This is a genomic window from Aeromonas sp. QDB11 (assembly GCF_027705265.1).
In the GTDB taxonomy this organism is placed as follows: Bacteria; Pseudomonadota; Gammaproteobacteria; order Enterobacterales; family Aeromonadaceae; genus Aeromonas; species Aeromonas allosaccharophila.
Map to the genome: position 1 here is coordinate 1 of NZ_JAPDBM010000033.1, position 50,441 is coordinate 50,441.

Genomic DNA, 50,441 nt, shown 5'->3' on the forward strand with positions numbered 1-50,441 from the left:
CCGAAACCAGCCGTAAGGCAAGCTTGCGGAAGAAGCAGCAATTTGCGGGCATGAGCAGCCCATATCTGGAAAAGGTACTGGATGCTGGGTTAGCTGAACTGGCATCAATTTAACAATATGTTCACGCTCTCGCCCTGGCAAGGGACGTAGGTATAATCAGGTAATCGCGAAAACCGGGTGCCGCCGTTCTGCTGGCCAACCATCAGCGCCTGCTTAACCTTGTCAAGGCGTCCAAGGTTAGTTTTTGGAGTGGAGATAAATATTAAATGGCGCGCAAGCACCCTTAATAGTGATGATTGTCATCAGATGTTAAATAATATCATGAATGTCATTATTTGAATTTCGCTACGATTTCATGAAATTCTTTTACCTGTGAAGTAGTCATGTAGTTTTGCGAAATAAGCCATTCGGTACACACTTCAGATTTTATACATAACATGGGGTACATAGAAAATTCATTTAAACTCCCCATCGCTTGTAGTATATATCGGTTGTTTGATTGCATTGAAGATGGATTTAGTTCTGAAAGAAATAGGGAGTATTCAAGCATGGTTTTCATGTAAGAGTAGCCATGAGCAAAAAAGAACTTATCATAAAGAGGTATTGTTATTTTAGCTTGGCAGTCAAGGTCTCCATTACATTCAAAAGATTTTTTCTTAAATATTTCAATGTCTGCATCAACACCTTCATACCCTTGAGCTATTTGGCTAATAACATCATAACTTAATGGTGCAATAGGTAGCATATGTGTCAGAGAAGTTGCGAATGTGTTTTGTGTTAATATAAGTAAGAAAATAAAAATGAGATTTTTCAAAATACAGCCTTAGTTTTAAATTGCATTGAAACTAAATCATTCAGTATGGGCACATATCATACACATTTGGTTGGGTGCAAACAAGTCCCTTTGTGATAAGTGTAAATTAATTGAATGACTTTCAATGTTAATGTGGTTTTAATAAAAATAAATACAATGTCATTTAAAGTAATGGTTCTTATTATTTTAATGGCCGTAGGTTTGATTAGCGAAGCGTAATCAGACGATCGCGAAAACAGGTTGCCGTAATTCTGCCGGTGCTCCAGCTGATCTCTTCTCTATGTCCATAGCCACCGAGATTGCGGTGCGGACGATTACGCTGCGCTAATCGACCCTACGTGCTCCTGCTTGATTTAACGCTCTGCTGCTTGTCGATGGCTTGCTCCCCCTCATCCCCGACCCTTCTCCCCTTATCGATGGCAAAGAGTGGGAGAAGGGAGCCCAGATCTCAGCCATTGATAGCGACAGTGGTATGGCGTGACAGCGAAGTGTGACAGCTACGGCTTCAGGTTGGCAGGTGCAGATCCCCTCTCTCCTTGGGAGAGGGTGAGGAGAGCCGACGATAGGGGTAAACACCATAACAAGCGCAAGGTTGCCAACCTGAAAAGAGCCATCCATCCAGCCAAAAGAGAAAGGCCCCGCCATCCATGATGGCGGGGCCCTTTGCATTATCAGCAGCATTGCTGATTCAACCGTTCGCACTGGCAGGGGCTGGTGAAATGGCTGGCCCGAGCCCGATCAGACAGGAATGGCGGTCGCTGCCGGTAGCGGGGTGATCTTGGAGGCGATCAGCTGGCGCAGGTGGGGCACCAGCAGCAGCAACACCACGCCGCCCGCCAGCGAACCCCAGCCTAGCATATTGAACACCGAGCTGTAGCCCGGGTTGGTGGCCACTGGAGAGCTGCCGATATTCTGCGGCATGGCGCTGGAGACATAGCCCGCCAGCACAGAGGCGACGCCGGTCACCATCATCCAGCAGCCCATCATCAAGCCTTGCAGGCTGGCGGGGGCCAGCTTGCCGATCATGGCGTAACCGATGGGGGAGATAAGCAGCTCGCCAAAACTCTGCAGCACATAGCTGATGGCGATCCACTTGAAGGCGACCAGCCCATCGGCCCCCGCCAGATGGATGCCGATCGGCAGCACCAGCATGCCGAGCCCCATGCAAAACAGCGAGGCGGCAAACTGGGAGGGGATGTCGATATTCCACCCCTGTTCGCGCAGCCGCTTGAACAGCAGCGCCATCAGCGGGCCACCGATGACGATGACAATGGTGTTGATGTTCTGGATCCACTGGGGGGCGACCCGCAGCCCGAACACGTTGAGGTTGATGTTGTGCTCGGAGAAGAGCATCAGCCCCATGGGCGCCAGCTGGTAGAGCGACCAGAAGATAAGGGAGCCAAGGGCGAGGAGCAGGTAGGCCACCATGCGGCTGCGCTCGGCGGCGTCCGGGTGGCGGGCGGTCATCACGCAGAGCAGCACCAGCACCACGGCCCCCAAGATAAGCACAAAGCTGCCGCTGAAGCTGGCGTGGGTCAGCAGCAGGCGCAGCGCCGGCACCAGCATGGCCAGAATGGCGAGGCCACCGAGCATTCGCAGATAGAAACCACGCCCCTTGATATGGCGCAGCGGGGTGCTGATATCCGCCAGAATCGGCCAGCAGGCGAAGGTGGCGATGATGGCGATGATGTTGCCCAGCGTCGCAAACAGGAACAGGGTGCGGTAATCCTCGGTGAGCTGGAAGTAGCCCGCTACCGAGAAGCCCATAAAGAAGCCCAGATTCATCCCGGCGTAGTTCCACAGGAAGGCGCTCTCGCGGCGGTGATCGTCCGGGGCGAAGCGCTGGGTCAGCATCATGTTGAGGCAGGTGACGTTGAGGCCGCTGCCGGTGAGGAACATGGCGAGCCCCCAGTAGAGGCCGGTGATGCCCATCTCGGCGATGAGGTAGCAGCCGATCACCTGCAAGGCCATTCCCATCACGAACAGGTTGCGGTTACTGAGGTAACGCCCGCCGAGGTAGCCGCCAAACAGGTGCAGGCCGTAGTTGAAGGCTCCGAAGATCCCCATCATGGCGTTGGCCTGGGATTCGCTAAAGCCGAGCCGCTTGGTGGCGTAGAGCACCAGGGTGGAGTAGAGCACGGCAAAACCCAGGGTGGCGAAGGTCTGGATAAAGAACAGGGCGCCTGAGCCGGGTGGGACGGCGGCGTGATGAGGGTGTGGTGTCGAAGCGCTCACGGTTTGTCTCCTGTGAGAAGAGAAAATCACAACTCATCCTGAGAGCGTACCGGTCTGCTGCCGGCTAGCCTTTGGCGCTTCCATGCTGGTTTCAAGGCTGGTCTGTCATTTAGCGACCAGCCCGATCAAATTGCCAGACCTTAAATTTAATCCGGCGCGATTAATTGCTTTTTATTGATCCATTCCGCCTCTTTATGCGTGGACGAGCTGTGGTCACAGCCCGGTTTACCATGCGGTTGATGTGATCAGGTCGGCTATTTGGTGCTGATTCTGGTGCTGTAATGGGATCCGTGTCCCGCTTTATTGCCCCAAAATGCCGCTGTCGCCCGTCCGTTGCGTCGCAGGTTGTTTATTCATCTTTTGGCGTTGGGTGAATAAATATCGGAAGAGGAGGGTGGCCCGAGGGGGCTGGTGTTTGTTCCCTCTCCCCTTGGGAGAGGGCCAGGGTGAGGGGAGGTGGTTGTCGCCAGATATAACAACGCCCGGCGGGCCGGGCGTTGTGGTGCGACTGGTTGTGGTGCGAGAGGATGGCGGCGAAAACGCCCCTTAGAAGTCGTGGTAGAGCGGCCAACCGAGCAGCGGGTGCTTGAGACCGGCGCGCATTTCGAAGTTGTCGAGCTTCTCCGGCGAGGCGTTCTCTTTTTGCAGCAGCTGGTATTGGCGCACAAAGCCCAGCGTGTGCAGCAGGTTGGGGACAAACCCCTTGCTGAGATCCTGACGCAGACCGGCGATCAGTTCGCCCGGCAGCTCCGCCAGCAGCCGCTCCAGCTGGGCGGCCAGATAGTCGGTGTCGTACCACGCCTCGTTGAGCTCAATCTCCCGCGCCAGTTTGCGTTTGAGATCCTGCTTCACCTTCAGTTTGGCGGCGCCGCTGCCATTGCCGCAGAGAATGCGGTAGAGCAGCGCTTCGGCCAGCTTGTCTTCCATGGTCGGGTGGTCGTTTTCGCAGGCGAAGCAGTGCTGATCCAGCAGGGTCATCAGGCGGACCTTGTTATGCTCGGCCAGCGCTTTTTCGTACTCTTGCCACCCTTGCCACTCTTCCACGTCCGGCGGGCTGGAGATCTTGTCCAGCAGGCGGGCATCCACGTCCCCAAAGAGGTTGTTGCCGCCGGGCTGCTTGCTGCTGACGGAGATCAGCATCGACCACCCTTTCTGGAACGGCTTGATGGGCCCTTCCGGCGCTTGCAGCAGGGCGAGCGCCTTGGCCGTGTCGCGCTGGGAGAGCTCCTGCAGGCCCAGGCTCACCACGCCGATCACGTCGTGGGCAGCCTGCTCCAGCAGGTGCATCTTGTACTTGTTGTAGTACTTGTCGGCGAACTTCAGGCTCATCAGCACCGCTTTGCCTTTGATGGCGGCGAGCTGCTGTTCGGTCAGCCGTTCGTTTTCGCGGCCAAAGCGCAGCACCTGAGTGAGAAAGGGGCCTTGATTGACGTCGCGTATCACTAGTTGCATTGCGGGGTTCCTCAATCCAGAAAGCTGAACATGTCGTCGACTTCGGCGTACTCGTCCTCGACCTTGTTCTTCTCTTTGGCCTGCATCACCAGCTCGCTGGCGAACTTGTTGATGATCCCTTCCCAGCTGGAGTGCTCATTGCGCAGCTGCGCTTTGATGGATTTCTCCACCTCGGGGGCCAGCTCGCGGATCAGCATCAGCAGGCTGCGCGGGTCATCCAGTGCGTAGTCGTGGGCATCTTCGCTCTGCTGGCGGTTGCTGTAGGAGAGCGCCTCTTCCAGATCTTCCTCTTCCGCGTGCAGGGGGTCGTGGAAGCCTTCTTCATCCTCGTAGCGATCGCCACGGTAGAACTCGATAAAGGGGATGGCGAGGTAGAAGAGACCGGCCGGATCATCGGCGACGCACTCGAGGATCTCGCGCTGCTTCGTTTCGCTATCCTGGGTGCGGATCAGGTAGTTGAGGAAGTCGAAGGTGTGCTGTTGCAGCTCTTCGGCGTTGTTCTTGATCGCCTCTTCCCAGTAGAGCGGCTGCTGGCAGACGATGTCGCGGATCCGCTCCGGGGTCATCAGCTCCGCGATGATGGAGGGGAAGGACATGTCATGCTGGCCGTTGATCTGGGTCAGGGTGACGATATCGATCTGTTCAATGACTTCGCCCAGCTGTTCATCGGACATGGTCTTGGCGATCAGCTCGAACTTTTCGCTGGCCTGCTTCGGCTCGATAACGGCCAGCTCTTTGATCTCGATGGCGGTAATTTCTATCAGACTGTTGTTCATGCGTTGCCCCAATTAGAAACGTACTTCGTCGTACATATCCTGATCGCCGTCGTCGTCACCATCACCGTTGTAGTCGGCGTCGGCATCTTCCCCGTCTTCATCTTCGTCGTCACGCAGCTCATAGTCGTCATCGGCACGGCGGCCACCGCGCGGCAGCGGGTTGTCGAGCTGGAACAGCACGGCGCAGGCTTCGATCAGCTGATCTTCGCTCTGGGCCCGCACCGCCTTGACCAGCGGCAGGTCGGCATTGTTGAACGCCACCGACACCTTGAATTCGTCCCATGAGGGTTGTACGCCGCCGGTGAGCCATTTGTTCCACTCGGGCTTGGTCTTTGCCGGGAACTGCACCCGGCCATAGAGGGCCAGCGGCAGGTATTCGGGCATAAACTCCAGCATGCTCATATCGGCCAGCAGCAGGGTCTTCATCTGGCCGGTGAACTGTTCCAGCGCCTTGGGGTCATCCTGATCCCGGTAGGATTCGATGTTCTCGCTCGCGTCACTTATCAGCGCTTTGATCCGCGCCTGATCCCATTTTTTTTGCATAGTGGCTCTTCTTTCCTGCGTCGGCATCAGGGGTAGAACTGATCCCACATCTCCTGCATGGCAGCAGCGGGATCGGTCACGATAACGTTGTTGAAATCCTTGATAAAGGCGGCGCGCTGCTTCGGGTCGGACAGCACTTCATAGGCCTGTTTTACCTGGTGCAGCTTGATGGCTGCCAGCTCTCGCTCTTCTTCGCTCGCCCCTAACAGCTTATCGGGGTGGTACTGGTTCGACAGCCGGCGATAGGCTTTTTTGATGTCGTTTTCGTTGGCGTTGGACTTGACGCCCAGCACCCGAAAGTAGTTGTTCATGGCAGATCCTGCATCACTGGCATCATCGGATTCACACTGCGGGTGCCTGATGGTTGGGATTGGCAAACCAGGCACGGCAAAAACCCGTCATTTTAACGGAAACGGCCCCCCAAAGCGATGAATTGGGCGACGAATTAAGGGGCGGGATGAAGAGGTGTCAGTTGAGCGTCTATTGTTGCCAGTCGGTCTGGCCAGTGCAAGGGCCGCGCACGGGAAGGCGATGAAAAAATGGCCATCCGGTAGGGATGGCCATGTTGAATGCAACGATGTGGTGTGGCTAGAGCAATGCCCACCAGAGCCGCAGCCGCAAGCCCCACTTCGAGCTCCAGCCGGTGGTGCTGCTCACCAGCTTGCCATCCTTGATGACGAGGAAGGTCGGGGTTACTCCCACCTGCCACTTGGCGGCCAGCTCTCCCGACTCGTCGTTGTGGGTCGGGAAGGTGAGCCCCTTCTTGCTCATCCCCTTGCCTAACTGCTCCGAATTGCCGGAGCGCAGCGCCACCGTCAGCACGTTTTCACCCTCTTGCCAGAGCTGCTGCACGGTCGGGGTGGTGAAACGGCAGACACCGCACCAGCTGGCCCAGTAGTAGACCAGCAGTGGCTTACCCTGACTTAAGGTAGCGAGATCCGTGCTGGTGCCATCCTGCAGAGTGACGGGGGCGCTCATCGCCCCTTCAGGCAAGGTCGGGCTGCGCCACAGGTCCAGCAACGTCGAAATGACCAGCGCCATCAGCAGCAGCCAGAGCGCCTCCTTGCCCCAGCGTCGCCAGCGGGGTTGAGGATTGATTGTTGTCATCCCTTACCCCTGCTTGGCCAGTTCGGCTTGCACCAGTTGCTCCAGCTCCTCATAGGGGATGGCGCCCGGCACCAGCTGGTTGCCAATAAGCGTCGCCGGGGTGCCCTGTACCCCCAGAATGGTACCGATGCGCAGGCTGTTGCGCAGCTCCTCGGTCGCCTTGCCCTCCGGTTTGAGCGCCACATTGCCGGTGGCTGCCAGCGCCTTGTTGATGTCTGCCTCGGTCAGCATCCCCTGCTTGCTCATCAGCTTGTCGTGCAGGGTGAGGAAGCGGGCGGGATCCTGTTGCCACAGGGTCAGACTGTACTGGGCCGCCTTGGCGGAGGTCTGCCCCTTGAACGGCAGCAGCTTGATCACCAGCCCCAGATCATCCGGATAGGCCTTGAGCAGTTTGGTCAGCTGGGGATCGAACTGCTTGCAGTAGGGGCAGTTGTAGTCGGTGAACAGCACCAGCGTCAGCTTGGGGTTTCTGGCGCCCAAGCGCGGGCTGGTGGCGCTGTTGAACAGCACATCCTTGTTGCCCTTGATGAAGTTGCCAAGCTGCGCCTGCTGGGCGGCCGCGTTCTGCTTTTCCCAGGATTCGGCCGCCTCGTCGAGGATCTTGGGGTTGGCGATCAGGGTCTCGCGGATCAGCTCCTTGATGCGGGCCTCCTGCTCCGCAGTGAAGGGGGCCGCGTGCAGAGCCGGAGTTAGCAGGGCTGCACAGAGAGAGGCCAGCAGGGGCAGGGCGCTCAGGGTTGATTTCATTTGGTGTCTCCTTGAGAAGTGGCAATGCCTGCTTGCGCCAGAGTGGCAAGCAGGGCCGGGCGGTCCAGCAGGGGCGAGAGGATCTCGCCACCCTGCAGGCCGGGCCCGTAGATCTGGTTGAAGGGAATGGCCACGCTACCGCGTTGGCGCAAGAAGTCGGCGATGCTGGCAGAGGGGCGGCTCCAGTCACCGCGCAGGGCCACCACATCGGGGGCGCTCAGCGCGTTTTGTACGTCATCTCGCAGCAGTACGTTGAATTTGTTGGCTTTACAGGTAATGCACCAGTCGGCGGTGACATCGACAAAAACCCGCTTGTTCTGGGCCAGCGCATTCTGGATGGCTTGCTCCGTGAGCGGCTGCCAGTTGACGGTATCTCGTTGGGGCTTTCCTTCCATCGTAAAGGCGCCGCCCAGCAGCAGGGCCCCGCCCAGTAAACAGCCCAGCGCCAACCCCAGGGTCACGCCCCGAATGCCATGGCGCCACACGACGGCCAGCAGCAGGGCGGCCAGCATCAGCGCCATCAGGATCAGCATCCAGAATTGGCCGACATGGTTGCCGAGCAGGCTGAGCAGCCAGAGGCTGGATCCCAGCATCATCAGGCCGAGCAGCATGCGCAGTCGCCCCATCCAGCGGCCCGGCTTCGGCAGCCAGAGCGCAAGACGGGGGAAGGCGGCGATCAGCAGCCAGGGCAGGCTCATGCCGAGGCCAAGCGCGGTGAAGATAAGCCACAGCTGACCGAGCGGCGCTGCCAGCGCAAAGGCGAGCGCGGTGCCGAGGAAGGGGGCCGAGCAGGGGGTGGCGAGCAGGGTAGCGAAACTCCCCTGCAGGAAGTGGCCGCCGAGGCCGTTGCCGCCGCTGGTGGCGAGGCGGGTGCTGAGATTGCTGGGCAGCCGGATCTCGAACAGCCCCAGCAGGTTGGCGCAGAACAGCGCCGTCACCACCACCATAAAGCCGATAAACCAGACGCTCTGGAACTGGATGCCCCAACCGACGGCGCCTTGCGTGGCGCGCAGCAGGGTGCTCATGGCCGCCAGCATCCAGAAGGAGGCGATGATCCCGGCGCTGGCCGCCAGAAATTGCAAACGAACCGGGCGGCGCTCACGGGTTTCCAGTTGCAACACCGATCCCAGCTTCAGTGCCAGCACCGGCAGCACGCAGGGCATCAGATTGAGGATCAGGCCACCCAACAGGGCGGCGCCCAGCAGCCAGAGCAGCGAGTGGCCCTGACTCGGCAGGGTCAGCGGGTCACCTATCTCGAGTTCGCTCTGCCAAGCCTGTTCACCGTTGGCCAGTACCAAGCCGAGTGGCTGGTTACGGATGTCGGGCGCATCGCCCTGCCAGCCATCGCTGACCGGAATGCGGGCGATCAGGGTGTTGTCTTGCACCTCCAGCTCGGGTTTGCCAAATTCGGCGCCCTCCAGCCGCTGGAGGAAAATCTGCGGATCCTGCCAGCCCTGCGGGTTGTCTGCCGTCAGCTGCAGCTGGTTTTGCTGATAACCCACTTTGAGGATGACGGTCTCCGGCATGGCTTGTGGCAGCTTGCTCATCGCCTGGGCGTAGGCAAAGTCGAACCCTTCCGGCGCAGTGCCATCCAGCGCCAGGGTGAAGGGGTAGTCAGTCAGGATGCAGACATTGCTACAGGTTGAAAGGCGCAGGGTGCCCGTCAGCGCCTCGCGGCGGCTGTGGGCAAGCGTGATGGGGAGGCTGACGGTCTTCTGATAGCCCTGGGTCGAGATGCCGCTGACCTCAAACCGCTCCGGTACGGGCCAATGCCACTGCTGCGCAGCTTGCGGGGCATCCCAGAGTATTTCAGGGGCAATGCCGCCTTCCCCCGGGTTCTGCCAATAGGTTTTCCAGCCGGATTCGAGCTCCAGGCTGAGCAGCACGCGCGTTTGGGCGGGATCACTGGAGTCGGCTTGCAGCCGCACTTTGGCGTGATCGTTTTGGGGGCTGGCAAGCCAGCCGGTGTCGCTGGCCAATCCCATGGATTGCCACAGCAGACCGCCTATCAACAGGGCCGTCTTGATGATGTTTGACATTTTTCTGTCTCTTGAAAATGGAAGTTAGGGTGGTGTAAACCGCGGCTAACTCATTCTCGCCAGACACAGAGAGTAAGATGCAGTCGCCGTTCAGGCGGAGATATGTTCCGAGGTGGGGGTAACGCGGGTGAGCGGCGCGCCAGCAGCGCCAGCAGGGCAATCACGAAGGCGATGGCAAAGAAGATCTGTTCAACGCAGAGCAGGGTCGCGGCGCTCAGCCACTTGCCATTGAGCTGGCAACTGGTGGGCTGCGGGCTGGCCGGTTTGGCATCCTCTTGATCCGCCGCCGCGCTTGGCACAGGCAGTGCCTGACAGCTGAGGGCCTGATCGAGTTGGGCCAGCCGGGCCAGCGGCTGGGCCGCACAGTTGAGCACCAGAATGCAGACCAGCAGCAGGAGTCTTGTCGCCACGCGTTGTCGCAAAATCATGCTCGCCCTACCCTGTTGAATGGTGCATATCCTATCGATCAATAATGTCAGGGGCAAGTCAGCGGGATTCGATAAGACCATATGCGCGATGCGGGGTGGTCAGTTCTGTCTGGCGAACGCTTGTTCGCTAAAAGGGGGATCAGTATACTGCGCCGAGTTAAAACTCGAGGTGTTCGATGCTCAAAATTGCCCGTGTGCTGCTGCTTGGTCTGCTGCTCATTTTCTGGTTCCTGTTCGGCCTGCTGCTCTGTCTGGTTCGTCCGCGTCATCCCAACAACGTCTATGTCTTCGCCCGCATGTATCACGCGGTTTGTCCGCTGATCGGGCTGCGAGTCAAGGTGACGGTAGCCGATGAGGTCAAATCGGTCGGCCCGGCGGTTTACGTCTGCAACCACCAGAGCAACTTCGACATCTTCACCGTGACCGGTGCGGTGCAGCCCGGTGTGGTGGCGGTAGGCAAGAAGAGCCTGCTCTGGCTGCCGCTGTTCGGCCTTATCTTCTGGCTCTCCGGCAACGTGCTGATCGACCGCTCCAACCGCTCCCGTGCCATCGGCACCATCGGTCAGGTAGTGGATCGCATCAAGAATCGCGGCACCTCCATCTGGATGTTCCCGGAGGGGACCCGCTCCAAGGGGCGCGGCCTGCTGCCGTTCAAGGCGGGCGCTTTCCACACTGCGGTGCAGGCTGAAGTGCCGGTGGTGCCCATCGTCTGCTCCAGCTACTTCGGTCAGATCGACCTCAATCGCTGGGACAATGGCGAAGTGCTGGTGGAGGTGATGGCGCCGGTCTGCAGCAAGGAGCACGGTGCCAGCGGCATTCGCGATCTTTCCGACACCTGCCGTGCCCGGATGGAGGCCAAGCTGGCCGAACTGGACAGCAAGCTGGGCCACAGCCACGCCGCCTGATAGATAGCGCAGCTGAATCGACAAGGGAGCCTCCGGCTCCCTTTTTTGTTGGTGAAAATCACCAACTGGTTGGCTATTCTCACCAACAACCCCTTCTTGAATTTCCTCAGTAAATTCCCATCTATATGTAAAACAACAATAATTTTTCTTGGCACGGCTCTTGTAATGCAATGGGAAGAGATAGCCATCCCATCAACAAGGAGCCAGACCATGAGCGTATTCAGCCGCCTGACCGACGTGATTAATGCCAACCTGCACAGCCTGCTCGACAAGAGTGAAGAGCCGGAAAAGATGCTGCGCCTGATGATCGAAGAGATGGAGCAGGTGCAGGTCGAGATGCGTACCCAGGCCGCTCGGGTGATTGCCGAACAGAAACAGCTGGAGCGCCACCAGCAGGCGTTGCAGGCGCAGATCCTGGAGTGGTCGGCCAAGGCCGAGCTCGCCATCCAGAAAGGGCGTGAGGATCTGGCCCGTGCCGCCCTCACCGAGAAGCTGGCGGAGGTCAAGAAATGTGAACAGCTGGAGCAGGACAAGGCCCGGGTGGCCGAGGTGCTGGCCCAGCTCACCGCCGACAGTGAGCGACTGGCGGCCAAGCTGACCGAGGCGCGCGAGAAGCAGAAACTGCTGACCCTGCGCGAGCAGACGGCCCACAGCCGCATTCGTGCCCGTGCTCAGGTAGACAACCAGCGCATGCACGAGTTGATGGCCCGTTTTGACGGTTTTCAGGGCCGGGTCGATCAGCTGGAAGCCCAGCTGGAGGCGGCCACTCTGGGGCAGAATCCCTCGCTGGAGGCCCAGTTCCGCGAGCTGGAGCTCAATGACGAGATCGAGCGCGAGCTGGCTCGCCTCAAAGGCCAGAAGGCGGAGGTGTAATCATGAGCCCCTGGCCCAAGGATTTGGTGCATCGCAAGCTGACCGGGGTCTGCGCCGGTATTGCCAAGCGGTTGGGGGTCTCCAGAGTCACGGTGCGGGTGGTGGCACTGCTCGCCCTGATCCTGATGCCGCCGCTGGCACTGGCCGCCTATCTGCTGGCGGTGCTGGTGATGCCGCCCCGTTATGAATTGAAGCGCTGGCTGGATTGACCGAAGGGTTGACCAGCCGGCAGACAAGGTACTGATAAGGAGCAAGTTATGCTGGAATTTTTCATCTTGCTGGTGGTGCTGCTGGTCATGGCACTGACCGGTTTTACCCTGGTGGCCATGTTGCTGGTGAGCGGCCTGTTTGTGCTGCTTGGGGCGCTGGGCGGCATGCTTGCTCTGATCATCAAGCTGGCCCCCTGGTTGCTGCTGGTGCTGGCGGTTTGCTGGCTGATCAGCAACCGCAGCAAGCGCTCCAATACCTACCTCTAACCCGCCTGAGGTTGTGCAAGACGTTGTGTGGAGCTCCCTGATTTCCCCTTTTCGGCCACTCATTGAGTGGCCTTTTTTTGCCTGTCATCCTCAAGGCCGGGTGGCTGCGGGTAACCACTGGGGGCTCCAGCTCTGCCAGAGCGCAGGGTTCAGGATCAGCTGCTCCTTGAAGGATTTTGGCTGCTGCTTTAGGCGATATTCGATGCGCAGGGCCGCCCCCTTCTCACCGACTTCCTGCTGCCATACCAGCGTCAGCGGTCCCTTGCCGCGCAGGGCGCGAGAGCCCTTGCCACTCTGGTGCTGGCGCAGGCGGCGCAGTGGGTCCGTGCTGATCCCGGTATAGAGCAGGCCGCTGGCGGTACGCACCATATAGACAGACCAGTGGGAGGGTTCGGGCGGTTGCGGCGCGGGTGTGGTTGTCGCGGACTCTCTCATTCAACTTCTCTGTGCCAAACTCAAAGCAGCTCAAGGAGGTGCAATGAGAGTCTGGTTCTGGTTGTGGTTACTGTTGTCGGTCCCGGCTCAGGGGGAGACGCTCCGTCTCTACGATTACCATCAGCATCCGCCCTTCAATACCGGTGGAGAGGCTGGGTTGAGCCACGAGCTCGTCAAGTATCTCAATGAAAAGCTGGGGGGGGAACCCAGGATCGAGCTCTGGCTGGTCAATCGCGCCCGGCTGGCGCTGGAGATGTCGGATCCCGACTTCGACGGTCTGGTGGTCTGGGTCAATCCCGCCTGGGTGGGAGATCCCCAACGCGAGCGCTATCTGTGGACCTTTCCGGTGATGCGCGACACCAACGAGCTGATCTCGAGCATCGACAAGTCGATCACCTATCGCGGGCCAGACTCTCTCAAGGGGCTGGTGTTTGGCGGGGTGGAGGGCTATCGCTATCAGGGGATCGATGAGGCGGCCGCCGGGGGGGAGCTGGTGCGCCACGATGCCAAGAAGGTGAAGATCAATCTGGATCTGCTGGTGCGCGGGCGCATCGATGTGACTCTGGTGCCCGGGTCGGCCCTCGCATTTTTCACCCATGTCCCGGCCTATGAGGGCAAGCTGTTTGTCTCGCCCTTTCCCCAATCCAGCTATACCCGCCATATTCTGGTGCCCAGATCCCGTGCCGATCTCCATGCTCGTCTCAACGATATCGCCGAGCAGATGGACCGGGATCCCCGCTGGCACCAGATACTGGAGTCCTATCGCGGTACGCCCTGAGGGCGGCGCTTGAGCCGGTGCAGCGGTAGCAGGCTCACCAGCAAGCCCGACCAGACGAAGGCGAAGCCGACCGTCTTGATGGGGTCCGGCGCCTCACCAAACCAGTAGATGGCGAGCAGGAAGGCGAGGCTGGGCTCGATATATTGCAGCAACCCCACCGTGCTCATCCGGGTTCTTGCCACCGCGTAGCAGAACAGCCCCACCGGCAGCAGGGTGGCGGGCGCACTGCCCATCAGCAGCAGCTTGTCGGCCAGATCCCCGTTCACGAATGCCCCTTCCCCGTGCCATGCCAGCGTGCCGATGATGATCAGCGCGACGGGCAGTTGCACCATGGCTTCCAGATAGAGGCTGGTGCCGGTGTCGTAGTGGATCTTCTTCTTGATAAGGCCGTAGCAGGCGAAGTTGGCCCCCATGATGAGGGAGAACCAGGGGAGCTGGCCGTAGCAGAACAGCATGTAGGCGAGCCCCGCCAGCGCCAGGGCGACCGCCAGATGTTTTTGCGGGGTGAGCCGCTCTTTGAGGAAGATGACGGCGAATACGATATTGAACAGCGGGGTCATAAAGAAGGCGAGGCTGGTGGTCAGCACCTGTCCGGTGGTGAGGCACCAGGTGAACATGCACCAGCTGATGGACATGACAGGGCCCGCCAGCAGAATGAGGCCGAGCTGGCGCGGCTCGCTGCGTAGTTGTGCCCAGGGCACCTTGTGGCCAAGCAGCAGAAACAGGACGCCCAGCAGCACCACAGACCAGAGCACCCGGTGGGAGATCAGCTCCCACATGTTGACCGCTGGCATGAATTGATAATAGAGCGGCAGCATCCCCCACAGGATGAAGGAGAGGGTCGCGGTGCCGGTACCTAGCCAGTTTTTCATTATTGTCCGTTTATTAAATTAAACACCCATGGCGATAGTAGGGGGCGCGCCTTGTTTCCACAAGAGGGAAAACAGGGAAATGCTGGTACTATCAACATCATGCAGCAAATCGATACGTTGTTTGAGCAAATCAGGGCCTGCCGTCTGTGCGAGGCTCATCTGCCGTTGGGGCCTCGTCCGGTGATCCGCGGGGCCGAGAGTGCCCGGCTGCTGATCATCGGTCAGGCGCCCGGCACCCGGGTGCATGCCAGCGGTATCCCGTGGGATGACCCCTCAGGTGACAGGCTGCGCCAGTGGCTCGGGGTCGATAAAGCCACCTTCTATGACGAATCCCGCATCGCCATCATGCCGATGGGGCTCTGCTATCCCGGCAGGGGAAAATCCGGCGATCTGCCGCCGCGCCCCGAATGTGCGCCCACCTGGCATGACAAGGTATTGATGCTGTTGCCCAATATCGAACTGACCCTGCTGATCGGCCAGTATGCGCAAGCCTACTACCTGCGGGGGGCGGCCAGGGGGTCACTCACCGAAACGGTGCGCAGCTGGGCCGACTATGGCCCCGGCTGGCTGCCGTTGCCGCACCCTTCACCGCGCAATACCCTCTGGCTCAGGAAGAATCCCTGGTTCGAGGATGAGATCGTCCCTCATCTCGAGCACAGGGTCGCCCCTTTGCTGGAACGACCCTGAGCGCTTAAACAGCCGGTTCTGCCAGCAGTTTGGGTTTGCTGCGGGCCATGGCAACCAGCGGCAAGATGATGCAGAGGCACCCCAGCAGCAGCGGCAGGCCCGGCTGCTCATCAAACAGCCACACCCCGATGGCCACCGCCATCAACAGGCCGGTGTACTCCGCCGAGGCGATCTTGCTCGCCTCCGCCTTGCGATAGGCCACCACGCACAATCCCGCATAGACCATGATCAGCGCCGAGGAGCCGAAGGCGGGCCACCACATCTGCCACTGCCAGTCGCCCCCTTCCCACAATGCCAGCGCCAGAATGAAGGGCATGCTCAGCACGTTGGTGAAAAACAGGGTCTGGGCGATGGGTTGTTTGAGCGGGATCCGCTTGATCAGCAGGTTGTTGAGCGCCATCGACAGCGCCACCCCGAGCGCCGCCAGTGCAGCCCAGTTCACCTCGGTCGGGCGCAGCACGATCAGCACCCCGATAAAGCCGAGCAGTGCGGTCAGTACCTTCTGGCGCGAGATCGCTTCCCCTGCCATCCACACCGCTAGCGGCACCATCATCAGCGGTGCGGCATAGAAGAGGGCATTGGCGGTGGCGAGCGGCAAGCGGGTGAGAGCGACCACCATCAGGCAGACACCGACCGCCCAGATATGAGCCCGCAGCAGGTGCCACTTGATGGCCACCGGCGGGTTGCGGCGCAATGACCAGAGCAGCCAGGGCATCAGCAGAATGGCGGCCGAGAGCTGGCGAAAAAAGACAAACTGGAAGATGGGCTGATCCGGCTCCAGTACCTTGACCAGTGCATCGGAAAAGACCGCCACCATGTTGCCCAGCACCAGATAAAGGATGCCGATCCCTACTGCATTCATACCACCTCCCATTTCAGATGAGGGGAGGGTAGCGCGGGGGCCGTTATCCAGTAAAATGATAAAAAATGACCACCCATGAGATATTTAGATAATGAAGCTGCCACCTCTTCGTGCCGTGCAATATTTTGAAGTGGTCGCCCGGCTGCTCAGCTTCTCCCGCGCAGCCCTTGAATTGAACGTCAGTCAGAGTGCGGTTAGCCACCAGATCCGCCTGCTGGAGGATTTTCTTGGTGAGCGCTTGCTGCTGCGTCAGGGGCGGCTGCTCTCGCTGACGCCGCAGGGGGAGAGCTACTTCGAGGGGATTGCCGCCGGGCTCAGCCAGATTGCCCAGAGCAGCGAGCAACTGCGCGGTGGTGGCGAGATGCGAGTCCGGCTCGCGGTCTACAGCTCGTTTGCGGTGAAGTGGCTGATCCCGCGGTTGGCCGGATTGCGCCAGCTCTACCCCGAGCTGGATTTGAGTCTGGAGATGGTGGCGGAAGACCCCGAACTCTCCGATCGGGTGGCGGACTGCTTTATCACTGTGTCGCCCCACGGGCGTGGCTACTGTCACGATCTTATCTATCAGGAGCGGCTCTTTCCGGTCTGCAGCCGCCGTCTGTTGCAGCAGGTCAGTGGGGAGTGGCCTGAGGCCATCTGGCAGTTGCCATTGCTGTCGGTGCAGTCCATCTACAAGGCGCGGGGCGAGGATTGGCAGCGCTGGGCCAAGGCGGGTGGGCTGGTTATTCCGGACGAGGCGCGGATGCACCACTTCAGCCATGTGCTGCTGGCGATGGAGGCGGCGGCCTGGGATCAGGGGGTGGCGTTCGTGAATGACTACATGCTGCGGCCCGATGATCCCCAGCTGGTGGCCTTGCCGGTACACCAGCTGGAGACGGGGGATGCCTTCTACTTTACCTGCAAGCGCTCGCGGGCCCATGAGCCCGCCATCAGCCGGTTGCGCCAGTGGCTGATGATGGAGACACGCCAGAGCATGCCGCTGTAATTGCTCGGGTTATCAGGCTTTTTTGAACTGGCTCAGCACAAACAGGCTGGTGGCACAGACCACCACCGAGGGGCTGTTCTGGGGAGTGTCCTGATAGCGTTGAAGAAACCACCGCTATCAGGATACTTGAGGGTCAAGCGCGCTTGAATTGGCTCAGAACAAAAAGAGTGGTAGCACAGACGACGACCGAGGGGCCTGCCGGAGTGTCCTGATACCAGGAGAGGGTCAATCCACCCAGCACGGCGAGACAGCCGATCAGCGCAGCAAAGCCGGCCATTTGCTCCGGTGTCTGGCTGAAACGGCGGGCGGTGGCGGCGGGAATGATCAGCAGGGAGGTGATGATCAGCGCGCCGACAAACTTCATCGCCACGGCGATCACCAGCCCGATCAGCAGCATCAGCACGCAGCGCAGCACATCGACCCGGATCCCCTCTACCCGCGCCAGCTCTTCCGAGATGGTCATGGAGAGCAGGGGATCCCACAGCCGCCACAGGGTGAGCAGCACCAGCGCGCCACCGCCGTAGATCCAGAGCAGATCCATCGGTTGGACCGAGAGCAGGTCACCAAACAGGTAGGCCATCAGATCCACCCGCACGTTATCCATAAAACTCAAGGTGACCAGACCGAGGGACAGGGCGCTGTGGGCCAGAATGCCGAGCAGGGTATCGGTCGCGACCTGCTGGTTGCGACTCATAATCACCAGCAGCATCGCCATGGCGAGGCAGCAGACTACCACCGCCAGAGTGAGATCGACCTGCAGCAGGATGCCCAGTGCGATGCCGAACAGACAGGCATGGGAGAGGGTGTCGCCAAAATAGGCCATCTTGCGCCATACCACGAAGCTGCCGAGGGGGCCGGCCAGCATGGCGATGCCGAGACCGGCTGCGAGGGCGTATAACAGAAAGCTGTCCACTTGAATGTCCTGTTGCTTGCGCTATTTGCTGTGAGCGTTGTTGCGAGAAGGCAGGCGGATGACGGGAGCCTGCGGTTCATGATGATGGTGTTCGCCGTCGCAGTGGTGATGGTGGGTATAGACCGCCAGCACCTCCTGCTCCGGTCGCCCGAACAGACGGGCAAATTCGGGGTGGCGCGCCACGCTCTCCGGCTCGCCATGACAGCAGACATGGCGATTGAGGCAGATCACCTCGTGGGTGCTGGCCATCACCAGATGCAGGTCGTGGGAGACCATCAGCACGGCGCAGTTAAATTCGGCAGCGAGCTTGCCGATCAGGGCATAAAGCTCGATCTGGCCGTTGATATCCACACCCTGCACCGGTTCATCCAGCACCAGCAGTTCGGGTTTGACCAGCAGAGCGCGGGCCAGCAGTACCCGCTGCATCTCGCCACCGGAGAGTTTTTGCATCCGGTTCTCAAGCAATCCTTCTGCGCCCACCCGGGCCAGCGCTTCCTCGATGGAGAGGCGGCTGTTTTTGCCCAGTTGCAGGAAGCGGCGCACCGTCAGCGGCAGGGTGGGATCCAGATAGAGGCGCTGGGGCACATAGCCGACCCGCAGGTCGCGGTTGCGGGTGATCTTGCCCGAATCCGGCGTGAGCAGGCCGAGCACCAGCTTGCTCAGGGTGCTCTTGCCCGCCCCGTTGGGGCCGACTAGTGTGGTGATTTTGCCTTTATTGAGGGTAAAGGAGACCTTGTCGAGCACAGAGCGTCCATCAAACGAGAGAGAGACCTCTTTCAGCTCTACCAGTTGGCTCATGACAACTCCGGGGTTTACAGCCAGTGAGAGTTATAATATAACAAAAAGCGGCTGTTATATTATCACATACTCACCCCCTGACGAGATTCATCAATGAGAATTATTGCGCTTTTCACTGCCTTGCTGGCGGTGAGTTTGCCTGTTCGTGCCATTGAGGTGCTGACCACCATCAAGCCGCTTGGCTTCATCGCCGCGGCGATCACTGACGGGGTGAGCGAGCCCAAGGTATTGCTGCCGACCGGTGCCTCTCCCCACGATTTTTCCCTGCGTCCTTCCGATATTCGCAGCATCAACAGTGCTGGTCTGGTGGTGTGGGTCGGCCCCGAGCTGGAGGGCTTTATGGCCAAGCCGCTGGCCAACCATACCCATGCACTGACCCTGACTCAGGTTGAGGGGATGCCGCTGTTCAACTACGCGACTCAGGATAGCCATGACTCCCATGATCATGATGCGCACGATCATGACCACGCTGCCCACGAGCACGGTGACCATGATCATGATGAAGGCCATGAGGGGCATCATCACGAAGGGGTCGACCCCCACATCTGGCTTGGCCCTACGCAGGCCAAGGTGATTGCCAAGGCGATCGCAAGCGAATTGGGCAAGCTGGATCCGGCTAATCAGGCTCGCTATGACGCCAACCTCGCGGCATTTGATGCCAAGGTGGATGCCAAGGACAAGGTGATTGCCGGCCAGATGAAGGCGGTGAACCAGAAGGGGTATTTTGTCTTCCACGAGGCGTATGGCTACTGGGAGCGCCACTACGGCATGAGTTCAAAAGGTCACTTCACCGTGAGCCCTGAGCGTCGCCCTGGCGCCAAGACGCTGGTGGATATTCGCAAGGCACTGGAAGAGAAGCAGGCGAGCTGCATTTATGCCGAGCCGCAATTCTCACCGGCAGTGATCGAATCGGTGGCGCGCAATACCGGCGCCAAGGTGCTGTTGCTGGATGAGGTGGGTGAACAGGTGCCGCTCGGTCCGGATGGTTATCCCCAATTCATGCAGCAACTGGCTGACGCATTCGCCCAGTGTCGCTGATCACCGGCTGAGCCTCTCATCCGGACGGACTATACTGACCTCCAGCATCTGACATGGAGTGTCTGGTATGAAATGGTTGTTGATCCCGGCCTGCACCCTGGCGCTATGTTGCGCCAGGGTGCAGGCATCGCGTCTTTCCGAGTACATTGCCAGTCCGGAGCTGCGGGCCAAGCTGCAGGAAGTGTATGGTGGCCGCGCCATTCAGCGGGCCGAGGCATTCTCTCGCCTGCTGGCCCCCAGAGCGGGCACTACCGACCAGCAGAAGATCGAGCTGGTGAACAACTACTTCAACAATCTGACCTACAGCGAGGATCCCCGGTTGTGGGGGGATGAGGATTATTGGGCCAATCCGCTGGAGTTCATCGGTGCCCGCGGGGGGGATTGCGAGGATTACAGCATCGCCAAGTACTACACCCTGATGGAGCTGGGGGTGGATGAGAAGAGGCTGCGGCTGGCTTATGTCAAGGCAGTCAAATACAACCAGTTTCACATGGTTACGCTCTACTTCCCGACCCCCAAATCTGACCCGCTGGTGCTCGACAACATCAATAGCCGGATCCTGCCCGGTAGCAAGCGTACCGATCTCATCCCCGTTTACAGCTTCGATGCCAAAAGCATCTGGATCATGAAGTCACGCCGGGAAGGGACGCTGGCGGGGAGTGCCGATCGGTTGGCGCAGTGGACATCGATGAAGACCCGTTTCTCCAGCGAGCAACTGCGCTCTCCCCGTCGTCAGCTATAGCTTGCCCGCCGCTTTCAACTCCTCAAAATATTTCGCCGCGCCCGGATGCTGTTCAATGCTCAGCACCGGGCCGGTTTTATTGCGTGCCCGGTGAAACATATTGGCGTAGCCATAAGTCTGTTCATTGAACTTGGTCTGCTGGGTCAGCATGGCCTTGGTCAGGTTATAGACAGACGTATCCGGCATGGCGGCATTGGTGACCAGGGTGGCGGCGATGGCAAAGGTTGGCGTCGCTTTCAGATTGCCAGGGTAGATGCGGGCGGGCACCTGACTGCGCTGGTAGTAACTGACACCCTTGAGCAACTGATCCCGGGTGGCTCCCTCTATGGCAAGAAAGCTGACGGGGCAGCGCTTGGCAGTATCCAGCACGATCCGGTTAGGGTGCCCCATCACCAGTGCAAATGCGTCGATCTGCTTGCTGCAGAGCGCATCCGGCAAGTTGGCCATGCTCTTCAGGTCGAGGTCCTGCTCTTTCGCTCCCAAGATGTTGAACAGGGCCAGCGCCGTCTGGCGGGTTCCCGAGCTCTTCAGCCCCATGTCGATGGGGGCGAGCTTGAGCTGTTCCAGTGAGGTGATATCGCCATCGGCACGGATCACTATGGTGAAGGGCTCGGCATGGGTGGCAAACAGGGCGCGCAGCTCAGGTTGCGGCTGCGTGGCAAAAGGGCCCAAGCCCTTGCTGGCCTGATACAGCCAGTCCGATTGCACCATGGCGTAGGAGGCCTCGCCGCTCTTCAGTCGCTGCAGGTTTTCTATTGAACCCGATGTGGCTTGTAGCTTGCACTCAAGTTGTTCATCGACCTCGTGGGCCAGCCGGCAAAACTCTTTGGTTATCTGGTGGTAAATTCCCTGCTCACCACCGGTGGCGATAGTCACGGTTTCAGCCATCAGGCCGGGTTGCCACAGCAGGGGCAACAGTATGGCGAGCTTTTTCATGATTGCGCCTCCCTGGCATAACCATCGATACCCCAGGTCCGCAGTGTGTCGATGTCGCGGCACTCTCCCGATTCCGCCAGCAGGGTATAACCGGCGGCATGCATGGTCTGGGAGAGCAGATTCCAGTAGAGCGGCGCATCGGTCAGCTGGCAGCTGATAAAGATGGGGTTGAGCGGGTCAAGTTGATTGAAGGTATCTGCATTGAGGGGAATGGCGCTGAAGGCGAGCTCACACCCCTGTTCCTGTAGCGCGGCCAATGTGGACTGGCCGTGGGCGGGGAACGTGGCCACATCCCAGCGCCAATCCAGAGTCTTGCCGCGTCCCTGGCTCAGCAGGGGGGCGATCTCTGACCATTGCGGATGATTGAGCAGGGAGAGGGGCAGCAAGATCCCCTCAATATGGGAGTGCTGCCACTGTTGCAGAGCGGTCTGGATAGTCGCGAGATCGCTGTCTGCACCGAGGGGCTGGTTGGGCAAGAAGCGCTGATAGAGCGCGATATCCCCTTGAGTTGAGACAAATTTTTGCAGTTGCCCGCCTTCCGGTAACGGGCTTAGCCCTTGCAGCGGCAGCGGGTGGGTCAGTGGCAGCTGTTTGCCCAGCTGGGTGATCTTGAGCCGTTGTTGCAACAGATCCCGTTTGCGTTCGGAGACCAGTTGGTTGATGGAGATCGCCACCTCTTTGAGATCCTGCAACCAGGGGGTGGGCAGGGTGCTGTTGAACTGGTGTTTGCGGATCCGGATCAGTTGCAGGTTGATCTGCTCCAGAGGATGCAGCAGGCGTTTGCACACCAGGGAGACTGTCTCTTGATCAGATCTTGATCCCCTGCGCCATCAGATCCTTGGCAGCAAGAAAGCCATCCAGTTTACTTCGCAGGGCTTCCCAGCCTTCCCAGAGGGCGCCCCAGCTGGCAATTCCGGTTCGCTTGCTGTCCATAAAGCCCCCCAGTCTGGCTATCGCCATGTAGGCCCACTGCAAGCTCCCGGCGCGCTCTTTGCGCTTGCGTTTTCCCTTGTCCAGATAGCCCAGTAGCTGACATTCATCCGGGGTCAGCACCGTTTCTGCGGACTGGCTTTCTACGTGCTCCGCTTCTTTTAGCAGCCCTTGTGCCCTGAGCGCTTGCGGCAGGGTGAAGCTTTCTCTGAGCTGTAACAGCCTGACTGCAACAAACGAGAGGATCGAGACCATGCGCTCCAGATTATCCGGCTCCTCCATGCGTTGCCTCTCGGCTCCTGCTCCGGTTTTCCATGCCTTATGGAACTCCTCGATCCGCCAGCGATGGGTATAAATGTCGATGACGAGCAAGGCTTGGGCTAGCGACTCGACCGGTTCGCTGGTCAGCAACAACCATTTCAACGGGGTCTCACCCTTGGGCGAGTTAATCTCCTCGGCCAGCACCGCGTTGAGCGTGATATTCCCCTGTTTTAGCGTGATGCGCCCACTGCGCAGGCTCAAGCTCGCCTTGCGGGCTGGTCGATTTTTACGTTTACCGCGTTTATCCACCACGCCCTTTTGCGGGATGCTGATCTGATAGCCACCCAGCTCCGGTTGGTTTTTCAGATGGTCGTACAGATACAATCCGGAGCCAGTGTCCTTGCTCGGGTGCTTGGAGCGCACTACAAATCGCTCTTTATGTGTCAGTTTGTCCTGCAGATAAGCATGGATATCGGCTTCGCGGTCACAGACCGCAATCACGTTGCTCATCATGCTGCCCATGCGTAACCGGCTAGTTGCGGCCGCAGCCAGCCATTTGCCACTCTCCTTTTCATCCGCATCGGCAGGGTCATCCGGGCGCATCCACCACTCCTGATGCAGTAATCCTACGGTGCGGAATGTAGTGGCCTCGAGCAAGAGAACGGAGTGAACCCACCATCCGCGGGATTTATCTCCAATAGCACCCAGCTTGCCAAGCTCTTCGGCGACCTGGTGGCGATAACTCAAAGAAGTGGTGTCCTCGATGGCCAGCAGTTCGGGAAACGCCTGAGCCAACTTGACTGTTTGCATGGCGCCAGCCTTTCTGATCGCCTCGGCAGAGACGTTGGGATTGCGGATAAATCGGTAAGCGCCTTCCTGCATGGCTTCACAGCCCTCTGATGAGATGGTTATTGATTTTCCAGAACATTTTGCCAATTGAGCGGCGACGTTAACCAGACGGGTGGTACGGCGAGGATCACCCAGCGCCGCCGAAGAGAACACAGATTTAGCCCAGTCAGCCGCACGATGAAGAGCAGAAGTTATCATGATCGTTACCATGTTAGGAGGTCACATGGAAGATCAGATCCTGGAAAACGCGAAAGGTTCCGTTCAGACCGCTATTTGTGTATAAGAGTCAGCCAGGGAGATCACCAGGGTAAAGACCACCAGCCCCGCCAGTAGCGCCAGACCGGTGCGGCTGATGGCATTCCACAGATGCTGGTAGGCGTAACCGCTATGCCCCTCCAGTGTCAGGGTGCCCAGCATGCGCCAGCCATCGGTCAACTCTTGCTCAATTTTGACGGGCGGCATGCCGATAACCGAGGGAAGCCAGCCGGGGACATTCTGCTGGGTCGAGTGGAAGACCTTCTGAAACAGCAGCTGGCCATCGGGATCGATCAGGGTGACAGAGCTGACGAAGCCGCCATCAAACATGGCATTAACGATGGTCTCTGCCAGCACCTTGTCGTCATTTAACAAGGTTCCCTGCAAGACCAACCCAAGCGCTGTGATGGCGGTTTCCAGATTGGCTGACATCTGGTCGAGGATGGACTGGCGGACTGTCGTGACTTCCAGTGCGAACAGCAGCGCCGCACCTATCAGGAACAGGACGACAATTATTCTGATTAACAGTTTTGCTAACGACATATCCACTCCATGGAAAAGTTATCGCAACATTTTGGGTTTCTATTCAGAATCGAATCCGACCCGGTTCTTAAAAATAGGAAAAAATGGTTAAAAAAGACGATCATTTCTGCCCATCCGGGCGGGTTATGCATAAAATGTGGGGTTCATGCAGATTGCGATGAACTATTTGTAACTTTTTTTGTCCAACAAACAGTTTTATACGGTTTTGTCACAACTGACATCGCAACTCACACTCTTTAGATCTAAATACAGGATAGCGGATGAAACGTCTCCGTCCCTTGGTAGTACAGGCTGCCAATTGGGAACCACCGGTTCCCCGCAAACACTTTTATGCCATGCTGATGCTGACGGCCATGACCCTGTCAGCAGTGGCATTATTGCCAGCTCCGGGTGACATCCTCGAGCGGCCGCTGCGTCTTGAGTTGCCCATTGATACCGCCGGTACGGCAACCAACGGAAACAACACCGACTTTAACGAAATCCCCGATCACGAACTGGTTGATCAAAGTGCGCCGGATGACGACATCCCGGTTGACACCACCCCCCAGTGGCAGGATTACCGGGTTCGCAACGGCGAAAACCTGACCGCCATTTTTAACAATCTCGGTCTTTCCACCACCACCCTCTACAAGGTGCTGGACGCGGACAACAAGAACTATCTGGCGCGCCTCAAGCCGGGCCAGAATATCGAGCTGCTGATCGATCAGGACAACATCCTGCAGCAACTCAAGATCCGCCTGAACATCAAGCAGACGCTAGTGATGGCGCGCAGCGATGATGCCTATACCGCCTCCATGATCAATGAGAAGGTCGAGTGGCAACCGCAGCGTTACAACGGGGTGATCAACGGCAGCTTCTATGTCAGTGCCCGTAATGCGGGCATTCCGGCCAACCATATCCAGAAGATTGCCAACCTGTTCCAGTGGCGGATGAATTTCGCCAAGGATTTGCAGAAGGGCGACAAGTTCAAGGTGCTGGTCCGCCAGGAGACGGTGGAAGGCAAGAGCACCGGCAACAGCCAGCTGCTCGGCGTGGAAGTGATTAGCCAGGGCAAGAATGTGTCAGCCTGGCTGGCCGAAGATGGCAACTATTACGACGGTCAGGGCAACAGTCTGGAGCGCGGATTCCGCCGCTACCCGACTCACAGCCGCTACCGGATCAGCTCCAATTTCAACCCCGCGCGCAAGCATCCGGTGACCGGTGCGATCCGTCCCCACGAAGGGACCGACTTCGCGGTACCGGTGGGCACGCCGGTGCTGGCGACCGGTGATGGTGTGGTCCAGAAGGCGACCAGCCACCCGCTGGCGGGCACCTATGTGGTTATCAAACATGGCCGCACCCTGGCGACCCGCTATCTGCACCTGAGCAAGCTGCTGGTCAAGCCGGGCCAACGGGTGAAGATGGGCGACAAGATCGGCCTCTCCGGCAACACCGGCCGATCGACCGGTGCCCACTTGCACTATGAGCTGCGGATCAACAACCGCCCGGTCAATGCCATGACCGCCAAGCTGCCGATGGCTGAACCCCTGAGCGGCAAGGAGCGTCGTCAGTTCCTCGCCAAGGTGAAGAGCTATCGCAAGGAGCTGGCCGCGGGTTGATACCTGTCATCACTGCCTGAAATGAAAAGGCCCCGCCAGATTGGCGGGGCCTTTTTGCAGGCGCGGTGAGGGTCAGTACCCCTTGTCGAAGTCAATCTTGCCATCCAGTGGCTGGCCGTCGATAAAGCGGATGTAGTTGCGCACAAAGATCTGGGCCACATCCTCTGGGAAGCTGTAGGCGCTGTTGTGGGGGGTGACGATGAGGTTGGGTTGTCCCCACAGCGGACTGTCGGCGGGCAGCGGCTCCTGCTCGAACACATCCAGCACCGCCATCGCCAGCTTGCCGGTACGCAGCGCGGTGAGCAGATCGCCCGAGTGCACGGCGCTGCCGCGGCCAACATTGAACAGGATGGCGCCCGGTTTGCAGTGTTCGAAGCGCGCGGCATTGAACAGATGACGGGTATCGCGAGTGGCTGGCAGCACGCTGACGATGACATCGGCCTGCGCCAGCATCTTGTTGAGCGCCGGCAGCTGATAAACCTGATCAAACCCGGCCCGCTCCCGACCGCTGCGGCTGATGCCCAGCACCTTCATGCCAAAATGTTTGCCGGTCTGGGCGATATGCTGGCCAATGCTGCCGGTCCCCAGGATCAGCATGGTGCGCCCTTTGAGGCCCTGATAGGGGTGGCTCTGCCACAGCCGCTGCTTCTGCTGCTCCCGATAAAGAGGAATTTGGCGCATCAGGCTGAGCAGATGACCAAAGACATACTCGCTCATCAGCGGGCCGAAGATACCGCGCACATTGGTGAGCTGATAGTCGCGGCGACTGTCAGGGTCGAGCAGCACATCGACTCCCGCATAGGTGGACTGGAACCAGCTCAGCTTGTTGGCTTTGGGCAGCAGCGGTTTGGCACGGGCCGGTTCGGCCATCAGAATATGGGCTTCGCCAATCAGTTTTTCGGCATCGGCCGGATTATCGGCCCGCAGAATGCGCAGATGGGGGAGGTTGGCGGCCTTGAGCAGCCGTTCGTAGTGAGCATTATCCTGGCTGAGCAAAAGAAGGGTACGTTGGCTCATACTCTTGTTCCTTATCAGAATTTGCGGCGCAACAAGATGCCGCTCTCGTCCCATCTTACCTGACTTCATCTCGCAACATAGCCGACCAGGGCGCTTTTTCGTTTTCGCCGCGCCCCTCGTGGGCTACAATCTGCCCCACATTTTGCAAAGGATCCGACTCCAGTGTTTGGTGACAAGTTTTATAAGCGACTGGCCGAGCTACAGCCTTGGCAACAGACCGTCTACACCCTGGCGCTGGCAGAGCGCATGTACCCCAACTATGCCCTGTTCTGTCAGGCCTCCGGCTTTGGCAATGCAAGCGCCTTCCGGCATGCGCTGGATCAGCTGTGGGTCTACCTCACCGTCAAGGGATCCCGGGTCAATCTGGGTGCCATTCTCGAAGAGTTCGAGTCTCACATTCCGGATCCCCGCAAGTTTGAATCCTACGGCGCCTATCCCGCGCTGGATGCCTGCGTTGCGCTGGGCTGCGCCTACAACTCGGTGATCTGCCGGGTTGGCGAAGAGGCCAACGATGCCAGCCATGCATCAGTCGGTACCGTGGCCGCTTTTATCGAGCTGCTGGAAGAGCGGGATCTGACCGAAGAGGAGCTCTACGAGCACGAGTACATGGAAGCCGAGCTGGAGTTCCAGGTCGAACTGCTCAAGCGGGTTGCCCATGAGCGCGACAGCGATCGTATCCTGGCTATCAGAACATTCGCCTGCCAGGATGGCGTCTCCAATATCGGGATCAGCCTGGAAGAGTAATTCTCTCCAGCTCCTGATAGACAAAAGCTCCCGTTCGGGAGCTTTTTTTATGCCTGAAATTGTTCAGCAGCTTATGCCTGCTCTTCGGTGAGGGGTCTGACACTCAGCACCGGGGCTGCGTCGATTTCATCGGCATTCATCATGGAGGAGATGCGTTGCAGGGAGGAGAGCAGCAGGGTCTGTTCCCACGCTTCCAGCGCCTGAAAACGCTGGATGAAGCGTTCTTGCAGCGGGGTGGGGGCTTGGGCCAGCAGGGCGCGGCCTGCGTCAGTCAGTGTCGCGTGAACCTTGCGCTTGTCGGTATTGCTGCGAACGCGCTGCACCAGTTGGCGGCTCTCCAATCGGTCCATGATGGTGGTGGCGGTGGCCTGGCTCATGTTGGTGTGATCGGCCAGCTGGCGCATGGAGATCTGTCCCAGCTCGTCGATCCCTTTGAGCAGCAAGAGTTGCGGGGAGGTGAGCCCGGCTTCTTTGATCAGGCGCCTGGAGTGCATGTCGATGGCACGAATAATCTGGCGCAGAGCGACCAGCACTTCATCATGTTTTTCCATGGGGTGTGCGTCATTGGAGGGCTATGGAGAGGCGCAAAATTTTCCGCCTAATTCGTCACAAGGTCAATATGGTTTTTGCTGTAATCATTTCTGCTCTAATTAATTTTGTGTTAGGTTGTCGGGCATTTCACGGAATTCACCCTGACATTTGAGGAGCGAAATGATGAACAACGAGCTGGATATCAAGTCTCTGGTAGCCGAGTTACGTGTGGTCAGAGTGCGCTACGAACTGCCTGATACCTCGGCGTTTGTGCGTTATCAGCCTGCCTACGAAGAGGACCCCAATACCCTCAAGGTGCACCACTATGATGGTGAATTACCCCTCTCGTGCAGTGAGACAGGTACTTTCAACCTAAAGGAGTTGGTGAATGAATTGCGCTACGCCTATGTGCTGGTTCACCTCTTTCCTGATGAAAGTGCCATGAACTTCTATCTGACCGGCCTCGATACCGGCCTGGCCCAGCTGGAGTTCATCGGCGGCTCTTACGATTTCAACCGGCTCTGGATCACCAGCGGTGTCTCCAATCTGGGTGTCCCCATGGCCATCTTCCTTGGCAAGCGTCACGCCGTGAACGGCCAGCCCTCGGTTTCGCTGGTGGATCACCGCGAACAGGCAGCCGGCAAACTGGTCTATCGCGCCATCGGCGGTGCCGGTGATCATGTGGGCGAAGACTTTTTCAACAACGACTAAGGAGGCTGGATGCGAGCAAGCAAAGGGCTATTGAAAGGCCTCAACCCCACCATGGCCATGACGGCCCTCACCGTGATCACCCTGTTTTTGCTGTTTGGCGTATTTGTTCCCGATACCGCGGCCGCCTGGTTTGTCGGTGCCAAGGATCAGATCATTGCCGGGTTCAAGTGGTACTACATTCTGGTCGTTGCCCTGTTCCTGTTCTTCGCTGTCTACCTGATGTTCAGCCGTTTTGGCAGCATCCGACTGGGTGACGACGACCAGGTACCGGAGTTCGGCTACTTCGCCTGGTTCTCCATGCTTTTTAGCGCGGGCATGGGTATCGGTCTGGTGTTCTGGAGCATCGCCGAGCCGATGAACCATCTGCAGGGCAATCCGTTCATTACCGAAGGGATGACCCCGGAAGCAGCCCAGATCGCCATGCGCCTCACCTTCTTCCACTGGGGTCTGCACCCCTGGGCCATCTATGTGATCGTCGGCCTGTCGCTGGCCTTCTTCAGTTATCGCCGCAAGTTGCCACTGGCGATCCGCTCTGTGCTTTACCCCATTCTCGGTGAGCGCATCTACGGCTTCTGGGGCCATGCCGCCGATGTGCTGGCAGTGTTCGGCACCGTGTTCGGGGTGGCGACTTCCCTTGGACTGGGTGTCTCCCAGATGAATACCGGCCTCAACCAGATGTTCGGTATGGACGTATCGCAGTCCAACCAGCTCTGGCTGATTGGTGGTATCAGCCTGATCGCCACCCTCTCGGCGGTCTCCGGGGTGGGGCGCGGGGTGAAGATCCTCTCCGAGCTCAATATCTGGCTGAGCGTGTTCGTGCTCGCACTCTTTCTGGTGCTGGGGCCGACCACCTATATCCTCAACGCCTATGTGCAGAACATCGGTGATTACCTGCAGAACATCGTCAAACTGAGCTTCTGGACCAACACCGAGGCCAACGGCACTTCGGCCTGGCAATCGAGCTGGACGGCGTTTTACTGGGGCTGGTGGATTGCCTGGGCGCCGTTTGTCGGCATGTTTATCGCCCGCATTTCCAAGGGGCGTACTATCCGCGAGTTTGTGCTTGGCGTGCTGCTGGTACCCTCGCTGCTCGGCATGTTCTGGCTCACCGTGTTTGGCGGCACGGCGATGAATCTGGAGCTGTTTGGCGGTGGCGGCGTGGTGGCGGCGGTCAATCAGGATGTGACGCTGGCGCTCTACAAGACGGTCGAGCTGCTGCACTGGGAGACCTTCGGCTGGATCGCCAAGGCCGTGCTGACCCTGCTCATCTGCACCTACTTCATCACCTCCAGTGATTCGGGCACGCTGGTTATCACCACCCTGCTCTCCATCGGGGATCAGGAGCCGCCGGTGCTGCACCGCGCCGTATGGGGTCTGGGGCAGGGGCTGGTTGCGGCCATCCTGCTGGTTTCCGGCGGCCTGGCAGCATTGCAGGCGGCCAGCATCATAGCGGCGCTACCGTTCTCGGTGATCATGCTGGCTATGTGCTATTCGCTGATGCTGGGGCTCAAGCAGGAGAGCCAGCGCCAGTTCGAGTATCGCCAGAACCTCAAGCGCCACGATGGCTCATCCCATATGAGCCTGATGGAGCGAATTGGTCCGGCATAACGGCACCAGCAGGGGTTAGCGCCTCTCATATATAAATCTGGATGCAAAACGGCCGCCCTGGCGATGCTCTCCTTGCGGAGCTCATCATCAGGGCGGCCGTCTGTTATGGGGCCGAGGTTACTCTTCGATAAAGGTCCACTCATCCTTGACCCGACTGATGGCGTCGGTCCGCTTTTTGGCCAGCTGCTCCTTGATCTCTTCTCCCTTGTAACCGGCCGCCACTATCTCTTTCACCGGCACCGCCTGGGCGGCAGCCAGCGCTTCGGCCACATAGTCCGGCTCGGCGTAGACCCGCTCCTCGAAACCGGTACGGCCGTGGAAGTCGGCGCGGCAGGCATCCAGCAACTGGGCAAAGCGCTCGGGGCGGCGCCAGGCATCGGCCTTGTCGAACACCTTGAGCAGGGTGGCTGGCTTGAGCTCAAAGGCGATGTGGATGTGGGTATGCAGATCGCTCACCAGCAGCGCCAGATCCCGGCACTCGTTGGGTACCCTGAACCGCTCGCACAGGGCGCGAATAAGCGGCAGCCCCTTCTGACCGTGGCCGTGATGGCTGGGCCAGAACTCCTTGGGGGTGATCCCCTTGCCGAGGTCGTGGCAGAGGGCGGCAAAGCGCACCGTCAGCTCGGGGGAGATCCGGCACGCCTGCTCCAGCACCATCAGGGTGTGGATGCCGGTGTCGATCTCCGGGTGCCACTTGGCCGGGGCGGGGACGCCAAACAGCGCATCAATTTCGGGGAAGAGCGCCTTGAGGGCGCCACACTGGCGCAGCACCTCGATAAAGATCTGCGGGGTTGGACCCAGCAGCACCTTCTCCAGCTCCTTCCAGACTCGCTCCGGGGTGAGGTGGCCCAGCTCGCCGGCGGCCGTCATCTCGCTCATCAGGGAGAGGGTTTGTGGCGCTATGGTAAAGCCCTGAGCGTGGAAGCGGGCGGCGAAGCGGGCGACCCGCAGGACGCGCAATGGGTCTTCGGCAAAGGCGGGGGAGACGTGGCGCAGCAGCCGCTTTTCCAAATCCTCGATGCCACCGTAGGGATCATGGAGCTCTCCCTGATCATCCTCGGCGATGGCGTTGATGGTGAGATCCCGGCGCAGCAGATCCTGTTCCAGCGTCACATCGGGGGCGGCGTGGCAGACAAAGCCAGTGTAGCCCTGACCCTGTTTGCGTTCGGTACGGGCGAGAGCATACTCCTGCTGGGTTTTGGGGTGAAGAAACACGGGAAAGTCGCGACCGACCTGGGTAAAACCCAGCGCCAGCATCTGCTCCACAGTGGCGCCGACCACCAGATGATCCCTGTCGCCTTGCGGCAATCCCAGCAGGCGATCCCGCACTGCGCCCCCAACCAGATAAGTCTGCAAACCGTCTCTCCCGTCATCAATCGTGGGGCCGAGTATATCGTCTTTGTTACCGCTTTGCTGCCTGACCACCACCTGGCCGCAGCGCTAGTCAGCGTGGCTTTGACTTGGGCGGGACGAGGCCTTACGCTGCCGCACCAGACAGCTGGCGCTGTGTTGCGTGATGGCGTTATGCCCGCGCTGGCCAGATGAGCCGAAGGAACCGCAGAGTTCCCCTTATATCAACGACATGAGAACAACGTGAATCAATCAACCTTCGCAAGCCGGGTTCTGGAGTGGTACGAGCTTCATGGCCGCAAAACCCTGCCCTGGCAGCAGGAGAAGACCCCTTACCGGGTCTGGGTCTCGGAGATCATGCTGCAGCAGACTCAGGTCGCTACCGTGATCCCCTATTACCAGCGTTTTATGGCACGCTTCCCCGATGTGGTGGCGCTGGCCGATGCCCCCGTCGACGAAGTGCTGCACCACTGGACCGGGCTTGGCTACTACGCCCGGGCTCGCAACTTGCACAAGGCGGCCCAGCAGATCCGCGATCATCACCACGGCCTCTTTCCCGAGCGCTTTGACGAGGTGATGGCGCTGCCGGGGATTGGTCGCTCAACCGCCGGGGCCGTGCTGTCGCTCTCCCTGGGTCAGCCTCACGCCATCCTTGATGGCAACGTGAAGCGGGTACTCACCCGCTGGCTGGCCTTGCCGGGCTGGCCCGGCCAAAAACAGGTGGAGAACGAGCTGTGGGAGATCGCCATCCGGCTCACCCCCAAGCTAGGTGTGGCGCAATACAATCAGGCGATGATGGATATCGGGGCGACAATCTGCACCCGCAGCAAGCCTGCCTGTGATCGCTGTCCGGTGCGGGCCGATTGCCAGGGGCTGTCGCAAGGCAACCCGACTGCCTACCCCAACAGCAAGCCCAAGAAGAGCATTCCGGCCCGCGATGGCATCATGCTGCTGATCCGCCATGGAGATGAGTTGCTGCTGGAGAAGCGGCCGCCGCAGGGGATCTGGGGTGGGCTCTACTGCTTCCCGCAGGTCGCCTCGCTGGCGGAGGTGGATGGTCTGCTGGCTTCCTTTGGTCTGAGTCATCACGGCTATCGGGAGCTGGCCGGTTTTCGCCATACCTTCAGCCACTTCCATCTCGATATCCAGCCGCTGCTGATTGACATTGATGAGGCGCAGCCGCTGCGGCTCATGGAAGCAGATAACCGACTCTGGTATAACTTACGCCATCCTGCCGAGGTGGGGCTGGCGGCCGCCACGGCCCGTCTGCTCGCCTATCCAGAGTTACAACCATAGAGGTCAACATGAGCCGTACTGTATTTTGCCAACGCCTGAAAAAAGAGGGCCCGGGTCTGGATTTCCAACTCTATCCCGGTGAGCTCGGCAAGCGGATTTTTGACAACATCAGCAAGGAAGCCTGGGCCGAGTGGCAGAAAAAGCAGGTGATGCTGATCAACGAGAAAAAGCTCAACATGATGAATCTTGAGCATCGCCAACTGCTGGAAAAAGAGATGGTCAGCTACCTGTTTGATGCGGGTGAAGTGCAGATCGAAGGTTACACCCCGCCTGCCCAGTAAGCTCTCCGGCTGTTGTTCGTGTGAACCGGAGCGGGCATGGCGCCACTGGCTGGCGTGATCGCTCCTGAAGTCGCAGCAAATGAATGATGGGCAGCTCTGCTGCCCGGTTTGAGGATCCTATGGGCCGAATTTTTTGGCTGCTGTGCACCCTGCTGTTTCTCTCTGCCTGCTCATCCTCCCCCAAGCCCAGCGGGAGTGAGGATGATGATCTGGTCAACGGCAAGGACATCCGCGGTTTTGAACACATGATCAGCGCACTCTCCCATAACGTGAACGAGATATGGGGGCGGGAGGCGCTGTTTGCGGGCAAGTTTGACTATGTCAAATATACGGATCAGTACAAGAGCCGTGCCCACATCGACTTCTCCAGCGGCCACATCATGGTGGAGACGGTCTCGGGCGTCGATCCGCGTGCGCATCTGCGTCGCGCCATCATCGAGACCCTGCTGACCCCGGATGATCCGGCCGAAGTGGATCTTTACTCCGATCGGGAAATCCTGACCGGCGGCGAGCCTTTCCTCTACGGTCAGGTGCTGGATAATCAGCGCCAGCCAATTCGCGCCTCCTGGCGCGCCGAACGCTATGCCGACTACCTGCTCAGCACGGCGATGAAGAAGCGTACCCTGGGTATTCGTACCATCTTCTTCGTCGATATTCCCATGGTGGCCAACCATGAAGACAGGCGGGGCTACAAGTATGCGGGGATCATCCGGGAAGCGTCGCGCAAATACGGCGTGCCGGAGAGCCTGATCTATGCGGTGATCAAGACCGAGAGCAGCTTCAACCCCTATGCGGTGAGCCATGCCAATGCTTATGGCCTGATGCAGGTGATCCCGGCTACTGCCGGTCGTGACGTCTATGTGCGGGTCAAGGGCAAGAACGGCCAGCCGACCCGGGAGGAGCTGTTCAATCCGGCCTACAACATCGATGTCGGTACCGCCTATCTGCACCTGTTGCAGACCGTCTATCTGGCGGATATCGAGGATCCGCGCTCCCGTCGCTATGCGGTGATCTCCGCCTACAACGGTGGTGCTGGCGGGGTGCTCAATACCTTCTCCAGCGATCGCAAGGCGGCGCCGGGCCGGATCAACCAGCTCTCCCCCGAGGCGGTCTATCAGGTGTTGACCGAGCAGCATCCCAAAGAGGAGGCGCGCCGTTATCTCTACAAGGTCAATCAGGCCGAGAAGGGGTTTAAAAGAACCTTTTCTGGCCGGGCCGGTTAAGCGGTGACGCTGCGTTAACCATGCAAAAGGGCGCTTGATAGCAAGCGCCCTTTTTGCGTCTGGCCAGTTCGTCGGTGAAGTGGCCTTATTTGGCGATAAAGCCACCCTTGCTCTGCGGAGCAGCGCCCACTTTCTCCAGGGTTTCCACTTCCACCTCGGTCTTGTTCCAGCTGTGGTCCACTTCACCACGGATGCGGATCAGATCGTCCGGGCCCACTTCGGTGCCGCGCCATACATCCTGATCCACTTCGACCTCCACTTCACCGCTGGCATCGCGGAACAGATAGTTCTCGCCGCCCAGATGCTTGACCAGTTTCCCTTCCAGCGTGGCCCAGCTGTCATCGGCCAGATCTTTCAGTTGAGCAACGGAGACCTTGTTCTGTTCCTGCGGGCCGGTGTAGGCCGCCATGGCAAAAGAGGAGACAGACATCAGGGTCAACAGTCCGATTACGCTTGCGCTTGCCTTGTTCATTTCATACTCCTGTCGTTGGTATGAGGGCATTGTGCCGCGCGGGGCGTGAAATAAGCGTGAAAGAAATAGGCAGTTGTGATTGTCTGTTTTGTGAGCGCAAGCGATTTCATCGGTGATGGAACATGTGTGATTTCATCTGGAACTGTAATCTGTCGCCTTCACCAGAAGTCAGTGGTGGCAGACTCTTCCCGTGCTTGCCGCCATTCGAGGGGAAGTCCGCAGGTCTCACCTGCTTCATCGAAGAGCATAACAATATGAAAAAATGGCTTGTTTGTTTATTGGGGTTAATGGCATTGACCGCGCAAGCGGCAGAGGGACGCCAGCCTTTTTCCCGGGTCGTGATGTTTGGTGACAGCCTCTCCGACACCGGCAAGATGTACAAGAAGATGCGGGGATATCTCCCCTCCAGCCCACCCTACTTCAACGGGCGCTTCAGCAATGGCCCGGTGTGGCTGGAGCAGTTGCGTGACCAGCATTTCCCCGGTCTGGTCGTGGCCAACGAGGCGGAAGGCGGCGCGACGGCGGTGGCCTATAACAAGCTGGGCTGGTTTAACAAGTGGGCATGGGATCCCAAGTATCAGGTGATCAATAACCTTGACTACGAGATCGATCAATTCCTGAAAAAGGACAAGTTCCGCCCCGATGACCTGGTGGTGATCTGGGTCGGTGCCAACGACTATCTGGCCTATGGCTGGAACACCGAGCGGGATGCGGATCGGGTGATCGATACTATCCGGCTGGCATCCAACCGGTTGGTGCTCAACGGCGCGCAGCAGATCCTGCTGTTCAACATCCCGGATCTGGGGCAGACCCCGTCGGCCCGCAGCATGAAGGTGGTGGAGAAGGTGCGCCATGTGGCCAGCTACCACAACCAGCGGCTGCAGAACCTCACCCGCGAGCTGGCCCCCCTCGGCATCGTGAAGCTGTTCGAAGTGGACAAGCAGTTTGACGAAATGGTGCGTGATCCCCAGCTGTTTGGCCTGAGCGACACCGAGCACGCCTGTTATGACGGTGGCTACATGTGGAAGCCCTTCTCCGGTAGCGCCGCCGAGGTTGCCCCGGCTCCGGCTTTGAGTCTGTCCGAGAGGGTGGCGATCGCCGGTAACCCGATCCTGGCGCAGGCGGTGGTGAGCCCACAGGCAAAACGTAGTACCGCAGCCCTCAACTGCAACGAGCATATGTTCTGGGATCAGGTGCATCCGACCAAAACCGTGCACACGGCACTGAGTCAGCGCGTGGCTGATTTTATTGACCGGAACTACGAGTTTGTTCGTCACTGATTCCTCAAAGGGGCCAGCATGCTGCTGGCCCCTGTCCTCCCCCGAGCCCTGATCAATGTGTCTTTTTGCGTCACACTTAGTTCAAATAACAAACATTCGTTGCTGTTTTTGTAACACACTTGCGTTACAGTGTTTTTTGTTAATTGATATCAGTGACTTGAAAATAGGCTAACGTTGATATGCTGCGATCGCTTTTGGGTGGTTGCACCTATAAGACGAGGTGATATCAATCAACCTCCTCCTACATAAAGTTGCAGAGGCTCAGACATGAAAAAAACATTGATTACCTTGCTGGTTACCGGCTTGCTGGCGGCCAATGCCCAGGCTGCCGGTCAGGACAACACCTGGTATGGCGGTGCCAAACTGGGTTGGTCCAACTTCTACGGCATTGATGAAAGCAACAATTTCACCATAGGTAATGAGACCAATGATGCTCTTGGGGCGGGCGTATTTGCCGGCTATCAGCTTAACAAGAATCTGGGTATCGAGTACGGCTTCGATTATCTTGGTAAATACAAATATGATGCCCGCTCCGCCACGGGCGCTGCGTTTCAAGATGAAGTTCAGGCTCAGCTAATCCATTTGTCTTTGAAGCTGGGCTTCCCTTTGACTGATAGCCTTGACCTGTATGGACGTGTCGGCGGCGGTTATGCGGCAGCGAACAGTGACCTGAAAGGGGGGGACGGCCGGTTCAACTTTGTCGGTGCTCTGGGGGCAGAGTATGCCTTTAATCGTGATTGGGCTGCTCGTCTTGAATATCAATACACCACCCCGTATGGCGACCGCGATGACACCGGCGTGAGAATGGATAACGGCCTGCTGTCGCTGGCGGCGGTTTATCGCTTTGGTCAGGTTGCTCCTGTGGCGCCCGCCCCGGCTCCGGAACCCGCTCCCGCGCCTGTGATGGTCGAGAAGCAGTTTACCCTGAGCTCCGACGTGCTGTTTGACTTCAACAAGGCGACCCTCAAGCCAGAAGCCAGTCAGGCGCTGGATAGCCTCTATACCCAGATCGAAGAGGCGCGACCCAAGGATGGCGTAGCAACCGTGATTGGTCACACCGACCGTATCGGTTCCGATGCCTACAACCAGAAGCTTTCCGAGCAGCGTGCCCAGACCGTCGCCAACTATCTGGTTGGTAAAGGGATCCCGGCCGCCAAGATCAATGTGGAAGGGCGTGGTAAATCCTCACCGGTTACCGGCGACAGCTGTGTCAGCAAGTCCAAGCGTGAGCTGATCGTCTGCCTGGCACCGGATCGTCGCGTTGAAGTGAAGGTGGAAGGGGTTGCCGAGGCTCAGCAATAATCTGCTGAACCAGCCTCTTGCGGGGTGGTGACAAGGCCGCCTTGTTGGTTGTGAAATGCAAAAAAGCCAGTCAGTTGATCTGACTGGCTTTTTCATTTCGCGGAGCAAGGCGTTATGAGGGTTGCAGTATCAGGACGGCAGCGGCATCACCCGGTTGCGGCCGAGCTCCTTGGCCTTGTAGAGCAGCTTGTCGGTACGTTCGACCAGACAGTCCGCGCTCTCCTGACCGTTGAATTCACCCACGCCAAACGAGGCGGTGATGTGGTCGATACGACGACCCGACTTGCGATCCAGAATCGACATCCGTTCGATGGCCCGGCGCATGCTTTCCGCCATCTGTCTGGCCAGTGCCAGAGCGCGATGGGGAACCAGCAGGGCGAACTCTTCTCCGCCGATCCGATAAGCGGTTACCCCCTCCTGACAGGCGTCACGCAGCCGTTTGCTGAAGGCTCGCAGTACCTGATCGCCGAGCAGATGGCCATATTCGTCGTTGAAGTTCTTGAAGCGATCGATATCGGTCAGGATCAGCGAGAAGGGGTGCTGGCTGCGGATCAGCCCTTCCAGCTCCAGATCGAAGGCGCGGCGGTTGAGCAGGCTGGTGAGGGCATCCTCGTTGGCCAGCTTGCGGGTCTCGTTGAGTGCCGCTCGCAGCTCCTTGATCTCTTTCTCGGCATTGCTGATTTGATTGCGAAAGTGCATGGTCGACATCCGCACGTCCCGCGATTCGCGCACCAGTTCCCGCAGGATCCCCATGGTGTCTTCTAGACTGAAGCCCTCATCATCGATGCGGCTGAGCTTGTCAAAACTCTTGTCGAGCATCTCCTGAAACATGCCGGTATCGGAGATGGCGTCCTGCATGGAGTGACCGAGCTCGTTGGCCATGGCGGCGAGGCTCAGTTTCATCGCCTCCATCTGCTTCTCATCCTGAGCGGCCAGATACTGGTGATAGAGCCGTTCGCAGGTGGTGAGCGAGCAGGTTCCCTGCAGCTTGACGGCCTGATCGATCGCCTGGTTGAGCTCGGGCATGCTGGCCGAGACATAGTTGTACCATAGATGGTAATTGTCCGGCGTCGTGGGGATCTGGTACTTGATCATCAAGGGTACCGCCTGCTTGAGATAGGCGGCAGATTGGGCAAACGTGTCCTTACTCATGAGTTCCGTGTCTCATCATGCCAGCGAACTGAAGATAGTATGACAGAGAGATTGGCCAAAAGGCAGCCGATGGATGCCATTCGCCCCCCCCTTCGATATAATGGCTGGGTTATTACCTACCCTAAGGCCTGCTTATGTCTCAAAAAGATCCTTTCCTCCAACGCGAGGCCGAAAAATACGAAAACCCCATCGCCAGTCGCGAGCTGATCCTCGAACTCATTAAGGGTCACGAAAAGCCGATGTCCCGCGAAGAGCTGGCCAAGGCACTCAAGCTGACTGACGAAGAGCCGTTGGAAGCTTTGCGCCGTCGTCTGCGCGCCATGGAGCGCGATGGGCAGCTGGTATTCACTCGCAACCAATGTTACGCCCTGCCGGATCGTCTGAATCTGGTCAAAGGGTATGTACTCGGCCATAAAGATGGTTTCGGTTTTCTGCGCCCGGAAGGTGGTGGACCGGATCTGTATCTGAACAACCGCGAGATGCAGCGCCTGATGCACGGTGACTATGCGCTGGTGCAGCCGACCGAGATTGACCGCAAGGGTCGTCAGGAGGCGCGTCTGGTGCGCCTGCTCAAGCCCCGTGAGGCAGACATCGTCGGCCGTTACTTCGTCGAGAATGGCGTCGGTTTCGTGGTGCCGGACGACAGCCGCATCGGTCAGGACATCATCATCCCGGAAGGTGAAAACAAGGGGGCTCGCCAGAGCCAGGTCGTGGTGGTGCGCATCAACCAGCGCGCCAACTCCCGTATCAATGCGGTCGGTACCGTGCTGGACGTGCTGGGCGAGAACATGGCCCCGGGCATGGAGATTGAAATTGCCCTGCGTACCCACGGTATCCCGCATACCTGGCCAGAGGAGGTGACCAAAGAGGTTGCCGGTCTCGGCGAACAGGTACCGGAAAAGGCCAAAGAGGGTCGTATCGACCTGCGCGCCCTGCCGCTGGTCACCATTGACGGGGAAGATGCCCGTGACTTCGATGACGCCGTCTTCTGTGAAGCCAAGCGTGGCGGTGGCTGGCGCCTGTGGGTTGCCATTGCGGACGTATCCGCTTATGTGAAGCCTGGCACTGCGCTGGATGCCGAAGCCTATCAGCGCGGCAACTCGGTCTATTTCCCCGAGTTCGTGGTGCCCATGCTGCCGGAGGTGCTCTCCAACGGGCTGTGCTCGCTCAACCCGCAAGTTGACCGTCTCTGCATGGTGTGCGAGATGACCATCTCCGCCGCCGGTCGCATGTCCGGCTACAAGTTCTACGAAGCGGTGATGAACTCCCACGCCCGTATGACCTACAGCAAGGTCGCGGCCATTCTGGATGGTGATCCCAAGCTGCGTCAGCAATATGACCCGCTGGTGGGCCACATCGAAGAGTTGAACAACCTCTACAAGGCGCTCAAACATGCCCGTCACCAGCGTGGTGCGGTGGAGTTCGAGAGCGAAGAGACCCGTTTCATCTTCAACGCCCAGCGCAAGATCGACCAGATCGTGCCGCTGGTGCGCAACGACGCCCACAAGATCATCGAAGAGTGCATGATCCAGGCGAACGTGGCCGCGGCCCGTTACATCGAGAAGAACGAAGCCTTTGCCCTGTTCCGGGTGCACGACCGTCCGGGCGAAGAGCGTCTGACCGGTTTCCGTGATTTCCTGGCCGAATTGGGTCTGGAGCTCAAAGGCGGTCTCGAGCCCGAGCCGAAAGATTTTGCCGAGTTGGCCGCCAAGTTTGAAGGGCGCCCGGATGCCGAGCTGCTCTCTACCATGCTGCTGCGCTCCATGCGTCAGGCGGTCTATCAGGCTGACAACATCGGTCACTTCGGTCTGGCGTTGAAGTCCTACGCGCACTTCACCTCGCCGATCCGTCGCTATCCCGACCTGATCCTGCACCGCGCCATCAAATACCAGACTGCCAAAGAGCAACAGGGCAACCTGCGCCACAAGTGGACCCCGAGCGGTGGTTATCACTACCAGCTGGAAGAAGTGGATCCGATGGGCGAGCACTGCTCCATGACCGAGCGCCGTGCCGATGATGCGACCCGCGACGTGGCCGACTGGCTCAAGTGCGAGTACATGCTGGATCACGTGGGTGACGAGTTCGACGGCGTGATCGCCAGCGTCACCGGTTTTGGTTTCTTCGTCCGTCTGGCGGAGATCCACATCGATGGTCTGGTCCACGTCAGCACCCTCACCAACGACTACTACCAGTTTGATCCCCTGCACATGCAGCTGATCGGCGAGAACTTCCGCCGTCGCTACCGTCTGGGTGACAAGGTGCGGGTCAAGGTGATGGGCGTGAACCTGGACGATCGCAAGATCGACTTCGTGATGGTCGAAGAGCCGCTCAAGGCCACCGGCAAGAATGCCAAAGAGATGGCGCGCAAGCAGGCCGAAATCAAGAAAGAGAAGGCCAAGAGCGCCCAGCGCCACGAAAAACGCAAAGAGGGCAAGGATCACGGCAAATCCGACAAGGGTGGCCGCGCCAAGCCCAGCAACAGACGACCGAGCAAAAACGCTCGCGATAAGGCCAAGAGCACTAAATGAGTACTGAACTGATCTACGGCATTCACGCTGTATCCGCGCTGCTTGAGCGCACCCCGGAGCGTTTCATCGAAGTGTGGGCCCTCAAGGGGCGGGATGACGACCGGCTGCAACCCCTGCTGACCGAGCTTGAATCCCTCGGTCTCAAGGTGCAGAGCGTGAACCGCAAGACGCTTGATGATAAAGCCGAGGGCAACAATCACCAGGGCATCATGGCCAAGGTGATCGAAGCGCCCAAGCTGGCCGAGCACGATCTGGCCAGTTTGCTGGACAGTCTGGCCGAACAACAGACCCAGCCTTTCCTGCTGGTGCTGGACGGCGTGACTGATCCGCACAACCTCGGTGCCTGCCTGCGCAGCGCCGATGCGGCCGGGGTCCATGCGGTGATCGTGCCGCGGGACAAGGCCACCGGCCTGACCTCGGTGGTACGCAAGGTCGCCTGTGGCGCCGCCGAAGTGGTGCCGCTCATTCAGGTCACCAATCTGGCTCGCAGTCTGCGGGAGTTGAAGGATCGCGGCGTCTGGATCGTCGGCACCGCCGGTGAGGCGGATCACGATGTCTATCAGGCCAAGCTGACCGGCCCGATGGCGCTGGTGATGGGGGCTGAGGGCAAGGGGATGCGTCGCCTGACCCGCGAGCACTGCGACGAGTTGGTGAGTATCCCGATGGCGGGGGCGGTCTCGAGCCTCAACGTCTCGGTGGCAACCGGCGTCTGCCTGTTCGAAGCCGTCCGTCAGCGCCGCAGTTAATGCCGTGATGACCGACAGACCCCCCTTCAGTTGGGCGCAGGTCGCAGATAAAGAGGAGGCCGCGCGCCTCCTCTCTTTTGCCCGCTCGCTGACTCTGGCCCCCAGATCTTGCCTCTGGCACGCTGGCGACAGCCCGGATCTGCTGGTCAGGGTGGAGCGGGGGCTGCTGCGGGCCAAAGTGGTGCTGGCGGATGGTCGCGAGTACATCAAGGAGTTCTACTGGGAGGGGGACGAGTTTATCGACTTCCACCATCTGCTCAGTGGTGAACCCGCCCGCTACAGCGTGGAGGCGCTGGAGCCCTGCCGCCTGCAGTTATTCCAGCTGGCCGACCTGCGCCAGCTCTGCTGTTGGCCAGTCTGGTACCAGCACCTGCTGGAGGTACAACTGCGCATCAAGGAGGAGAAGGAGCTGTTGCTGCTGACCGGGAGCCCGCAGGCCCGCTATCAGCACTTCCTGCAATGCTTCCCCGAGCTCGATGCCAGAGTGCCGGATCACCAGATTGCCGCCTATCTCGGCATTACCCCCATCAGCCTGAGCCGCATTCGCAAGCGGTTGAAAGCACTTGGCGAGGGCTGACTTCCTCTCTATTAGCGCCCGATTTTGTGCAAAGGGGTTGGTGTTGCTCCCTATACCCTATCTACCCGCGCATTACGCTGCATCTGCAGCCTGAGCCGCATTCGCAAACGACTGAAAGAACTTAACAAAGGTTAATGCAGGGCGCTGGCGTCACGATTATGCTGGCAGGCCGAACTGATAAGGAGTCGCCGATGAACTGGATCCTGAAACCCTGGTCTGAACTGACCACTGACGAGTTGTACGAGTTGTTGGCATTGCGGGCCGAGGTGTTCGTGGTGGAGCAGACCTGCCCCTTCCAGGATCTGGATGGAGTGGATCGCCGGGACGGCGTGCTGCACCTGCTCGGTTATCAGGGCGAACAGTTGGCGGCCTATGCGCGGATCATGGCGCCCGGCATCGGTGATGAGAGCGGTGCCGCCATCGGCCGGGTGGTGACCTCGCCCAAAGCGCGTGGCGGTGGTCTTGGTCACCAGCTGATCGGCGAGGCGGTCAAGGCGTGCGAGGCTCGCTGGCCGACTCACAGCATCTGGCTAGGCGCGCAGGCCCACCTGCAGGGATTTTACGGTCAGCACGGCTTTGTGGCGGAAGGGGAAGGCTATATCGAAGATGATATCCCCCATATGGGGATGCGCAGAGCCGTGGCCTGACCGCCAGGCAAGGTGATGCAGCATGCAGAAGGGCCATCCCGTGGGATGGCCCTTCTCTTTAGTGCTTGGCGATTACTTCTTCTTTTTCTTCTTGGCGGACTTTTTCTTGTCGACCGGCTTTTTCTTCTTCACCGGTACCCGCGCTTCCTTGTGTTTCGGGCGCAGCTCGTCGATCACCCGGCGCTTGAGGCGCTCCTCGGTGTAGCGTTCGATCTTGGCAACCATCGCCATGTCGTGGGCTTCCACCAGGCTGATGGCGCAGCCACGGTTGCCAGCGCGACCGGTACGACCGATACGGTGGACGTAAACGTCGGTACCATAGGGCATGTCGTAGTTGATGACATGGCTGACGTTGGGCAGGTCGATGCCACGGGCGGCAACGTCGGTCGCGATTAGGAAGGGCACTTCCCCTGCGTGGAACTTGCGGATCGACTCGACGCGCTTGCTCTGCTCCATCTCGCCACGGATCCAGGCGCACGGGATGCCCGCCGCCTGCAGCTGGCCGGAGAGCTCCGCCAGACGCTCGCGGGTCTTGACGAAGACGATGGCTTTCTGGGTTTCCGGATCTTTCAGGATATGGATCAGCAGCGCCAGCTTGTGCGCAGCATCATCGGCCAGATGCACCCACTGGGTGATCGGGCGACGTTCGCTGCGGGGCGGCTCGGCATGCAGCTCGACCGGATCGTTGAGGATCTCGTTGGCGAACTTCTCAAGGCCAGCTCCTTCCAGCGTGGCGGAGAACAGCATGGTGTGTTTGCGATAGCGCGCTTCGGCCACGATGCGGTTCACATCCTTGATAAAGCCCATGTCCAGCATGCGGTCCGCTTCATCCAGCACCAGCACTTCGATGTCATGGCTCTCGAACTCCTCTTTCTCGATGTACTCGAGCAGACGGCCCGGGGTGGCGACCACGATGTCGGTGGTCTTGGTCAGGGCAGGCAACTGCTCATCGTGGCTGACGCCGCCGATGATGGTCTCGATGCTGAGGTTGGTGTGTGCCGCCAGCGCCTTGGCGTGGGCGGTCACCTGCAGCGCCAGCTCGCGGGTCGGGGTCAGGATCAGCATGCGGCAGGGGCCGGGCTTGCGGCGCGGGAAGTCCAGCAGGTGCTGGAGTGCCGGCAGCAGGAAGGAGGCAGTCTTGCCGGTACCGGTTGGAGCGGATGCCAGAATATCGCGGCCGTCCAGGGCTGGCTCCAGCACCATCTGCTGAATGGTGGTGGGGCGGGTGAATCCCATCTCGGCCAAGGCCCGGTTGAGGGCGGGGTGCAGGTCGAAATCATCAAAGGACTGGCTCATGGCAATACTCGGTCATTAAGGAAACGGCAGATTATAGGCGATTATCTCGTCGGCTCCTATTGGTGAGTGTGTCTTAGCCGCTATAATCGCCCACCATTTTTTCAGATGACGGGGGCCAGATGGGGCGTAGTCGCGGATTTACCTTCAAACAGTTCCATATCAATCACGATCGCTGCGCCATGAAGGTAGGCACCGATGGCATTCTGCTCGGTGCCTGGGCGCCGGTTGAACAGGCGCACCGGGTGCTCGATATCGGCACCGGCAGCGGCCTGATCGCCCTGATGCTGGCCCAGCGCAGCAGATCTGACTGCCGTCTCGATGCGGTCGAGCTGGATATTAATGCGGCCAGCCAGGCGCGGGAGAATGCGGCGGCCTCTCCCTGGGCCGATCGGGTGACCATCATAGAGAGTGCCATTCAGGATTATCAGGCCGCCCCCTACGATCTTGTCGTCTCCAACCCCCCCTATTTCGTGGCAGGCCAGTCATTTAGCGATCCGGCGCGGGCGTTGGCCCGTCATACCGGCGCCCTCGATAGTCACGGATTACTGGCAGCCAGCAATCGTTTGCTGAGCCAGAACGGTCAGGTGGCGCTGGTACTGCCGACGGCGATGGCCGATGAAATTTTATGCATCTCGGCGCATTATGATCTGCATGGGATTTGTTATACAGCTGTTATCACCAGGGAGGGTAAAGAGGCAAATCGTGTTTTATTGCTACTTGGCAGAGGATTAAACAGGTGTGAGAGGGGGGAGATTGTGATCCATTCTGCTGATGGAGCCTATTCCGACAGATATATCCAACTGACCAGCCCCTTCTATTTTAAGATGTAAATTTCGTCTTGAACTATTTTTTCACGCCATTATGCTGGTTCCAGATCGAGCGCCCGCTCCAGACCAGCTAAAACCACTGGTTGTGATGGAAAAACACGCGGGGCTCTTTTTTTATCCCCCCTGAACACACCCGGTCAGCGACCGATAAAAACTATAACAAGCAATAATTTACAAGACAGACGAGGTTGAACTTGACGAAATCACTCACATTGTCCGATGTACTCGGATTAGGGTTTATGACCTTCGCCTTCTACCTGGGCGCCGGTAATATCATTTTCCCGCCGTTGGCCGGTTACATGGCCGGTGAGCACCTCTCCCTGGCGATGTTCGGCTTCCTGGTGACTGCCGTGGGCCTGCCCCTGGTGACCATTCTGGCCGTGGCGAAAGCCGGTAACGGCTGGGCGGGCATGACCAAACTGCTGCCTGCCGGTGTCGCGACCGCGCTGGCCGTGGCCATCTATATCATCATCGGCCCGGCTTTTGCTGCGCCCCGTACTGGTCTGGTGGCCTACGAGATGGGCCTCAAGCCGTTCATCGGTGACATGGGTCAGGCGGGTCTGGCGGCCTATACCGTGATCTTCTTCGGCGTGGCCATGCTGGTTTCCATGAACCAGGGCAAGCTGATGGATGCCATCGGCAAATACCTGACTCCGGTACTGATGCTGCTGCTGCTGACCCTGGCGGTCGGGGTATTCGTGGCGCCGCAAGGCACCATGCCTGATGCGTCCGGTGACTATCAGAACAGCCCCTTCGTGAAAGGGATCCTGGAAGGCTACAACACCATGGACACCCTGGCGTCCCTGATGTTTGGCGCCCTGATCGTCGACCTACTGCGCCAGAAGGGCATCAACGATTACAAGAGCCAGTTCAAGTATCTGGCCATTGCCGGCCTCATCTCCGCCATTGGTCTGTGCGTGGTCTATGTTTCCCTGTTCCGTCTGGGTAACACCGCGGCCGGTGTGGCGACGGATGTCAGCAACGGTGGCGCCATCGTCAACGCCTACGTGCTGAGTCTGTTTGGTCAGCCCGGTCAACTGATCCTGGCCGCCATCATCACCCTGGCGTGCTTCACCACTGCCGTGGGTCTGATCTCCGCCTGTTCAGACTTCTTCCACAATCTCACCGGCATGAGCTACAAGAAGCTGGTGGTGTTGCTGGGCGTTGTCTGCGCCGTGGTGGCCAACGTGGGCCTGAGCCAGTTGATCAGCCTCTCCATTCCGGTGCTGGTTGCCATCTATCCGGTTGCCGTGGCGCTGGTGCTGGTCACCTTCCTGAAGGGTTACTTCGGTCGTCCCCGTCTGGTGTTCCGTGCTGTGCTGGTGGTTGCCTTCCTGTTCGGTTGCCTGGATGGTCTGGGTGCTGCCGGCATGAAGATGGATGCGTTCGCCTTCCTGCCGCTGTTCGACAAGGGCCTCGCCTGGCTGATGCCGACCCTGCTGGCCTGCGTAGTGGGCATGGTGGTGCGTCCGACCGAGATGGCCGCCGAAGCCGCCTGATCACGCCCGATGTGATGTTGCCAAGAGCCTGCCCCGTGCAGGCTCTTTTGTTTTTCATCTTTCTGCAGTCTGTGCTGGAGTGTGTGCCGTAGTGTCGTGATGATCGCTGTCGGCGACGTTCGTCAGTTCCACTCCTTTGCCGTCTGTGCTCCCCTCTTGGTGCAACCTCCGTTTTGTATCCTTTTGAGATTGCCAAATTTCTTGGTGATTAACTCTGCATAGTTAAATTGTTTCAATATATTAATTTGATATTGAGCTTTTATTCATTTTCTTTATGCTGAGTGAGTGATTCTTGTCCTGTCTCAGGACGAGAAAGAAGCAAGAGGTATTGTTACCGGTTATCTGCCAGGCAGTGGGTGCAATCAATAACAAGCTGATAAGGCAGATGAGGTTGGGTTTGACGAAATCATTGAAGTTGTCCGATGTATTCGGATTGGGGTTTATGACGTTTGCCTTCTATCTGGGGGCAGGCAATATCATTTTTCCGCCGCTGGCCGGTTTCATGGCCGGTGAGCATCTGCTGGCTGCCATGTGCGGCTTTTTGCTGACGGCGGTGGGCTTGCCGCTGATCACCCTGATTGCGGTGGCCAAAGGAGGGGCAGGTGGCGGCGCGGGTGGCTGGACCGGGATGACCCGCTATCTACCGGGCTGGGCCGCCACGGCACTGGCCATCGCCATCTACATCATTATGGGACCGGCCTTTGCCACACCGCGCACCGGACTGGTCGCCTACGAGATGGGGCTCAAGCCCTGGCTTGGCGAGGCTGGTCAACACGGGCTGCTGCTTTACAGCCTGATCTTCTTTGCTCTGGTGATCCTGGTCTCGCTGAATCGGGGCCGACTGCTGGATGCGGTGGGCAAGTACCTGACACCAGCCCTGATGGTGATGCTGCTTATTCTGGCGGTCGGGGTCTTTATGGCGCCGCAGGGCACTATGCCAGATGCCAGCGGCGACTATGTCGAGACTCCGCTCATCAAGGGGATGCTGGAGGGGTACAACACCATGGATACCCTGGCCTCCCTGATGTTCGGCGCGCTCATCATCGGTTTGTTGCGGCGCAAGGGTATTGAAGACTACCCGAGCCAGTTCAAATACCTGACCATCGCAGGCCTGATCTCTGCGGCCGGACTCTCGGCGGTCTATATCTCCCTGTTCTACCTTGGCAACAGCGCCGCGGGAGTGGCGAGCGATACCAGCAATGGCGGCGCCATCGTCAATGCCTATGTATTGAGCCTGTTTGGTCAACCGGGGCAGCTCATCCTGGCGGCCATCATCACCCTGGCCTGTTTTACCAGTGCGGTCGGTCTGCTTTGCGCCAGTGCCGACTTCTTCCACAGTCTGGCTGGCTGGACATACCGCAAGTGGGTGCTGCTGATGGGCTGCTTGTGCGTCCTGGTGGCCAATGTGGGGTTGAGCGAGCTTATCAGGCTCTCTATTCCGGTACTGGTGGCCATCTATCCGGTTGCCATCGCGCTGGTGCTGGTTACTTTTGCTCAGGGTGGTTTCGGTCGGCCACGTATGGTGTTTCGTGCCGTGCTGCTGGTGGCTTTCCTGTTCGGCTGTCTGGACGGACTGGGCGCTGCCGGTATGCAGATGGATGCGTTCGCCTTCCTGCCGCTGTTCGATAAGGGCCTCGCCTGGTTGCTGCCGACCCTGCTGACCTGCGGCCTTGGCATCTTGGTGCGGCCAAGCGGAAAGCTGGCTGCCGAAGCGGCTTGATTCTGGAACAACGAGATAGCAAAGAGGCCAGCAGCTGCTGGCCTCTTCTGTTTCTGCCGGATCCGTTAACAAGTCAGATTTGCGGGCCTGTCGGCTTGGGTTTGCCGTCCAGACCGTACCAGTGGGTTTGCACCCGTCCGGCATGCCACTCGAAGGTGCCCCAGGGCTGCTTGGCTTCCCAGCGGGGGAAGTTGATGAGCACCCGGTTATCCTCGTATTTGTAGAGGGAGGTGCTGATCTGGATATCCGACAGGATCAACAACAGGGCCCAGCAGATGAAAATCCATTTCAATGCTTTCCACATAGGGTTACTCGAAGCAGATTTCGATGGTGGCGCGGCCGTAATCTGATTCGAACGGCATCATGATCTTGGTGCCATCGGCCCGGTGGGTGATGGTGTGGTTGGCTCCGGAGACGATGATGGGGGTGGCCATATCAAACTCGTAACCCTTCTCACCCAGCATCCGCTTGGCGCCACCGGTTACCATGTTGGTGATTTCACCGACCATGTCGGTCACCTCTTCGTTGATGTTGGCGGGCGCTTCCCCCAGCATGCGGCGCATGATCTCCAGCGCCAGCCCCTTCTCGAAGCTGATGGAGAGGGAACCACGGGTCTGCGGGCCGACCATGCCGATCAGGCCGGAGACGTCGCCGCGCGCCAGCTCATCCATCTTGCGTTTTGGTTTGCCCGGTTTGAGTTCCAGCTGTGCCATGGTGGAGAGCACATTGAGCAGGGATAGCAGGAACGGATTTACAAAATCAGCCTTCATGATGACTTCCTACAGTGGGCGTACAGCGAGCACATTGGCCATGTGCCTCTATTGTCTTATTGGTAATCGTAAAACCATGCAAGTGGGCTTGCTCGGAAAACGCGCTATCTATGGCCGTATCGTGAAGCTCGACCACATCGCCACACTCGTCGCAGATCAGTAACTGCATCGGGTGAGCATGATCGAAGTGGCAACAGAAGATAAATGCGTTGAGCGATTCCACCTTGTGAGCAAAGCCCTGTTCGAGCAAAAAATCGAGTGCCCGATAGACGGTTGGCGGCTTGGCATTGGCTTCGGTTTGTTGCAGCTGGGCTAACAAATCATAGGCGCTGATGGCGTTGCCGTGTGCCGCCAGCAGGCGAAATACCTGACGCCGGGTCGGGGTGAAGCGGATCCCTCGCTGTATACAGAGTCGCTCGGCTCGTTGTAAAAGTTGGTCTTGATTCATGATCGCGCAGATACCCTTTCTATTAGCCGGATACTATCACAGGGCCTAGCATGGCGCGGCGACAAAATTCATTTTCTGGGGCTGCTTCACGTTGTGATAAAATCCGCCCCTTTCTTTAGCCAACCCGGATGATTTTTATGCAGGCGCAGCGTTTTTCCATCGCCCCCATGCTGGATTGGTGAGATTTTTTCTCTAGGGAAGGTGCGAACAAGTCCCTGATATGAGATCATGTTTGTCATCTGGAGCCATGAAAAAGGGTTCATCATGAGTCATCAGCTCACCTTCGCCGACAGTGAATTCAGCAGTAAGCGCCGTCAGACCAGAAAAGAGATTTTCTTGTCCCGCATGGAGCAGATTCTGCCATGGCAAAACATGGTGGAAGTCATCGAGCCGTTTTACCCCAAGGCTGGTAATGGCCGGCGACCTTATCCGCTGGAAACCATGCTACGCATTCACTGCATGCAACATTGGTACAACCTGAGCGATGGCGCGATGGAAGATGCTCTGTACGAAATCGCCTCCATGCGTCTGTTTGCCCGGTT

The 50,441-nt window shown here is 58.8% G+C and carries 52 protein-coding genes and 2 pseudogenes; 26 read left to right on the forward strand and 28 right to left on the reverse strand.

The window, feature by feature from the left end:
• Positions 1–331: 331 nt before the first annotated feature.
• The 10 genes from OKC40_RS12395 to OKC40_RS12440 all read right to left on the reverse strand — a co-directional run bounded on the left by OKC40_RS12395 (position 332) and on the right by OKC40_RS12440 (position 10,141).
• A complete protein-coding gene (locus OKC40_RS12395; protein WP_182938302.1) occupies positions 332–814 on the reverse strand; it encodes a hypothetical protein in 483 nt (160 codons plus the stop codon).
• Between the two features lie 738 nt (positions 815–1,552).
• On the reverse strand, positions 1,553–3,049 hold the full coding sequence (locus OKC40_RS12400; protein WP_182938301.1) for a peptide MFS transporter: 1,497 nt from the start codon (positions 3,047–3,049) through the stop codon (positions 1,553–1,555).
• Between the two features lie 546 nt (positions 3,050–3,595).
• The gene (atcC, locus tag OKC40_RS12405; protein WP_182938300.1) at positions 3,596–4,501 is read right to left on the reverse strand and encodes a cold adaptation protein AtcC; all 906 of its coding nucleotides are present in this window, start codon (positions 4,499–4,501) and stop codon (positions 3,596–3,598) included.
• Positions 4,502–4,512: 11 nt separating this feature from the next.
• Positions 4,513–5,277, reverse strand: coding sequence for a cold adaptation protein AtcB (gene atcB, locus OKC40_RS12410; RefSeq protein ID WP_270795378.1), 765 nt, complete (start codon positions 5,275–5,277; stop codon positions 4,513–4,515).
• A gap of 12 nt (positions 5,278–5,289) precedes the next feature.
• Complete coding sequence (gene atcA / locus OKC40_RS12415; RefSeq protein ID WP_042061898.1) at positions 5,290–5,820, reverse strand: cold adaptation protein AtcA; 531 nt, start codon at positions 5,818–5,820, stop codon at positions 5,290–5,292.
• Between the two features lie 26 nt (positions 5,821–5,846).
• Complete coding sequence (gene atcJ / locus OKC40_RS12420) at positions 5,847–6,131, reverse strand: cold adaptation protein ActJcold adaptation protein ActJ (protein ID WP_033135738.1); 285 nt, start codon at positions 6,129–6,131, stop codon at positions 5,847–5,849.
• A 277-nt stretch (positions 6,132–6,408) separates the two neighbouring features.
• Positions 6,409–6,927, reverse strand: a complete 519-nt coding sequence (locus tag OKC40_RS12425) for a thioredoxin domain-containing protein (RefSeq protein WP_182938299.1) — start codon at positions 6,925–6,927, stop codon at positions 6,409–6,411.
• A 3-nt stretch (positions 6,928–6,930) separates the two neighbouring features.
• Positions 6,931–7,674 carry a DsbA family protein gene (locus tag OKC40_RS12430; protein ID WP_182938298.1) on the reverse strand — a complete coding sequence of 248 codons (744 nt, stop codon included), beginning with the start codon at positions 7,672–7,674 and terminating at the stop codon, positions 6,931–6,933.
• Positions 7,671–9,713, reverse strand: coding sequence for a protein-disulfide reductase DsbD family protein (locus OKC40_RS12435; RefSeq protein ID WP_182938297.1), 2,043 nt, complete (start codon positions 9,711–9,713; stop codon positions 7,671–7,673). Before OKC40_RS12435 ends, OKC40_RS12430 begins: the two co-directional genes overlap by 4 nt.
• A gap of 50 nt (positions 9,714–9,763) precedes the next feature.
• Positions 9,764–10,141 (reverse strand): hypothetical protein, encoded by a 378-nt coding sequence (locus OKC40_RS12440; protein ID WP_182938296.1) that lies wholly within the window; start codon positions 10,139–10,141, stop codon positions 9,764–9,766.
• Positions 10,142–10,317: 176 nt separating this feature from the next.
• Here OKC40_RS12440 and OKC40_RS12445 point away from each other — a divergent pair, with 176 nt between their 5' ends.
• From OKC40_RS12445 to pspG, 4 genes are all read left to right on the forward strand, one after another.
• Positions 10,318–11,046 carry a 1-acylglycerol-3-phosphate O-acyltransferase gene (locus tag OKC40_RS12445; protein WP_058052338.1) on the forward strand — a complete coding sequence of 243 codons (729 nt, stop codon included), beginning with the start codon at positions 10,318–10,320 and terminating at the stop codon, positions 11,044–11,046.
• A 210-nt stretch (positions 11,047–11,256) separates the two neighbouring features.
• Positions 11,257–11,919: a phage shock protein PspA gene (gene pspA / locus OKC40_RS12450; protein ID WP_019446683.1), complete on the forward strand. Its 663-nt coding sequence runs from the start codon at positions 11,257–11,259 to the stop codon at positions 11,917–11,919.
• 2 nt (positions 11,920–11,921) lie between these two features.
• Positions 11,922–12,128: a PspC domain-containing protein gene (locus tag OKC40_RS12455; protein ID WP_068979015.1), complete on the forward strand. Its 207-nt coding sequence runs from the start codon at positions 11,922–11,924 to the stop codon at positions 12,126–12,128.
• 48 nt (positions 12,129–12,176) lie between these two features.
• Positions 12,177–12,395, forward strand: coding sequence for an envelope stress response protein PspG (pspG, locus tag OKC40_RS12460; protein ID WP_005335871.1), 219 nt, complete (start codon positions 12,177–12,179; stop codon positions 12,393–12,395).
• Between the two features lie 90 nt (positions 12,396–12,485).
• On the opposite strand, the gene OKC40_RS12465 is transcribed toward pspG, so the two are convergent.
• Positions 12,486–12,830, reverse strand: coding sequence for a GIY-YIG nuclease family protein (locus tag OKC40_RS12465; RefSeq protein ID WP_182938295.1), 345 nt, complete (start codon positions 12,828–12,830; stop codon positions 12,486–12,488).
• 43 nt (positions 12,831–12,873) lie between these two features.
• Between OKC40_RS12465 and OKC40_RS12470 the strand changes: the two genes are divergently transcribed.
• Positions 12,874–13,608, forward strand: coding sequence for a substrate-binding periplasmic protein (locus OKC40_RS12470; RefSeq protein WP_182938294.1), 735 nt, complete (start codon positions 12,874–12,876; stop codon positions 13,606–13,608).
• Here the strand turns inward: OKC40_RS12470 and rarD are convergent.
• Positions 13,590–14,480, reverse strand: a complete 891-nt coding sequence (gene rarD / locus OKC40_RS12475; protein ID WP_182938293.1) for an EamA family transporter RarD — start codon at positions 14,478–14,480, stop codon at positions 13,590–13,592. The two genes, OKC40_RS12470 and rarD, sit on opposite strands and share 19 nt — an antisense overlap.
• A gap of 99 nt (positions 14,481–14,579) precedes the next feature.
• Here rarD and OKC40_RS12480 point away from each other — a divergent pair, with 99 nt between their 5' ends.
• Complete coding sequence (locus OKC40_RS12480; protein ID WP_182938292.1) at positions 14,580–15,167, forward strand: uracil-DNA glycosylase family protein; 588 nt, start codon at positions 14,580–14,582, stop codon at positions 15,165–15,167.
• Positions 15,168–15,171: 4 nt separating this feature from the next.
• Here the strand turns inward: OKC40_RS12480 and OKC40_RS12485 are convergent, their stop codons facing one another.
• A complete protein-coding gene (locus tag OKC40_RS12485) occupies positions 15,172–16,029 on the reverse strand; it encodes a DMT family transporter (RefSeq protein WP_182938291.1) in 858 nt (285 codons plus the stop codon).
• Positions 16,030–16,120: 91 nt separating this feature from the next.
• On the opposite strand from OKC40_RS12485, the gene OKC40_RS12490 reads away from it, so the two are divergent.
• Entirely contained in the window at positions 16,121–17,011 is an 891-nt protein-coding gene (locus tag OKC40_RS12490) for a LysR substrate-binding domain-containing protein (RefSeq protein WP_042656430.1), read from the forward strand.
• 133 nt (positions 17,012–17,144) lie between these two features.
• Here the strand turns inward: OKC40_RS12490 and znuB are convergent, their stop codons facing one another.
• On the reverse strand, positions 17,145–17,924 hold the full coding sequence (gene znuB / locus OKC40_RS12495; protein ID WP_182938290.1) for a zinc ABC transporter permease subunit ZnuB: 780 nt from the start codon (positions 17,922–17,924) through the stop codon (positions 17,145–17,147).
• A gap of 21 nt (positions 17,925–17,945) precedes the next feature.
• On the reverse strand, positions 17,946–18,722 hold the full coding sequence (gene znuC, locus OKC40_RS12500; RefSeq protein WP_182938289.1) for a zinc ABC transporter ATP-binding protein ZnuC: 777 nt from the start codon (positions 18,720–18,722) through the stop codon (positions 17,946–17,948).
• A 93-nt stretch (positions 18,723–18,815) separates the two neighbouring features.
• Between znuC and znuA the strand changes: the two genes are divergently transcribed.
• Positions 18,816–19,760, forward strand: a complete 945-nt coding sequence (znuA, locus tag OKC40_RS12505; RefSeq protein WP_182938288.1) for a zinc ABC transporter substrate-binding protein ZnuA — start codon at positions 18,816–18,818, stop codon at positions 19,758–19,760.
• Between the two features lie 67 nt (positions 19,761–19,827).
• Positions 19,828–20,502, forward strand: a complete 675-nt coding sequence (locus tag OKC40_RS12510; protein WP_182938287.1) for a transglutaminase-like cysteine peptidase — start codon at positions 19,828–19,830, stop codon at positions 20,500–20,502.
• On the opposite strand, the gene OKC40_RS12515 is transcribed toward OKC40_RS12510, so the two are convergent.
• The 4 genes and pseudogenes from OKC40_RS12515 to OKC40_RS12530 form a co-directional block, all read right to left on the reverse strand.
• Positions 20,497–21,438, reverse strand: a complete 942-nt coding sequence (locus OKC40_RS12515) for a TAXI family TRAP transporter solute-binding subunit (protein WP_182938286.1) — start codon at positions 21,436–21,438, stop codon at positions 20,497–20,499. The two genes, OKC40_RS12510 and OKC40_RS12515, sit on opposite strands and share 6 nt — an antisense overlap.
• Positions 21,435–22,235 (reverse strand): annotated as a pseudogene (locus OKC40_RS12520) (hypothetical protein); the annotation flags it as partial. The gene OKC40_RS12515 and the pseudogene OKC40_RS12520, both read right to left, overlap by 4 nt.
• 10 nt (positions 22,236–22,245) lie before the next feature.
• Positions 22,246–23,676, reverse strand: coding sequence for an IS4-like element ISAeme22 family transposase (locus OKC40_RS12525; RefSeq protein WP_270795387.1), 1,431 nt, complete (start codon positions 23,674–23,676; stop codon positions 22,246–22,248).
• 96 nt (positions 23,677–23,772) lie between these two features.
• A pseudogene (locus OKC40_RS12530) lies at positions 23,773–24,276 on the reverse strand (LapD/MoxY N-terminal periplasmic domain-containing protein); the annotation flags it as partial.
• A 260-nt stretch (positions 24,277–24,536) separates the two neighbouring features.
• Here OKC40_RS12530 and mepM point away from each other — a divergent pair.
• Positions 24,537–25,874: a murein DD-endopeptidase MepM gene (gene mepM / locus OKC40_RS12535; RefSeq protein ID WP_270795389.1), complete on the forward strand. Its 1,338-nt coding sequence runs from the start codon at positions 24,537–24,539 to the stop codon at positions 25,872–25,874.
• 72 nt (positions 25,875–25,946) lie between these two features.
• Here the strand turns inward: mepM and OKC40_RS12540 are convergent, their stop codons facing one another.
• On the reverse strand, positions 25,947–26,891 hold the full coding sequence (locus OKC40_RS12540) for a D-2-hydroxyacid dehydrogenase (protein ID WP_139406324.1): 945 nt from the start codon (positions 26,889–26,891) through the stop codon (positions 25,947–25,949).
• Between the two features lie 162 nt (positions 26,892–27,053).
• Between OKC40_RS12540 and OKC40_RS12545 the strand changes: the two genes are divergently transcribed.
• Positions 27,054–27,635 carry a YjaG family protein gene (locus OKC40_RS12545; protein ID WP_270795391.1) on the forward strand — a complete coding sequence of 194 codons (582 nt, stop codon included), beginning with the start codon at positions 27,054–27,056 and terminating at the stop codon, positions 27,633–27,635.
• A gap of 71 nt (positions 27,636–27,706) precedes the next feature.
• Here the strand turns inward: OKC40_RS12545 and OKC40_RS12550 are convergent, their stop codons facing one another.
• On the reverse strand, positions 27,707–28,186 hold the full coding sequence (locus tag OKC40_RS12550; RefSeq protein WP_013723454.1) for a MarR family winged helix-turn-helix transcriptional regulator: 480 nt from the start codon (positions 28,184–28,186) through the stop codon (positions 27,707–27,709).
• A gap of 163 nt (positions 28,187–28,349) precedes the next feature.
• Here OKC40_RS12550 and OKC40_RS12555 point away from each other — a divergent pair, with 163 nt between their 5' ends.
• On the forward strand, positions 28,350–28,877 hold the full coding sequence (locus OKC40_RS12555; protein ID WP_042062940.1) for a hypothetical protein: 528 nt from the start codon (positions 28,350–28,352) through the stop codon (positions 28,875–28,877).
• A gap of 9 nt (positions 28,878–28,886) precedes the next feature.
• Positions 28,887–30,485 carry a BCCT family transporter gene (locus OKC40_RS12560; RefSeq protein WP_182932964.1) on the forward strand — a complete coding sequence of 533 codons (1,599 nt, stop codon included), beginning with the start codon at positions 28,887–28,889 and terminating at the stop codon, positions 30,483–30,485.
• Positions 30,486–30,602: 117 nt separating this feature from the next.
• On the opposite strand, the gene OKC40_RS12565 is transcribed toward OKC40_RS12560, so the two are convergent.
• Complete coding sequence (locus OKC40_RS12565; RefSeq protein ID WP_182938284.1) at positions 30,603–31,841, reverse strand: multifunctional CCA addition/repair protein; 1,239 nt, start codon at positions 31,839–31,841, stop codon at positions 30,603–30,605.
• Positions 31,842–32,078: 237 nt separating this feature from the next.
• On the opposite strand from OKC40_RS12565, the gene mutY reads away from it, so the two are divergent.
• From mutY to mltC, 3 genes are all read left to right on the forward strand, one after another.
• Positions 32,079–33,131, forward strand: coding sequence for an A/G-specific adenine glycosylase (gene mutY, locus OKC40_RS12570; protein WP_182938283.1), 1,053 nt, complete (start codon positions 32,079–32,081; stop codon positions 33,129–33,131).
• Positions 33,132–33,139: 8 nt separating this feature from the next.
• Positions 33,140–33,412: an oxidative damage protection protein gene (locus tag OKC40_RS12575; protein ID WP_005335828.1), complete on the forward strand. Its 273-nt coding sequence runs from the start codon at positions 33,140–33,142 to the stop codon at positions 33,410–33,412.
• A gap of 119 nt (positions 33,413–33,531) precedes the next feature.
• Entirely contained in the window at positions 33,532–34,635 is a 1,104-nt protein-coding gene (gene mltC / locus OKC40_RS12580) for a membrane-bound lytic murein transglycosylase MltC (RefSeq protein ID WP_111806250.1), read from the forward strand.
• An 85-nt stretch (positions 34,636–34,720) separates the two neighbouring features.
• Here mltC and OKC40_RS12585 read toward each other — a convergent pair whose 3' ends face one another.
• Positions 34,721–35,107 carry a YgiW/YdeI family stress tolerance OB fold protein gene (locus OKC40_RS12585; protein WP_058052298.1) on the reverse strand — a complete coding sequence of 129 codons (387 nt, stop codon included), beginning with the start codon at positions 35,105–35,107 and terminating at the stop codon, positions 34,721–34,723.
• A 254-nt stretch (positions 35,108–35,361) separates the two neighbouring features.
• Between OKC40_RS12585 and OKC40_RS12590 the strand changes: the two genes are divergently transcribed.
• Together OKC40_RS12590 and ompA are read left to right on the forward strand one after the other, a co-directional pair.
• Entirely contained in the window at positions 35,362–36,387 is a 1,026-nt protein-coding gene (locus OKC40_RS12590; RefSeq protein ID WP_182938282.1) for an SGNH/GDSL hydrolase family protein, read from the forward strand.
• 267 nt (positions 36,388–36,654) lie between these two features.
• Entirely contained in the window at positions 36,655–37,689 is a 1,035-nt protein-coding gene (gene ompA / locus OKC40_RS12595) for a porin OmpA (protein ID WP_182938281.1), read from the forward strand.
• Positions 37,690–37,818: 129 nt separating this feature from the next.
• Here ompA and OKC40_RS12600 read toward each other — a convergent pair whose 3' ends face one another.
• Positions 37,819–38,841: a GGDEF domain-containing protein gene (locus tag OKC40_RS12600; protein ID WP_042062951.1), complete on the reverse strand. Its 1,023-nt coding sequence runs from the start codon at positions 38,839–38,841 to the stop codon at positions 37,819–37,821.
• 134 nt (positions 38,842–38,975) lie between these two features.
• On the opposite strand from OKC40_RS12600, the gene rnr reads away from it, so the two are divergent.
• The 4 genes from rnr to OKC40_RS12620 all read left to right on the forward strand — a co-directional run bounded on the left by rnr (position 38,976) and on the right by OKC40_RS12620 (position 43,339).
• Positions 38,976–41,369, forward strand: coding sequence for a ribonuclease R (rnr, locus tag OKC40_RS12605; RefSeq protein WP_042062952.1), 2,394 nt, complete (start codon positions 38,976–38,978; stop codon positions 41,367–41,369).
• Entirely contained in the window at positions 41,366–42,115 is a 750-nt protein-coding gene (gene rlmB / locus OKC40_RS12610) for a 23S rRNA (guanosine(2251)-2'-O)-methyltransferase RlmB (RefSeq protein ID WP_042062953.1), read from the forward strand. Before rnr ends, rlmB begins: the two co-directional genes overlap by 4 nt.
• Before the next feature lie 7 nt (positions 42,116–42,122).
• The gene (locus OKC40_RS12615) at positions 42,123–42,692 is read left to right on the forward strand and encodes a Crp/Fnr family transcriptional regulator (protein WP_182938280.1); all 570 of its coding nucleotides are present in this window, start codon (positions 42,123–42,125) and stop codon (positions 42,690–42,692) included.
• A 191-nt stretch (positions 42,693–42,883) separates the two neighbouring features.
• The gene (locus tag OKC40_RS12620) at positions 42,884–43,339 is read left to right on the forward strand and encodes a GNAT family N-acetyltransferase (protein ID WP_182938279.1); all 456 of its coding nucleotides are present in this window, start codon (positions 42,884–42,886) and stop codon (positions 43,337–43,339) included.
• Between the two features lie 72 nt (positions 43,340–43,411).
• Here the strand turns inward: OKC40_RS12620 and srmB are convergent, their stop codons facing one another.
• A complete protein-coding gene (gene srmB / locus OKC40_RS12625; RefSeq protein WP_182938278.1) occupies positions 43,412–44,635 on the reverse strand; it encodes an ATP-dependent RNA helicase SrmB in 1,224 nt (407 codons plus the stop codon).
• A gap of 119 nt (positions 44,636–44,754) precedes the next feature.
• On the opposite strand from srmB, the gene OKC40_RS12630 reads away from it, so the two are divergent.
• From OKC40_RS12630 to brnQ (OKC40_RS12640), 3 genes are all read left to right on the forward strand, one after another.
• Entirely contained in the window at positions 44,755–45,465 is a 711-nt protein-coding gene (locus OKC40_RS12630; protein WP_182938277.1) for a tRNA1(Val) (adenine(37)-N6)-methyltransferase, read from the forward strand.
• A gap of 191 nt (positions 45,466–45,656) precedes the next feature.
• The gene (gene brnQ / locus OKC40_RS12635) at positions 45,657–46,961 is read left to right on the forward strand and encodes a branched-chain amino acid transport system II carrier protein (RefSeq protein ID WP_075113281.1); all 1,305 of its coding nucleotides are present in this window, start codon (positions 45,657–45,659) and stop codon (positions 46,959–46,961) included.
• 442 nt (positions 46,962–47,403) lie between these two features.
• Positions 47,404–48,681: a branched-chain amino acid transport system II carrier protein gene (gene brnQ / locus OKC40_RS12640; protein WP_232093669.1), complete on the forward strand. Its 1,278-nt coding sequence runs from the start codon at positions 47,404–47,406 to the stop codon at positions 48,679–48,681.
• Positions 48,682–48,754: 73 nt separating this feature from the next.
• Here brnQ (OKC40_RS12640) and OKC40_RS12645 read toward each other — a convergent pair whose 3' ends face one another.
• The 3 genes from OKC40_RS12645 to zur are packed head-to-tail and all read right to left on the reverse strand — an operon-like array spanning position 48,755 to position 49,899.
• Entirely contained in the window at positions 48,755–48,985 is a 231-nt protein-coding gene (locus tag OKC40_RS12645) for a hypothetical protein (protein ID WP_042656409.1), read from the reverse strand.
• A 4-nt stretch (positions 48,986–48,989) separates the two neighbouring features.
• Entirely contained in the window at positions 48,990–49,451 is a 462-nt protein-coding gene (locus tag OKC40_RS12650; RefSeq protein ID WP_042656408.1) for a chemotaxis protein CheX, read from the reverse strand.
• Entirely contained in the window at positions 49,441–49,899 is a 459-nt protein-coding gene (gene zur / locus OKC40_RS12655; protein WP_005335805.1) for a zinc uptake transcriptional repressor Zur, read from the reverse strand. Before zur ends, OKC40_RS12650 begins: the two co-directional genes overlap by 11 nt.
• Positions 49,900–50,163: 264 nt before the next feature.
• Between zur and OKC40_RS12660 the strand changes: the two genes are divergently transcribed.
• Positions 50,164–50,441: transposase (locus tag OKC40_RS12660; protein ID WP_176235144.1), on the forward strand; the 278-nt coding region annotated here is incomplete at its 3' end.

What these genes read in the sequence shown, in the direction of transcription:
- atcC (WP_182938300.1), bottom strand. Translation starts at nt 4,501, where the DNA reads ATGCAACTAGTGATACGCGACGTCAATCAAGGCCCCTTTCTCACTCAG.
- atcB (WP_270795378.1), bottom strand. Translation starts at nt 5,277, where the DNA reads ATGAACAACAGTCTGATAGAAATTACCGCCATCGAGATCAAAGAGCTG.
- atcA (WP_042061898.1), bottom strand. Translation starts at nt 5,820, where the DNA reads ATGCAAAAAAAATGGGATCAGGCGCGGATCAAAGCGCTGATAAGTGAC.
- atcJ (WP_033135738.1), bottom strand. Translation starts at nt 6,131, where the DNA reads ATGAACAACTACTTTCGGGTGCTGGGCGTCAAGTCCAACGCCAACGAA.
- OKC40_RS12425 (WP_182938299.1), bottom strand. Translation starts at nt 6,927, where the DNA reads ATGACAACAATCAATCCTCAACCCCGCTGGCGACGCTGGGGCAAGGAG.
- OKC40_RS12430 (WP_182938298.1), bottom strand. Translation starts at nt 7,674, where the DNA reads ATGAAATCAACCCTGAGCGCCCTGCCCCTGCTGGCCTCTCTCTGTGCA.
- OKC40_RS12435 (WP_182938297.1), bottom strand. Translation starts at nt 9,713, where the DNA reads ATGTCAAACATCATCAAGACGGCCCTGTTGATAGGCGGTCTGCTGTGG.
- OKC40_RS12440 (WP_182938296.1), bottom strand. Translation starts at nt 10,141, where the DNA reads ATGATTTTGCGACAACGCGTGGCGACAAGACTCCTGCTGCTGGTCTGC.
- OKC40_RS12445 (WP_058052338.1), top strand. Translation starts at nt 10,318, where the DNA reads ATGCTCAAAATTGCCCGTGTGCTGCTGCTTGGTCTGCTGCTCATTTTC.
- pspA (WP_019446683.1), top strand. Translation starts at nt 11,257, where the DNA reads ATGAGCGTATTCAGCCGCCTGACCGACGTGATTAATGCCAACCTGCAC.
- OKC40_RS12455 (WP_068979015.1), top strand. Translation starts at nt 11,922, where the DNA reads ATGAGCCCCTGGCCCAAGGATTTGGTGCATCGCAAGCTGACCGGGGTC.
- pspG (WP_005335871.1), top strand. Translation starts at nt 12,177, where the DNA reads ATGCTGGAATTTTTCATCTTGCTGGTGGTGCTGCTGGTCATGGCACTG.
- OKC40_RS12465 (WP_182938295.1), bottom strand. Translation starts at nt 12,830, where the DNA reads ATGAGAGAGTCCGCGACAACCACACCCGCGCCGCAACCGCCCGAACCC.
- OKC40_RS12470 (WP_182938294.1), top strand. Translation starts at nt 12,874, where the DNA reads ATGAGAGTCTGGTTCTGGTTGTGGTTACTGTTGTCGGTCCCGGCTCAG.
- rarD (WP_182938293.1), bottom strand. Translation starts at nt 14,480, where the DNA reads ATGAAAAACTGGCTAGGTACCGGCACCGCGACCCTCTCCTTCATCCTG.
- OKC40_RS12480 (WP_182938292.1), top strand. Translation starts at nt 14,580, where the DNA reads ATGCAGCAAATCGATACGTTGTTTGAGCAAATCAGGGCCTGCCGTCTG.
- OKC40_RS12485 (WP_182938291.1), bottom strand. Translation starts at nt 16,029, where the DNA reads ATGAATGCAGTAGGGATCGGCATCCTTTATCTGGTGCTGGGCAACATG.
- OKC40_RS12490 (WP_042656430.1), top strand. Translation starts at nt 16,121, where the DNA reads ATGAAGCTGCCACCTCTTCGTGCCGTGCAATATTTTGAAGTGGTCGCC.
- znuC (WP_182938289.1), bottom strand. Translation starts at nt 18,722, where the DNA reads ATGAGCCAACTGGTAGAGCTGAAAGAGGTCTCTCTCTCGTTTGATGGA.
- znuA (WP_182938288.1), top strand. Translation starts at nt 18,816, where the DNA reads ATGAGAATTATTGCGCTTTTCACTGCCTTGCTGGCGGTGAGTTTGCCT.
- OKC40_RS12510 (WP_182938287.1), top strand. Translation starts at nt 19,828, where the DNA reads ATGAAATGGTTGTTGATCCCGGCCTGCACCCTGGCGCTATGTTGCGCC.
- OKC40_RS12515 (WP_182938286.1), bottom strand. Translation starts at nt 21,438, where the DNA reads ATGAAAAAGCTCGCCATACTGTTGCCCCTGCTGTGGCAACCCGGCCTG.
- OKC40_RS12525 (WP_270795387.1), bottom strand. Translation starts at nt 23,676, where the DNA reads ATGATAACTTCTGCTCTTCATCGTGCGGCTGACTGGGCTAAATCTGTG.
- mepM (WP_270795389.1), top strand. Translation starts at nt 24,537, where the DNA reads ATGAAACGTCTCCGTCCCTTGGTAGTACAGGCTGCCAATTGGGAACCA.
- OKC40_RS12540 (WP_139406324.1), bottom strand. Translation starts at nt 26,891, where the DNA reads ATGAGCCAACGTACCCTTCTTTTGCTCAGCCAGGATAATGCTCACTAC.
- OKC40_RS12550 (WP_013723454.1), bottom strand. Translation starts at nt 28,186, where the DNA reads ATGGAAAAACATGATGAAGTGCTGGTCGCTCTGCGCCAGATTATTCGT.
- OKC40_RS12555 (WP_042062940.1), top strand. Translation starts at nt 28,350, where the DNA reads ATGAACAACGAGCTGGATATCAAGTCTCTGGTAGCCGAGTTACGTGTG.
- OKC40_RS12560 (WP_182932964.1), top strand. Translation starts at nt 28,887, where the DNA reads ATGCGAGCAAGCAAAGGGCTATTGAAAGGCCTCAACCCCACCATGGCC.
- OKC40_RS12575 (WP_005335828.1), top strand. Translation starts at nt 33,140, where the DNA reads ATGAGCCGTACTGTATTTTGCCAACGCCTGAAAAAAGAGGGCCCGGGT.
- mltC (WP_111806250.1), top strand. Translation starts at nt 33,532, where the DNA reads ATGGGCCGAATTTTTTGGCTGCTGTGCACCCTGCTGTTTCTCTCTGCC.
- OKC40_RS12585 (WP_058052298.1), bottom strand. Translation starts at nt 35,107, where the DNA reads ATGAACAAGGCAAGCGCAAGCGTAATCGGACTGTTGACCCTGATGTCT.
- OKC40_RS12590 (WP_182938282.1), top strand. Translation starts at nt 35,362, where the DNA reads ATGAAAAAATGGCTTGTTTGTTTATTGGGGTTAATGGCATTGACCGCG.
- ompA (WP_182938281.1), top strand. Translation starts at nt 36,655, where the DNA reads ATGAAAAAAACATTGATTACCTTGCTGGTTACCGGCTTGCTGGCGGCC.
- OKC40_RS12600 (WP_042062951.1), bottom strand. Translation starts at nt 38,841, where the DNA reads ATGAGTAAGGACACGTTTGCCCAATCTGCCGCCTATCTCAAGCAGGCG.
- rnr (WP_042062952.1), top strand. Translation starts at nt 38,976, where the DNA reads ATGTCTCAAAAAGATCCTTTCCTCCAACGCGAGGCCGAAAAATACGAA.
- rlmB (WP_042062953.1), top strand. Translation starts at nt 41,366, where the DNA reads ATGAGTACTGAACTGATCTACGGCATTCACGCTGTATCCGCGCTGCTT.
- OKC40_RS12615 (WP_182938280.1), top strand. Translation starts at nt 42,123, where the DNA reads ATGACCGACAGACCCCCCTTCAGTTGGGCGCAGGTCGCAGATAAAGAG.
- OKC40_RS12620 (WP_182938279.1), top strand. Translation starts at nt 42,884, where the DNA reads ATGAACTGGATCCTGAAACCCTGGTCTGAACTGACCACTGACGAGTTG.
- srmB (WP_182938278.1), bottom strand. Translation starts at nt 44,635, where the DNA reads ATGAGCCAGTCCTTTGATGATTTCGACCTGCACCCCGCCCTCAACCGG.
- OKC40_RS12630 (WP_182938277.1), top strand. Translation starts at nt 44,755, where the DNA reads ATGGGGCGTAGTCGCGGATTTACCTTCAAACAGTTCCATATCAATCAC.
- brnQ (WP_232093669.1), top strand. Translation starts at nt 47,404, where the DNA reads ATGACGTTTGCCTTCTATCTGGGGGCAGGCAATATCATTTTTCCGCCG.
- OKC40_RS12645 (WP_042656409.1), bottom strand. Translation starts at nt 48,985, where the DNA reads ATGTGGAAAGCATTGAAATGGATTTTCATCTGCTGGGCCCTGTTGTTG.
- OKC40_RS12650 (WP_042656408.1), bottom strand. Translation starts at nt 49,451, where the DNA reads ATGAAGGCTGATTTTGTAAATCCGTTCCTGCTATCCCTGCTCAATGTG.
- zur (WP_005335805.1), bottom strand. Translation starts at nt 49,899, where the DNA reads ATGAATCAAGACCAACTTTTACAACGAGCCGAGCGACTCTGTATACAG.